The following is a 44,056-nucleotide window of genomic DNA, read 5'->3' on the forward strand; positions in this document are numbered from 1 at the left end:
AGATCGGTCACCACGGTAATCCGGGACAGCGCTGTCTGGGGTACGAACTTCCGTTCGTACAACTCGTCCAGCCAGGAGAACAACCCGCTGAAGAATCCATTGGGATCCAGCACGACAACGGGTTTCTCGTGCTGTCCCAGATAACCTCCGGTCCAGGTCTCGAAGAACTCCTCGAGCGTGCCGATGCCGCCGGGCAGCGTGAGGAAGGCGTCGGCGCGGTCTTCCATCACCTGCTTGCGCTGGCGCATCGTATCGGTGACGACCAGCTCGTCGGCGTCGACGTCGGCCACCTCCCGATGCACCAGGTGCTTCGGGATCACACCGATGGTGTTCGCGCCGCCCGCGCGCGCCGCGGTGGCGATCGCGCCCATCATCGAAACGTGACCGCCACCGGACACCAGTTGCCAACCGCGCCGGGCGATCTCGGTGCCCACCCGCGCGGCCAGCGAAAGGTACTCCTGGTCGGTGGTACTCGCCGAGCAGTAGACACAGACGGCGAAAGGCCGATCGCTCACCACTGATCCTCCGTTCCGATCGCGTCCTCGGCGCCGCCCGCCACGGCGGCGGCCTGGATGATGTTCACGACCTCCTCGACGCTGTCGGTCACGTGCAGCAGTCCGAGGTCGCCGGGAGAGATCTTGCCGGAACCGCCCAGCGAATCGCGCAACCAATCGACCAGCCCGGACCAATACCTGGTGCCGAACAAGATGATCGGGAACCGGGTGATCTTGCGGGTCTGCACCAGGGTGAGCGCCTCGAACAACTCGTCGAGCGTGCCGAAGCCGCCGGGCAGGCAGATGAACGCCTGCGAGTACTTCACGAACATCGTCTTGCGGACGAAGAAGTAGCGGAAATTGATGCCGAGGTCGACCCAGTCGTTGAGGCTCTGCTCGAACGGCAGCTCGATGCCGAGGCCGATCGAGTAGCCGCCCGCCTCGCAGGCGCCCCGGTTGGCCGCCTCCATCGCGCCCGGACCGCCACCGGTGATCACCGCGAAACCCGCCCGCGCCAGCGCGGCGCCGATGGCCAGTCCGGCCTGGTACTCGGGATGGTCGGGGGAGGTGCGCGCGGAACCGAAAACGGTCACCGCTCGGGGCACCTCGGCGAGCGCGCCGAAGCCCTCGACGAACTCGGCCTGGATGCGCAGCACGCGCCAGGGATCGGTGTGCACCCAGTCGGTGTCGCCGCGCTTGTCCAGCAAGTTCCGGTCGGCGGTGCTGACGCCGTCGGCACGGTCGCGGCGGAACATGATCGGCCCGCGGAACTTCGGTCTCGACTTCGGTTCGGGAGCGACCTCACGGTCCGCGGCGTCGGTGGACATGCATTCCACGCTACCGCCCGGCAAGAGGGACTCACGGGCCGGACGAGAGAAGTCGTCCGACGTTCAGCCGGACGCGGGCGGGGCGAGACACAGTCGCAATCTCGGCGCTCGGGGCACATGTCACGGCGCGAATCGCGCGGGCGGCGAGCCGGAGTCGGGCCTGCGCGATCGCAGCCATCGGCCGGATGTCGACCGCGTGGCCGAGTCGACAGCAACCGAACCTCCAGCCGCGACGCTGTGCGCCCGAAGCCATCCAGGTGCACTCGGACGGAGTCGATCGACGACGACGCGGAGGTGACGCGAACGAGATCACGCGTTCGGCCGGGAGCAGGAAATCCGTACTCGGTCGATCACACGGGCGGCGGCGGTGCGCCGATGTCGCACCAGGGCTGCGGCGGCACCCCGGGATCCGCCGCAGCCGCTCAGTCCGGAGTGCCGCTCAGGTAGCTGCGCAGCATGGCGGTGACCGCGGCGATCTGGTCGACGGGTACGTGCTCGTCGCGCTTGTGCGCGAGGTTGGGATCGCCGGGACCGAAGTTGACGGCGGGGATGCCGCGGGCCGCGAAACGCGAGACGTCGGTCCAGCCGTACTTCGCGCGCACACCGCCGCCGCCGTGCCGCTGCACCGAGGCGATCAGGTCTTTGGCGGCCGTAGCCGTCAGCCCGGGCAGCGCGCCCGGCGCCGCGTCGATCACCTCGAAGGACAGTTCGAGCCCGGCGAAGACCTCGCGCACGTGCTCGACGGCTCGGTCGATGGTGCGGTCGGGCGCGAAACGAAAGTTGACCTCCAACTCGGCGGCATCCGGCACGACATTGCCCGCCACACCGGCCTCGACCCGCACCGCGGACAGGCCCTCGCGATAGACGCAGCCGTCGATGTCGACTTCCCGGGCGCGGTAGTCGGCGAGCCGCTGGAGGATCGGGGCCAGGCGGTGAATGGCGTTGTCGCCCAGCCACGCCCGCGCCGCGTGCGCGCGCACGCCGGAGGTGCGCAGCCCAACGCGCAGCGCGCCCTGGCACCCGGCCTCGATCCAGCCGCCGGACGGTTCGCCGAGCACGGCGAGGTCGCCGGTGAGCCAGTCGGGCAGGTCGCGCTCGATGTGCCCGAGGCCGTTGAACTCGGCGGCGATCTCCTCGCCGTCGTAGAAGATCAGGGTCAGGTCGTGCACCGGGTCGGCGATGGTCGCGGCCAGGTGCAGGAAGACCGCGTCGCCGGATTTCATGTCCACCGAACCGCAGCCGTAGAAGACTTGCTCTCCCGTCGGGCCCACCGCGAACCGGCCGGGCACGTTGTCGGCGATCGGCACGGTGTCCAGGTGCCCGGCGAGGATCACCCGGGTCGGCAGCCCGCGATGGGTACGCGCCAGCACCACATTGCCGTGCCGGACGATCTCGAACCCGGTCGTCTGCTCCCGCAGCGCCCGCTCCACCGCGTCGGTGATGGCCGCCTCGTCGCGCGAGACGCTCGGGATGTCGACGAGCGCGGCGGTCAGCGTGATCGGGTCGGCATGCAGGTCGATGGTCACGCGCTTCACCCTACGACCGCTGACCCGCTACGGCGGTCGGCACCGGTCGGTGTGCCTCCTCGGTCCTTTCGTCGAAGGAGTCGGCAATCACCGTGTCCCGGTGTCCGAGCGGCGCATTCGGAATTCCGCATCCGCCCGGGCGGGGCGCGATCATCCGCTACGCCGGCCGAGTCACGGAGCCGATGTCGTCCTTGCCGGCTTCTCGTCGCGGGACAGGACTATCCGAAGCGAATGGTCGAGCCGCCGGGCGAGCGTCGGCTCGGCTGCTGACCTGCGCACTCGGCCCGCCGGTCACGGGCCGGACTCGTACGAAGCCGGGTGATCGGTGTCTCCGGAGCGGGCGCACCGTCGTCCCGCGCGGGTCGGTAACCTCTAGGCCGTGAGCATCCAGGGAGCAGCAGCAATCGGTATCGCCAACGTGACCGCGGACGGGACCGTGCTGGACACGTGGTACCCGAATCCGCAGCTGGGCGAGTTCCCCGAGACCGGCACCAAGCGGCTGGACGAGGCGCCCGCCGAGTACGCGGCGCTGCTCGGCTTCGACGACGCGCGCGGGGTCGACGTCATCGCGGTGCACACCACGATCGCCGACCTGTCCGCCGCCCCGGTCGACGCACACGACGTCTACCTGCGCCTGCACCTGCTCTCGCACCGCCTGGTCAAGCCGCACGAGGTGAGCCTCGACGGCCAGTTCGGCCTGCTCACCAACGTGGTGTGGACCAACCACGGCCCCGCCGCGGTGGAGGGCTTCGAGGCGACCCGCGCCAAGCTGCGCGCCCGGGGCCCGGTCACGGTGTACAGCGTGGACAAGTTCCCCCGCATGGTGGACTACGTGCTGCCATCCGGCGTGCGCATCGGCGACGCCGACCGGGTCCGCCTCGGCGCGCACCTGGCCTCCGGCACCACCGTCATGCACGAGGGCTTCGTGAACTTCAACGCGGGCACCCTCGGCGCGTCCATGGTCGAGGGCCGCATCTCCGCGGGCGTCGTGGTCGGCGACGGCTCCGACATCGGCGGCGGCGCGTCCACCATGGGCACCCTCTCCGGCGGCGGCACCACGGTGATCTCCATCGGCGAACGGTCCCTGCTCGGCGCGAACTCCGGCCTCGGCATCCCCCTCGGCAACGATTGCGTCGTGGAGGCGGGCCTCTACCTCACGGCGGGCACCAAGGTCACCACTCCCGACGGCACCCTGATCAAGGCCGCCGAACTCGCAGGCCGCGACAACCTCCTCTTCCGCCGCAACTCCACCACCGGCGCTGTCGAAGTGGTCCCCCGCAAAGGCACCGGCATCGAACTCAACGCCGACCTGCACGCCAACGACTGAGCCGCTCCGCGAGTGGCACCCGGTTGTGCCACTCGCGAGGATTGCGGGCTTACCCGATCGGAAGCTCGGGCCGATCAGAGAGCGTCGACGAGGACGACCTGGATGATGATCTGGATCAACAGCGGGCCGGTTTCGATCATGTTGTAGAAGATCGTCACCCCGCCGATGTCCCACTCGTACGCATCCGGTATCTCGTCACCGTCGGCCCGAAACGGGATAGCCCCTTTCGCAAGTGGCAGCGGATCGTCCAGAAGGTCGAGCAACGCCAAGCGGACTTTGAAACGCAGTTGCTCGGGCAACTCATAGATCTGCTGCTCTGCTCGCTGACCGACTTCGATGAGAACCCTACGGCCGGTCAAAGACGTCCGTTCGCAGCAGCTCCTCACGGGTCAAGGTGCGAAATGCGTCCGGGTTGGCTTTGTACTGCGCTACGCCCTCACGCATCTGCGCCGCGATCGCGCCGCGAGTCTGTTCTTCGCGAAGGCGACGAAGCTCCTCACGCGCCTTTTCGAGCTGCTGGTACTCGGCCAGACTGACGATGACTTCGACCACACCGTCCGGTCCGGTGATCACACGGTGCGGGTCGCCGGCAGGCAGAGGACTCGCGGGAGGCATGGCCCGATCATAGGCGACATGCCTCGCGGGCCGGGCGGAACATATCGCCCTCCGACCCTGGCCCCGATGCGGACGGAGTTCTACCACCGTGGGCCCGCCCGTACTTTGCCGTCCGGCGGATCAAGCGGGGTCCGCGCCCGCGAGTCCGAAGGCGATGACTCGGTGGGGATGCGGATCATTTCGCGGGAGACGCCGGGGATGTAGGGGTCGACGTCGGTGAGGGCTTCGGCGGTGCCGCGGATTTCGAGGCAGCGGACCCGCCAGGGCTGAACCGATGCCACGTCGTCGACGACGAATGCGACGTGGTCGTTGGTGGCGAGGTTGCGGAATTTCCACGAGGCGCCCATGTTCCAGCCCGCGATGTCGATGGTGCCCAGGTCGGCGTTGTAGCGGAAGCCGACCGGGTTGTTCTGCGGAGTGCCGTCGGGCCGGACGGTGGCCAGCCGGCCCAGCCGCTGGGTGTGCAGGTAATCGATCTGTTCGGACGTCAGGATCGCAGTCATGCGCTGACCGTAGAACCTCTACCTAACTCGAGGTCAATGCCCGCGGTCAGCCCAGCTTCTTCTTCTGCACCTTGCCCATGGCGTTGCGCGGCAGCGCGTCGACCACCCGGATCTCGCGCGGGCGTTTGTGCACCGAAAGTTCCCGTGCCACATGGTCGATCAACTCGCGTTCGGTCGCGTCGGAACGCAGCACGACGAACGCGGTGATGCGCTGACCGAGGTCGGCGTCGGGCAGGCCGACCACCGCGGCTTCCGCGACCGCGGGGTGACCGAGCAGCACCGTCTCGACCTCCCCCGCGCCGACCCGGTAACCGCCGGACTTGATCAAATCGACCGATTCCCGCCCGACGATGCGGTGGAAACCTCCCGCGTCGATAGCGGCGACATCGCCGGTGCGGAACCATCCGTCCTCGGTCCAGCTCTGCGCGGTCGCCTCCGGCCGGTTCAGATAGCCGTCGAACAGCATGGGCCCGGACACTTCCAGGCCCCCGATGCTCTCGCCGTCGTGCGGCACCGGATTCCCGGACTCGTCCCGGATCCGGGTGCGCACACCGCGCACCGGCAAACCGACCCAGCCCGGCCTGCGCTCACCGTCGGCCCGGGTGGACAGCGTGATCATGGTTTCGCTCATGCCGTAGCGCTCGACCGGCGCGTGGCCGGTGAGCTCCCGCAGTCGCTCGAACACCGGCACCGGCAGCGGCGCGCTTCCGGAGACCAGCAGTCGCGCGTCGGCCAGTTGCTTCGCCGCGTCGGGGTCGTCGACCACCCGTGACCACACGGTGGGCACGCCGAAGTACAGGGAACCCTTGGCCGCCGCGTACGCCTGCGGCGTCGGTTTGCCGGTGTGGATCAGCGGACTGCCCACCCGCAGCGGACCGAGCAGGCCGAGGATCAGCCCGTGCACATGGAACAACGGAAGCCCGTGCACCAGCGTGTCGCTCGCGGTCCACGCCCAGGCCTCGGCGAGGGCGTCCAGACCCGCGGCGATCGCGCCGCGACCGAGTATCACGCCTTTGGGCAGACCGGTGGTGCCCGAGGTGTAGAGCACGAAAGCCGTGGTGGCCGGATCGGGTTCGGGATAGGTGTGCCAGGACCTGGCGTGCCGCCGCACCGGCACCACGGGCAGGTCGGCGCCCTCCGGCGCTTTCCCCAGCCACGCCTGAGCGCCCGAGTCGGCCAGAATGTGCGCTCGTTCGGCGGTTCCGGAGTCCGGCGGCACCGGTACCACCGTGACGCCCGCGATGAGGCAGCCCACCACCGCGAGCACGGTCTCCACGGTCGGCTCGGCGAACACCGCCACCCGTTCCGCGCGCGCGACGCGTTCGGCCACCGACGTGGCCGCGCCGAGCAGGTCGCTGCGCGAGAGGGTGGCCCCGTCGATGGTGACGGCGTCGGGGATGTCCGCTCCGCCTGCGACGGCGAGCGGATTCAAGGAGCTGAGCAGCAGCGGCGGACCGAACGGCATTCGTTCACGCTACTTCGCCGGGATCACGGCGCTGGCGCGGCATCCCGCGCCGACCGGCGTCGGATGTGCCGGTTGACACTCCCGCTGACGTGGTGAGAACGTTGTTGCATAGCTTTCTCAGCACTGCGAGGTCGATGATGACCAGGCCACTTCCCGCGACGCGGCATCCCGAATCGCCGGACTCCTTCGACATCGGGCGATACATCGACGGCGCGGCCGGCCTGCTCGGGGGCGTCGCGAACGTCATCATGCAGCTGAGCGCTCCTCCGGTCGGATACGGCGTGCTGGAGAGCACGGTCGACAGCGGGAACGTCATGCTGCATCCGATCAAGCGGCTGCGCACCACATTGACCTACCTCGCCGTGGCCATGCTCGGAACCGACGAGGAACGCGCCGCCTACCGGGAAGCGGTCAACGTCTCCCATCGCCCGGTCCACTCCACCGAGTCGAGCCCGGTGCACTACAACGCCTTCGATCCCGCGCTGCAACTCTGGGTCGCGGCCTGCCTGCATTGGGGAGCGCGGGATCTGTACGAGCGCATGCACGGCCCGATGGACGAGGCGACCGCGGACGCGTTCTACCGCCTCGGCGCCCGGCTCGGCACCACCCTCCAGATGCCCGAAGCGATGTGGCCCGCCGACCGCCGCGCATTCGCCGCGTACTGGACCGCGAATCTCGCCGCGACCAGCATCGACCCGACGGTCCGCGCCTACTTCGACGACCTCGTCGACCTGCGCATGCTGCCGCGACCCGCGCAGCTCGCCTTCGGGCGCCTACATCGCTTCTTCGTGACCGGATTGCTACCCGAGCACCTGCGCGACGAGATGGGGATGACCTGGACCGACCGCGAGGAGCGGATACTCGGCCACATCCTGCGCGCCGTCGGAGCCACCGAGTCCCTATTGCCGCGGCCGATCCGCACGTTCCCGCTGAACGCCTACCTCCTGGACATGCGCATCCGGCGTCGACTCGGCCTCCGCCTCGTCTGAAGCCAAGCCCGTTTCACGTCAGTTATCACTGGGCAATCGCATCTCGTATTCCTGATCGTGCCTGTCCAGCGCCGTCCGACGCGACGTGGCGCCACCAGCCAGGAGGAAACGATGGGCTACCGAATGACGTTCACCGCGTTGATCGCCTGCGGGTTCCTGGCGCTGTCCGCGCCGGTCGCCGGTGCCGAGGAGACCGCCGAAACCGAGGTCGCCGCAGTGCCGCCGCGCACGGCGATCTCCGTACGCACCGCGGTCGGCTTCGGCTGGGGGACGCCGAACGAACACGAGTCACGCTCGAGTCTGTCGCTGTCCAAACTCTTCCTCGCCGACTACGCCCTGCGCCACGGCGACGGCTCGCCCGAAGACCGAATGCTGGGCGAGCGAATGATCCGCTACTCCGACGACGGCGCGGCGACCGCGATGGAGGCCAAGTATCCCCAAGCCATCGCGGCCATCGCCGCCGAGTACGGCTTGGCCGAGACGGTGCCGGGGCCCGGCTGGGGCGCGGGTGCGACCAGCGTCGCGAACGTGTCCGACTTCCTGGCCGCCAAACTGCGCACCGATCCCGGATCACCGATCTTCGAATGGATGGCCGCCGCGGGATCGACGGCGCAGGACGGCACCGAACAGGATTGGGGCACCGCCCGGTGGCCGTTCGTCCAGGGCACCAAATGGGGCTGGTCGGATTTCGGCGAGCCGGAGGTCGCCTCCGCGTCCTTCGGGCCGGGTTTCGCGGTGACCGCGCACACCCACGGAACCGCGGCCGAGCAGACCGCCGACGTGATGGCCGCGCTCGGCGCCATGCTCTTCGGTCTTCCGCAGCACCGCTGAGTCAGCGCACCCGGAAGGACACCACCACGTGATCGCGCGCGAACTGCCGGATCGACACGTCATCGCCGAGCGGGATGACGGTCTGCGGCGTCAGCGCCAGTGACAGCGCCGTGCGGGCGATCATCTCGGCCAACGGCTCCGGATCGTATTCCGGCAGCTTGCCTTCCCGCTGCAACCGCGTGATGAACTCCGCGAGGTAATCCCGGCCGAGTTCGATGACCGGCGCCCCTTGGGTGGTGAGGTAGGGCAGCACGAGTTCGGGCTCGGTAGCCAGCAGCCGGTGGATCAGCTGATTGCCGCGCAGACCGTTGATGAACGCGGCGAACAATTCGACGATCTGGTCCTCGGCGCTGGCGTCCCGGTCGACCTGGCGCTGGAGCGCGGCGTCGACATCCTCGATGAACTCGCGCGTCTGCCGCAGCCCGACGGCCCGGATCAGATCGGACTTGCTCGCGAAGCGGCGGTAGAGCGTGGCCAGGGACAATCCGCCGCGCCGCGCCACTTCCACCATGCTGGTGCGTTTGATACCGAAGTCGAGGAACGCCAGCAGCGCCGCGTCGAGCACTCGCGCCTGATTGCGATCCTCCGGGGCAGCGCTGCGCACCAACGGCAGCAGTCTGGTCAGCCTGGCCATACCCAACCCTATCCGCGACAGCGACACGATGACACATTCAGCATCGCACATCATCAACGCGATCTTCCGCGGATTGACAGCTCCCCGAGTCGATGAGAAAGTTAGGCCATAATCTTCTCATCGACCGATTCTCTGGGATCGGGCGGACAGGAAAGACGAGGTCGACGATGACCGCGCCGCTGCGCACCGCCGAGCACGAACCGGATCCGAGCCAGACCCTCACCCCCGAGACGGTCGCGGAGTACGTGGACGGCATCGCCGCGTTCCTCGGCGGCGCCGCCAACGTCATCATGCAGTTGAGCCTGCGCCCGGTCGGCCGCGGCGTGTTGGAGAGCACCGTCGACAGCGGCAAGGTCACCTTGCATCCGATCAAACGGCTGCGCACCACCCTGACCTACATCGCCGTCGCACTGCTCGGATCGGACGCCGAGCGCGACGCCTACCGCGAGGCCGTCAACGTGTCGCACCGGTCGGTGCGCTCCACCGCCGCCAGCCCGGTCAAGTACAACGCATTCGACCCGAACCTCCAGCTGTGGGTCGCCGCGTGCCTGTACTGGGGCATCGATGACCTCCACACCCGGATGCACGGCCCGATGGACGACGCCACCGCCGACGCCTTCTACGCCTACGCCGCGCGACTGGGCACCACCCTGCAGATGCGGCCGGAGATGTGGCCCGCGAATCGCGCCGAGTTCCAGCGGTACTGGGACGAGAACCTGAAGCTGCGCGGCATCGAGCCGGAGCTGCGGGACTACTTCGACGGCCTGATCGACCTGAAGATGATGCCGCGACCGGTGCAGGTGGTCTTCGCCGGACTGCAGCGTTTCATCGTCACCGGCCTGCTTCCGCAGCACCTGCGCGACGAGATGGGCATGACCTGGACCGACCGCGACCAGCGGCGGTTGGACCGGCTGCTGCGGATGCTCGGGACGGTGCAGGGCCTGCTGCCCCGAGCGGCACGCATGTTCCCGCTCAACGCCTATCTGTTCGACCTGCGCAGGCGCCTGCGGCAGGGTAAGCCGCTGGTGTGATCACACCTCCATGTGCGGGTAGCGGAAGTCGACGGGCGGCACGAAGGTCTCCTTGATCGTCCGCGGCGCGACCCAGCGCAGCAGGTTCAGCGGCGAGCCCGCCTTGTCGTCGGTGCCGGAAGCGCGTGCCCCGCCGAACGGTTGCTGTCCCACCACCGCGCCCGTGGGCTTGTCGTTGACGTAGAAGTTGCCCGCCGCGAAACGCAGTGCGGCGTCGGCCTGTTCGATCGCGTACCGGTCCTGCGCGAACACCGCGCCGGTCAGCGCGTAGGGCGCCGCCGACTCCACTTCGGCGAGTATCGCGCTGTAGGAGCCGGGTTCGGCGTCGTCGTAGACGTACACCGACAGGATCGGACCGAAGTACTCGGTGGCGAACGATTCGTCGTGCGGATTGTCGGTCAGGAACACGGTCGGCCGGACGAACCAGCCTTCGCTGTCGTCGTAGGTCCCACCGACCGGGATGGCGACGCCCGCGTCGGCGGCCCGCCGGATGGCCGCCACATTCTTGTCGTACGCCCGCCGATCGATCAGCGCTCCACCGAAATTCGACAGATCCGCGACGTCGCCGTAGCTCAGCCGCTCGGCGTCGTGCAGGAACTCGTCGCCCATCGCGCGCCAGACCGACCGCGCGATATAGGCCCGCGAAGCCGCCGAGCACTTCTGGCCCTGGTACTCGTAGGCGCCGCGAATCAGGGCGGTGCGCAGCGCGGCGGGATCGGCCGAGGAGTGCGCGACGATGAAGTCCTTACCGCCGGTCTCCCCCACCAGCCGCGGATAGCCCTGGTAGCGACCAATATTCGCGCCCACCTGCTGCCAGAGATACTGGAACGTCTTGGTGGAACCGGTGAAATGGATACCGGCCAGCCGCGGATCGGCCAATGCCACCTCCGACAACTGCACCCCGTCGCCGGTGACCATGTTGATCACGCCGGGCGGCAGGCCCGCCGCCTCCAGCAGCCGCATGGTGTGGAAGGCCGACAATGTCTGCGTCGGCGATGGCTTCCACACCACCGTGTTGCCCATCAGGGCGGGCGCGGTGGGCAGATTGCCTGCGATGGCGGTGAAGTTGAACGGTGTGATGGCGTAGACGAACCCCTCCAGCGGCCGATAGTCCATCCGGTTCCACACCCCGGCGCTGGACCTGGGCTGTTGTTCCAGGATCTCGCGCGCGAACGCGACGTTGAACCGCCAGAAGTCGACCAGCTCGCACGGCGCATCGATCTCGGCCTGCTGCGCCGATTTCGACTGTCCGAGCATGGTGGCCGCCGCGATCGTCTCCCGCCACGGCCCCGCCAGCAGGTCCGCGGCGCGCAGCAGCACCGCGGCGCGCTCCTCGAACGGCAGCGCGCGCCAACCCGGGGCGGCAGCCATCGCGGCGTCGATGGCTCCGCCCGCTTCCGAATGCGTGATGTCGGTGTAGGTCCCCAGCACGTGCCGATGGCGGTGCGGCGCGACGATCTCGTGCCGTTCGCCCATGCCCGGCCGATGCTTGCCGCCGATGACCAGCGGCACGTCGACGGGTTCGGCGGACAGCTCGGCGAGCTTGCCGACAAGTAGCTCCCGTTCGGGACTTCCGGGCGCGTAGGAGTGCACCGGCTCGTTGCCGGGCGTGGGGACAACCGTGACAGCGTCCATACCTCAGGCTAGCTCGCCGGGCAGGGCGCGCGCGGACGCCGACACGCCCTGCTATGCCCGTCGGATGAGGTGTTGCTGCCGGACTCCCCCGCTGCGCTCAGGCAGCAGCGACGAACGTTTCCTCAGCCCGCCGCCAGGCGTTCGGCCGCCGCCGCGATCCGCTCGTCGGTCGCGGTCAGCGCGATCCGTACGTGCTCGCTCGCACCGGGGCCGTAGAAGTCGCCGGGCGCGGCGAGGATGCCGCGGTCGGCGAGCCATTCCAACGTGGTCCGGCACGGCTCGCCGCGCGTCGACCACAGATACAGGCCCGCCTCGGAGTGATCGATGCGGAAACCCGCCGCCTCCAGCGCCTTCCGCAACACGTCGCGGCGGGCACGGTAGCGCTCCCGCTGGCGCGCCTCGTGCGCGTCGTCGCTGAGCGCGGCGGTCATGGCGGCCTGGATCGGGAACGGCACCATCATTCCCGCGTGCTTGCGCACTTCGAGCAGTTCCGCGACCAGCTCCGGGTCGCCCGTCACGAATCCGGCGCGGTAGCTGGCCAGATTGGAAGTCTTGGACAGCGAGTGCACGGCCAGCAGGTTGGTGTGGTCGCCGTCGCACACGTCGGGGTCGAGCAAGGAGACGCCGCGCCCCTCCCAGGTCAGTCCCAGGTAGCACTCGTCGGAGGCGACGATGACGCCGCGCTCCCTGGCGAAGGCGACCACCTTGCGCAGATGTTCGACGCCGAGTACCCGGCCGGTGGGGTTGGACGGCGAGTTCACGTAGATCAGCGCGGGCGTCTGCGGGCCGAGCCGGGTCAATCCGTCCGCGCGCAGCACCTGCGCGCCCGCCAGCAGCGCGCCGACCTCGTAGGTGGGATAGGCGACCTCGGGAATGACCACCAGGTCGCCCGAGCCGAGCCCGAGCAGCCGGGGCAGTCCCGCGATCAGCTCCTTCGTGCCGATCGCGGGCAGCACGGCCGCGGGCTCGAGTCCGGTGATCCCGTAGCGCCGCTTCAGCGCGTCGACCGCGGCCGCGCGGAGCTCGGGGGTGCCGTGCGTGGTCGGGTAACCGGGGACCGCCGCGACGGAGTTCAACGCCGTCCGGATCAGCGGGTCGACCGGGTCGACGGGGGTGCCGACGGACAGGTCGACGATCCCGCCGGGGTGGGCGGCCGCCCGAACCTTCACCGAAGCGATGGTGTCCCAGGGAAAATCGGGTAGCAGACTGCTGACCCGGCCACGCGGTGACACGTCAGATCTCACTCACTCGCCATCGGGGGCAGTTCCTTGATGAACGGCGGGTCGTAGTCGACCTTGCCGACCTTGGTCGCGCCGCCGGGCGAGCCCAGCTCGTCGAAGAAATCGACGTTGGCGTTCACGTATCCGCTCCACTGGTCCGGGGTGTCGTCTTCGTAGAAGATCGCCTCCACCGGGCACACCGGCTCACATGCACCACAGTCCACGCACTCGTCGGGATGGATGTACAGCATGCGACCGCCCTCGTAGATGCAGTCCACGGGGCATTCCTCGATGCATGCCTTGTCCTTCACGTCAACGCACGGTTCAGCGATGATGTACGGCACTGCCGCTCTCCTAGTCTGTCCTCGCCTGCGGGATAGTCCGCCCGGCGAAACCCTATCCCGGCAACCACACGTTACTACTGGTCAGCCTGTCCTAACTTCGGGGTTCACGCACGCCAACGCGAGGCGTGATTCCACTCCGCCATCCGCCCTACGCGCTCGGGACCGAGTTGTGCGAGGTAGCGCCGGAGCCCGCGGCGGCGGGCCCGGTATTACGCCGGTCCCGACCGGCCCGCGGCCGACCGGAAATCCGATCGCACCGCGGGCTCGAACCTATCGCCGTCGCCAGGACATCGGGCCGCCCAGCGCGAACCGACGCGAATTCGGTATCAGTCGACCAAGACGGCTTGCAGCCCCGGAGAGACCGCCAGTCCTTTGTGCTTCGGGACGCCGTAGGTCGTCGTCCGCTCCCGGGCCGGCCGTCCGATGCCGGAGGCGATCTCCACCAGCTCGGCGACCGTCTTGGCCGAGCCGTGCTGTGAGCCCGCCATCCGGGAGATGGTCTCCTCCATCAGCGTGCCGCCTAGATCGTTCGCGCCGCTGTTGAGCATCACCCGCGTTCCGGTGATGCCGAGCTTGACCCAGCTGGTCTGGATGTTGTGGATCCGGCCGTGCAGCATGATCCTGGCCAGCGCGTGCGCGGCGCGGTTGTCCCGGTTGGTCGGTCCCGGCCGCGCGGCGCCCGCCAGGTACAGCGGCGCGCTCTGATGCACGAACGGCAGCAGCACGAACTCGGTGAAGCCGCCGGTTTCGTCCTGGATTCCGCGCAGTACGCGCAGGTGCCCGACCCAGTGCTTCGGGTTGTCCACGTGGCCGTACATCATGGTCGAACTGGACCTGATGCCCACCTGGTGGGCCGTGGTGATCACGTCGATCCACGCCGAGGTGGGCAGTTTGCCCTTGGTGAGGACCCAGCGCACCTCGTCGTCCAGGATCTCCGCGGCGGTGCCGGGAATGGTGTCCAGGCCCGCCTCCTTCAGCGCGACCAGCCAGTCCCGCACGCTCTGGCCGCCGCGCGAGGCGCCGTTCACGATCTCCATCGGGCTGAAGGCGTGCACATGCATCGACGGCACCCGCTGCTTGACCGCCCGTACCAGGTCCGCGTAACCGGTGACCGGCAGGTCGGGGTCGATGCCGCCCTGCATGCACACCTCGGTGGCGCCGTCGACATGCGCCTCCCAGGCCCGGTCGGCGACCTCCTCCGTGCTCAGGGTGAACGCGTCCGCGTCGCCCTTGCGCTGGGCGAACGCGCAGAACCGGCACCCGGTGTAGCAGACGTTGGTGAAGTTGATGTTCCGGTTCACCACGTAGGTGACGTCGTCGCCGACGGTGTCGCGGCGCAGGTGATCGGCCAGCGCGGCGACCGCGTCCAGTTCCGCGCCGTCCGCCGTGGCCAGCGCCAGGTATTCGGCGTCGCTGAGCCCGGCCGGATCGCGTTCGGCGGCGCGCAGCGCGGCGAGCACGTCGGAGTCCAGCCGCTGCGGGGTGGCGACGGCCAGGTCGCGGGCCTGTTCGCGGATGGTGTCCCAGTCGCCGAAGGCGCCGACGATGTCCTGTCCGAGCGCGGCGTCGCTGCGGGCCTCGGTGTTGCGGCCCTCGGTGTCGATGGCGGTGTTGAGGTCGACGCGTCCGGCCGACTCCCAGGACTCGTCCGGCTCCTGCCAGGGCAGGCCGACCGGGATCGCGTCCGGATTCGCCAGTCCCGTCGCCGGGTCGGTGAGCGCGGCGACGTGCGCGCCGATCCGCGGATCGACCCACGGATTGCCCGCGCGCACGTACTTCGGGTGCGCGGAGGTCCGCTCGACCAGCTGATAGCCCGCCGCCTCGGTGATCTCCCGCAACGTGTCCAGGTTCGGCCACGGCCGCTCCGGGTTCACGTGGTCGGGCGTCACCGGCGAAACGCCGCCCCAGTCGTCGATGCCCGCGTCGATCAGCGCTCGGCACTCGGCGTGCGAGACCAGGTTCGGCGGCGCTTGCACCGGCACATCCGGCCCGAGCAGGATGCGGGTGACCGCGATGGTGGCGAGGAATTCCTCCAGGCCCGCGTCCGGCACGTCCCGCATGGCGGTGTCGTCCTTGGCGCGGAAGTTCTGCACGATGACTTCCTGGATGTGCCCGAACGCCTTGTGCTGCTTGCGAATCGCCATGATCGACTCGGCCCGCTCGGTCAGCGTCTCGCCGATGCCGACCAGGATGCCGGTGGTGTAGGGCACCGAGAGCCGTCCCGCGTCGGTGATGGCCCGCAGCCGCACGGCCGGGTCCTTGTCCGGGCTGCCGTAATGGCAGTTGCCCTTCTCGGTGAACAGCCGGGCCGAGGTGGTCTCCAGCATCATGCCCATCGACTGCGCCACCGGCTTGAGCCGCGCGATCTCCTCCCACGACATCACGCCGGGATTCAGGTGCGGCAGCAGACCGGTCTCCTCCAGCACCATGATCGACACGGCGCGCAGGTAGTCCAGCGTGGAGTCGTAGCCGCGCTCGTCGAGCCACTGCGCGGCCTCCGGCCAGCGATCCTCGGGACGGTCACCCAGCGTGAACAGCGCCTCCTTGCAGCCGAGGGCCGCGCCCCTGCGGGCGATGTCGAGCACCTCGTCCGGTTCCAGGAACATGCCCTTGCCCTCGGCGCGCAACTTGCCCGGCACCGTCACGAAGGTGCAGTAATGGCACTTGTCCCGGCACAGCCGGGTCAACGGGATGAAGACGTTGCGGGAATAGCTGATCGTCTTCGGGCGCCCCGCGGACGCCAACCCGGCGTCGCGCACCCGCGCGGCGCTGCGACAGAGATCGGCCAGGTCGTCACCGGTCGCGTGCAGCAGCACCGCGGCCTCGTCCACGTTCAACGTGACACCGTCGCGGGCCCTGCGCAGCGCCCGGCGCATGGCCGATGGACTGGGCGGTGCGGACGGGACACTCGGGTTCGGTAGGTCGGTCACGCCCTCGATCATGCGCTACACATCCGGAACTGTCTCCCTCCAGTGCTGGTTGCGGCGAAGCGGACGAGCTGCGGCTCCGTTCGCCACGGAGCCCACGCGGGGACGTGGAGCACCGTTGAGCGTTCACAACTGCGCGGTACCCGAGGCTATTCCGGGGCATCGACGCCACGGATCGTGGTCCGTCCGGTGATCGTGCCGTGGCCGATGCGCCGCCGCGCCGAGCAAGATCGACATGGTGACGGCTACGCCGAGGCCGAGTCCGTGCAGACGAATCATGAAGCAGATCTCCTATCGCGCACTCGACCCGGCGCCCAATCTATGTGGGAATGGTTGCCGCACAAAGGAACTCGTTCCAGCTCGGGCAATCCCCGGCCGCCTCTCGCTCACTCGGCCGCCGGGGTCCACGATGTCACCGTTCGCTCCGCTGTCGACCGCGACGGCGACCGCGTGATCGTGCAACTATTGGCAGCATGTCGCAGCCGCGCACGATCCTGGCCGCTCCGGCCTGGCGCCCCAGTCCGAAGGCGAAGCTCCTGTGGACCGTGCAGGCCGTCCTGGCGTGGGTGATCCCGTTCGCGGCCCTGCTCGTGTGGGCGGTGCTCGACTCCGCGCATCGCGGGTGGCAGCTCGGACTCTTCCTGGTCGCGCTCGTGCCCGCCGCGCTGAACATCGGTGTCGCGCCGTGGTGGCGGTACGCGGTGCACCGGTGGGAGGTCACCGACGATGCGGTCTACACCCGGGTCGGCTGGCTCACCCAGGAGAGCCGCGTCGCGCCGATCTCGCGGGTGCAGACCGTCGACACCGAACGCGGACCGCTCGAACGCCTGCTCGGACTGGCGACGGTCACCGTGACCACCGCCTCCTCCGCGGGTGCGGTGCAGATCAGCGCGCTCGACCTCGCGGTCGCCGAGGAAACCGTGGCCCGGCTCACCCGGATCGCCGCGCAGCACCGGGGAGACGCGACATGAGCGGCGAAACGGCGGACGGCGAGCAGGCCGGGCAGCCCTGGCAGCGGCTGGACAAGCGGATGCTGCTGGTCCATCCGATCACCGAGGTGGTGAAGTTCATCCCGGTGCTGATCGGTTCGGTGATCCTCGGCACCAGTAGCGGCAACCACGTATGGAGCATCATCCCGCTCGCGTTGATCGTCGGGTTCGCGCTGACCCGCTGGTTCACCACGACGTATCGGGTCGGGCCCACGCACGTGGAGCTGCGCACCGGGCTGCTGGAACGCAAGAAATTGTCGGTGCCGCGGTCGCGGATCCGCTCGGTGGACATCGAAGCCGACCTGCTGCATCGGGCCCTCGGGCTGGCGGTGCTGGCGATCGGGACCGGCCAGCAGGCGGATTCGGGTGAGAAGTTCAAGCTCGATGCCCTGGACGCCCGCGTCGTCCCGCCGTTGCGCGCCGCGCTGCTCGCCCATACGGCGGGCCGGGTGGGCCGCGACGAGGATCGAGAACCGCCGCAGCAGAATGTTTCCGGTGGTTTCACCGCCCCGCGTGCCCGGGCGCGCGAGATCGGGCACTGGAGTCCGGCGTGGGTGCGCTACGCCCCGCTGTCGCTGACCGGGTTCGCGATCATCGCACCGATCGTCGGCTTCGCGCTGCAATACGGGCTCGGGGAGATCGTTTTCCGGTCGGACGCCGTGCACGACGTGGAAGACGGCGGCGTGCTCGTCCTCGCGCTCGCCGCGGCAGCGCTGCTGGGCGTCATCGTCGTCGTGGTCAGCGCCGCCGCGTGCGCGCACTATCTGACCACCTATTTCGGGCTGCGCGTCCGCGACGACGGCAAGACCTTGCAACTGCGCCACGGCCTGTTCACCACTCGTCAGATCACCCTCGACCGGGCCCGGCTGCGCGGAGCGACGGTCAAGGAACCGCTGCTGCTGCGCCTGGCGGGCGCCGCCGAACTCGAGGCGATCATGACCGGGGAGAACCCGCGGCAGCGGATTCTCCCGCAGGCCCCGCGGACCGCCGTGGAGCACACCCTCGGTCATCTCCTCGCGCCGGAGGAAACGCGGGACACCGAGTTTCCCGTGCGCCCGGAGGCTCGGCCCACCGGTGCGGGCGCGGCGGACGTGCACGCCGTCCCGGCGCCGGGCAGCGCCCCGTTGCTCGCACACGGCCCGGCCGCACGGCGACGCAGGCATACCCGCGCGCTCGCGCCCGTCGTGCTCATCGTCGCGATACCGGCTTTCATCTCCCTTGGGGGACAGCACTATTCGCCGTGGTGGTGGCTGCTGCCAGCCTTCGCACTGCCGCTCGCGCTCGCTCTCGCGGAGGACCGCTACCGCGGCCTCGGGCACGCGGTGCTGCCCCGCACGACCGGCAGCCCGGCCTGGCTGATCACCCGGGCCGGATCACTCGACCGCGACCGAGACTGCCTGGAGGCCCCCGGCGTGATCGGCTGGACGGTGCGGCAGACCTTCTTCCAGCGGCGCGCCGGGGTCGCCACGGTGATCGCCGCCACCGCCGCGGGCAAGAAGCGCTACGCGGTGGTCGACCTTCCCGCCGGCGAAGCGTGGGAACTCATCGAAGCCGTGACACCGGGACTGCCCGGCGCCCGCTGAACCCACCAGCGCCCAAGTGTCGCTGACCGGTTGCCATCCGACGGCGGAGTTCAATGGACGCCGTGGGGACCAAGACCGAGCCGCACCATACGGAGCCGCGGATCGCCGACCGCCGGGTCCGGCAGATGCAGCGGGCGGACAAGTTCCGCCTGACCGCGGTGGGCGGGCTCGCCGCGCTCTCCCTGGACGCATTGTCCAGCGTGGCCTACGGCCCTGAGGCGATCGTGCTGATGCTGGTCGCGGCGGGGGCGGCGGCCGTCTCCTGGACGCTGCCGGTGGCCTGCGCGATCGCCGCGCTGTTGCTGGTGCTGGTGCTGTCCTACCGGCAGGTGATCGCGGTGCACCCCGACGGCGGCGGCGCGTACGCGGTCGCCAAGAAGCAGCTCGGCAGGCCCGCCGCACTGCTCGCGGCCGCCAGCCTGGTCGTGGATTACGTGTTGACCGTCGCGGTGAGCCTCGCCGCGGGCGCGGCCAGCCTGGCCAGCGCATTCCCCGCACTGGCCGACGAACTGCTGCCGATGACACTGATCGGGCTCGCGGCGCTGACCGTGATCAATCTGATCGGGGTGGCGGAATCGGCGCGGGTCCTGATTGGGCCCGCGCTACTGTTCGTCGTCCTGATCGGCGGTGTCATCGTCGTCGGACTGCTGCGGCCGGAACCGATCGCCATGATCGGCGTCGACCCGGGCGCGATCCAGCCGGTGGAGGCGCTCGGTCTCGTCCTACTGCTCAAGGCCTTCGCGGCGGGATGCTCGTCACTGACCGGTGTGGAAGCGATCGCCAACGCCGTGCCCGCCTTCCGCGCCCCCTCGGTGCGCCGCGCGCAGCACACCGAGGTGGCGCTGGGCATCCTGCTCGGCGCGATGCTGCTCGGCTTGGCCCTGCTGATCCGCCAGCACCACGTCACGCCACGCGGAAACGTGACCATCCTGGCGCAGCTGGCCGCGGCGGCCTTCGGCACCGGCTGGCTGTTCTACCTCACCAACCTCGCGGTCACCGCGGTGCTGTTGCTCGCGGCGAACACCAGTTTCGGCGGGCTCCCGGTCCTGCTGGCGCTGCTGGCCAAGGACCACAGGGCGCCGTCGCTGTTCGCGCTGCGGTCCGAGCGTCCGGTCTTCCGGTACGGGGTCACCGCACTCGCCTTACTGGCCGGACTGGTGCTGCTCGCGGTCGATGCCGAAACCCACCGGCTGCTGCCGGTTTTCGCGATCGGCGTCTTCATCGGATTCACCATCAGCCAGTGCGGTCTCGTGCTGCACTGGTGGCGCGTGCGTGATCGCGGGTGGTTACCGCGCGCACTGCTGAACGGATTCGGCGCGACGCTCACCGCCGTCGCGGGCGTCGTCCTGCTGACGGAGAAGTTCTCCGAGGGCGCATGGCTGCTGCTGCTCATCATTCCCGCGCTGGTGACCCTCTTCTCCCGGATCGAGAACTACTACGCCGACGTCGCGCGCCAGTTGCGGTTGCGTGAGATCCCGCCGCGGCCGCGACCGGCCCCGGAGGCCGAGGAACTGGTGATCGTCCCGGTGGTCACCATGAGCGAGGTGACCTATCGCGCCTTGGAAGCCGCCTTGCGCATGCACGGCGAGATCGTCGCGGTGGCCGCGGACATCGATCCGGCCGCGACCAAACGACTCAGTGCCCAGTGGAAGGAGTGGGATCCAGGCGTCCCGCTCGCGGTGCTCCCCTGCCCGCATCGCAGCCTGGTCGCCACCCTAGTCGGCTACGTCCGCAACCAGACCGCCGCCGGGCTCGGCGTCACCGTGCTGCTCGCGCATGTCGAAGCCAGGCACTGGTGGCAACGCCTGCTGCACAATCCGCGCGGGCCGGTGCTCACGGCCGCGCTGCGGGTTCGCACCGATGCCGTGATCGCGACCCTGGCGGTCCGGCTCGCGTGACCGCCCCGATCAACGGTGGCGGAAGACGCGCGGGTTCACCTGGATGTAGATGTAGGCCAGCGGCGGCAGCAGCCCGGCGAACAGCAACAGCGCCGTCCGCCAATCACTGCCCAGCAGAACGTCACCGCCCGGCCCGGCGCTCGCGCAGACCAGGAAGCCGAACGTCCACGCGACCACCGGAAGGCCCAGAATCGCTGGACGCCGGGTCACCGATCGCGCGCCCGCGACGAGCAGGACGTTCACCACCCCCGCCACCGCGGCGGAAATCGGGAAAGCGACCGAACCCAGGTAGGTCGGCAGGTACAACACCTCGAGCGCCAGGGTGAGCAGGGCGTCCACGGTCAGGATCACGAGGATCATCGAGCCGAGGAGGCCTACGGGGACACGGGTGGCGCCGGATGCCACGGGAGCCCGATCGCCTGCGTGGTCGTCGATCTGCGTCGTCACGGCACCGGCGGATAGCCGAGGAGGGTCAACAGGTGGCTCTGCATGTCGGCGAACGCGTACAGCACCGTCATATACAGGTCGTGCTGTTCCTGCCAGTGCGGCCGCATGCTGTCGACGAACGCCGCGATCGCGTTCTGGACCTCCCAGTTGTACATACTGCCGAGTCTATTCCGGGGCGATCGGGCGCATGATCAGTTCTCCCGGTCGACGGGCAGGGCGGCGACGACCGGGAATTCGCCGGTCGGGCCGCCACGTTCCGCGGCGATGGCCAGCACCCGCTTGCGCGCGGCGAACCAGCCGACGATCAGCGCGGGGACGATCAGGGGGATGGTCGCGACGGTCCAAGTCCCCACCGGATAGTCGAAACCGGTCAATACGACGACGAAGAACAGGAACACCAGCGTGAGCAGACCGGTGTAGGGCGCGCCGAACATGCGGAACGCGGGACGCTGGATGCGCCCCCTGGTGGACCAGCGCCACAGTTGCAGCTGGCACAGCACGATGGTGGCCCAGGACGCGACGATGCCGAGCGACGCCATGTTCAGCACGATCTCGAACGCCCGCTCCGGGACGATGCCGTTGAGCGCGATGCCGACCAGCGCGATCAGGCTGGTGAGCAGGATGCCGCCGTAGGGAACGCCGTTGCTGCCCATCACCCCGGTGAATTTCGGCGCGCTGCCGTTCAGCGACATCGAGCGCAGGATGCGACCGGTCGAGTACAGGCCGGCGTTCAGGCTGGAGAACGCCGCGGTCAGCACGACGAGATTCATCACGCTGCCGATGCCGGGGACACCGAGCATGGTGAAGAAGGTGACGAACGGGCTCTCGTCGGCGGTGTACCGCGTGTAGGGCAGCAACAATCCGAGCAGGACCAGCGAACCGACATAGAAGACGGCGATCCGGGCGATCACCGAATTGATCGCCCGCGGCATGATCCGCTCCGGGTGCTCCGTCTCCCCCGCCGCGGTACCGACCAATTCGACTGCGGCATAAGCGAAGACGACACCGGACACCACCACGACCAACGGCATGACGCCGGTCGGGAACAGGCCGCCGTGATCGGCGATCACGCTCGGCCCGGTCGCGGCGCCCTGCACGGTGAAGCGGCCGAGCAGGAAGATCGTGCCGACGATCAGGAACGCGCTGAGCGCGAACACCTTCACCAGCGCGGCCCAGAACTCCATCTCACCGAACCACTTCACCGAGATCAGGTTGATGCCGAGCACGATCACCAGCGCGGCCAACGCGAGCGACCATTGCGGAACGGCGGAGAACCCCGACCAGTAGTGGAAGTACTGCGCGATCGCGGTGGTGTCGGCGATGCCGGTCATCGACCAGTTCAGGAAGTACATCCAGCCCGCGACGAACGCCGCCTTCTCACCGAAGAACTCGCGCGCGTAGGACACGAACGACCCGGACGATGGCCGGTGCAGGACGAGTTCGCCGAGCGCGCGCAGGATGAGGAAGGCGAATAACCCGCACACGCCGTAGACCAGGAACAATCCGGGACCGGCACTGGCCAGCCGCCCACCGGCGCCGAGGAACAGGCCGGTGCCGATGGCGCCGCCGATCGCGATCATCTGCAGCTGCCGCGGCTTCAGACTCTTGTGGTACCCGTGGTCCTCGATGTCGAGATGGGTGTTGTCACCGCGCGCTGTCATGAACCGACGGATCCTCCGTTTCGATGTCCCGAGATCACGCGGAACCGTACCCGCCGCGCCGATACCGCCAACCGCCAGCCCTGGGGGTTCAGCACCTCGCCGCCGGACAAGTTCCGGAAATCGTGGGCGGATTATGCGAAATGTCCGGAAATCCGTCGGCGGGACCCGTCACTCCAGTCCGGCGAACAAATCGTGCTCCCGGCCGTCCGGCCCGAGCGGACCGCGCCGGCCCCGCACCAGGATGAAGTGCTCCTCGGGCAGCACCGGCTGAGCGATATCGTTCGACAAGGCGAATTCCCGGCCGGATGGCGCGACGGTGACCTGGGTGGCGTGCGCTCGCAGGGCGGCGCGCTTGGCCGCCAGCACCTCGGAGACGTCGATCGTGGTGGTCACCGCGTCGCTGGGCACGCTCGCGAGCTCGCCTTCGGCGGGCAGCCGCCAACCCGGTGGCAGCGCGCCGGGCAGGCCCGCTGCCGTGCGCCGGGCCAGCGCGGCGGTGTGCAGACGCAGCATGTCGGCGTCGGTGACGGTCCAGTAGTACTTCGGGACGTCCCAGCCCTCGCCCGCGGCGGCGTGCACGGCGGCCGTGGTGATCTCGTGCGCCCGGACGTGGTCCGGGTGTCCGTAGCCGCCCTTCGGGTCGTAGCCGACGATCACGCGCGGCCGCAGCCGCAGCACCACGTCCGTGAGGGCCCGCACCGCCTCGTCTCCGGAGCGCACGAACGCGCGCGGATTGTTCGCGGATGCCGTGCCCGCCATCCCGGAGTCGCGCCAGCGTCCCGCGCCGCCGAGCAGGTGCGGCGGGCCCGCGCCGAGCGCTTCCAGCGCACGGGTCAGCTCGAGGACGCGATAGCCGCCGAGCTGGTCGGCGTGGCCCGCGGCGAGCAGCGCCCACTCGTCGCCGATCACCTCGCCCTCCTCACCGAGGGTGCAGGTGACCACGGTGACCGGCACGCCGCGACGGCGGTAGTGCGCGATCGTGCCTCCGGTGGTGATGGACTCGTCGTCCGGGTGGGCGTGCACCAGCAGAAGCCCGCCCGTCGCCGCCGTCACGGGATCCTGCGCCACATGGACGCGTCGCCGAAGATGCCGACCTGGATCGCGCCGCTGAGCGAGGCGCCGTCCAGCCGGGGACCGGACGCGGCGACGGCGCCGTCCTGCACGATGGGCAGGACCGTCGCCATCGCCCACAGTTTGGGCTCGGCTTCGGCGAGCACCCGTCCCACGTCACCGCCGCGGATCGCGTCATCGATCGCGGGTTGCAGGGTCGGATCGCACACGCCGGACAGGTTGCTCGGCGCCCGCTGCGCCGCCTCGGCGATGGCCTGCGCCGGACCGGTCACTCCCGGCAGTGCGGGCGGCGGGCACCCGTACCGCGAGGCCAGCACGGTCGCCGGATCGGAACCGGCCACCTCCCAGCCGACGATCGCGTCGACCGTCCCCTCCAGCAACTCCTTGCCGTACAGCTCGTCGGCGGCGACGCTGCGCACCGTCGCGTCGATGCCCGCGCTGCGCAGCTGATCGGCGGCGGTATTGGCCACGGCCAAGGCGGTGGCGTCCCGGTCGACGGCGCCGATGCGCACGGTCAGCGGCTTGCCGTCCTTGCCGACGGTGCGCGGCTGCGGGGCGGGCGAGGTCGGGGAGACCGCGGGCGGCGGCTCCGGCGCCCGGCCGAACCCCGCGGCGGCCAGCAGCGCGAACGCCTCCTCCGCCGGTAGCCGCGGCGGAGCGGTCGGAGCGTATCCGGGATCGGACGGTGCGAGCACTTGCGCGCGCGCCGGTTCCACCCAGTTGCCGGTCTGCGCGCCGACCGTGGCCAGCAGGGCGGGATCCAGCAGGGCAAGCACACCCGAGCGGACCCGAGGGTCGCTCAGTTCGCCTTTGCGTCCGTTGAGCACCATGTGCAGCACCCGGGACTGCGGCATGATCGAGGTCCGCACGGAGGGAATCGCCCCCAGCTGCGCCTGGGTCGCCACACCCCCGTGCACCAGCGCCATCTGCACGTCGCCGGTGCGCAGCGAGCCCGCCAGTTGTGCGGTCGTGCCGCCGCGGCGCAGCAGGATCTGGCCCGGCATCGCCGGAGTCCCCCAGAAGCGGTCGTTACGTTCCAGCAGCATCTCGTCGCGGCCGGGGTCTGCCGAGCGGATCCCGAACGGTCCCCCGGACACCCGGACACCGTTGACCTGGCCGTTCATCCCCCTGGCGAACCCTCCGGGCGCGTCCTTGAGCAGATGAGAGGGCAGCAGATCGGTGAACAACTCGCGCCAGCCGGGATAGGGCTGCGTCATCACGACGGTGACCGTCTTACCGCCCGCCGAGGAATTGACGTCCGAGATCATCCGGTAACCCGCCGGATCGACGACTCCCGGCTCGGAGATCATTTCCTGCCACAAATAGCGGAAATCCTCGGCCGCGATCGGCGCCCCGTCCGACCAGGACGCTTCGTTGCGCAACTTGTAGGTGATCGTGAACGGTTCCTGCGCGGTGACATCGGCGGAGACCAGCAATGACGAATCCGGCACCCAGGCGGTCACACCGGGTCGTGCGGGATCGGGCACCGGCCGGAACGGGCTCGGCAGCACCAGGGAGGCGATCGCCGAGGTCGCGGCGGACTGGTCCGAGCGCAGATGCGGGTTGAACGCGGTGCCGATGGTGTCCAAGGCGACGACCACGGTCGTCTCCGCCGGCTTGACCGGTGTGGTCTTCGGGCTGTCGGTGCTCTCGATGGGCGGCGGCGGATTCGCCGCACAGCTGCTGATCAAGGTCAGCACCGCCACGGCCGGCAACAACGTGCGCCACGCTGCGCGTTTTCCTGCGCCCACTTTCACGCTCGGGAACTCTACCGTACGGTCGAGTCCGTTCCCAGATTCCGCTGCGGAGCAGGGAAACAACGCGCTCGCGGGATATCCGCGGAGTGAAAAACCGAGGAGTGCCACGATCCGGTGACAACGCCGTCCATACCGCGTGGAACCTCGGCAAATATTCGGCGTACCAGAGGCGCCACAATAGCCGGACGAACCGGCGCACAGAATCCGGCAATCCGGATGCGCATCGGTTTCGTTTCCCCAGCCACGAGTGATACATAAAGGTGAACGGTTGCGACGATATGCCGAACGGACGGCGAACTCCAGTGGTCGCCGCACCCTCCGGCCGGCACGGCGACCACTCGCCAGGGCGAGCCGCACAACCGCAGGTGGAGCCACCACTCCTCGCCGAACGCTTATCGCGTAGCCCGCTGGGGTCGTCACGGATGCGGGCGGGATAAAGCAAGCACGCCGCACGGCGGCATTTCCCCTGACGACGTAAGAAGTTCAGGAATGGTTCCGTCGGCAATTTTCAGCTTTTCACACCGACACGGCACGCGAGGACGATTCAGCGCAGACGCACTGTTTCCAAATTATATACCTGGAACCGAGACGATCACGGATCGTGAATTATCAGCGATGCAGCCCGCCGAAAGCTGGGACAATGCCGCGCCAGATTTCACACGGCAAACATCACGAGCTCATCTCGAAACATGTGGGATAGCCACCGCGGCGTCTCCGATTGCGCGAAATTCCGATCGCGCGGATGCGCACAAGTCGAATGCGAACTGGCGGCCCACCCGCACAGTGCGAACGCCCGCTGCCGGGCCCGCGGTTCGGCCCGGTATTCGGCGCCACCATGGTGACGCCGAATACCGTTGCCCAACAAGCGGTTACAGTGCCGCGCGGTCGCGCGCCTTACGCCGGGACAGTTCCCGCGCGCGCTCGTTCTGCCCGAGCACCACCTTGCGCACCCGGACCACCTCCGGCGTGACCTCCACGCACTCGTCGGCGGCGCAGAACTCCATCGCGCCCTCCAGATCGAGCTGCAACGGTTTGGCCAAGGTCTCGATCACGTCGGCCGTGGAGCTGCGCATATTGGTCAGCTTCTTCTCGCGCGTGACGTTGATGTCCAGATCCTCGGCACGCGGATTGACGCCGACGACATGCCCCTCGTAGGTGTCCGCGCCCGGCTCCACGAAGAACTGCCCGCGGTCGGCCAGCTGGATCATGGCGAACGGCGTCACCGTTCCCGACCGGTCGGAGACCAGCGAGCCGGTGTGCCGGGCCCGGATCTCGCCTGCCCACGGCGCGTAGCCGTGTGACACGGCGTTGGCGATACCGGTGCCGCGGGTCTCGGTGAGGAAGTCGGTACGGAAGCCGATCAGGCCACGCGAGGGAACGATGAACTCCATCCGCACCCAACCCGCGGCGTGGTTGCTCATCTGCACCATCTTGCCCTTGCGCGCGGCCAGCAACTGGGTGATCGCGCCGAGGTACTCCTCGGGGCAGTCGATGGTCAGCTCCTCGTACGGCTCGTGCACCTTGCCGTCGACCTGCTTGGTGACCACCTGCGGCTTGCCGACGGTCAGCTCGAAGCCTTCGCGGCGCATGGTCTCGACCAGGATGGCCAGCGCCAGCTCACCGCGGCCCTGCACCTCCCAGGCGTCCGGACGACCGATGTCGAGCACGCGCAGCGACACGTTGCCGACCAGCTCCTGGTCCAGGCGCGCCTTCACCATGCGGGCGGTCAGCTTGTGCCCCTGCACCCGGCCGACCAGCGGCGAGGTGTTGGTCCCGATGGTGACCGAGATGGCGGGCTCGTCGACGGTGATGCGCGGCAGGGCGACCGGATCGTCGATGTCGGCGAGGGTGTCGCCGATCATGATGTCCGGAATGCCCGCGATGGCGACGATATCGCCCGCCACGGCCACCTCGCCCGGCTTGCGCTCCACGCCGACGGTCTGCAGCAATTCGGTGATCTTCACCTGCTTGACGCCGTCGGCGTGCATCCATGCGACGTTCTGCCCCTTGCGCAGTTCGCCGTTGTGGATGCGGACCAGCGCGAGGCGACCGAGGAACGCCGAGGCGTCCAGGTTGGTGACGTGCGCCTGCAGCGGCGCGGACGGATCGCCCTTCGGTGCGGGGATGTTCTCCAGCAGCACGTCGAACAGCGCGTCGAGGTTCTCCGCGTCCGGTGCGTTGCCGTTCTCCGGACGCTCCTTGGACGCCTTGCCCTCGCGCCCGGAGGCGTACAGCACCGGAAGGTCGAGCGCGAGCTCGGCGGCCTCGGCGGCGGCGTCGTCCAAATCGGAGGCCAGGTCCAGCAGCAGGTCGTGGCTCTCCTCGACGACCTCTTCGATGCGGGCGTCGGGCCGGTCGGTCTTGTTCACGACCAGGATCACCGGCAGCGACGCGGCGAGCGCCTTGCGCAGCACGAACCGGGTCTGCGGCAGCGGCCCCTCGGACGCGTCCACCAGCAGCACCACGCCGTCCACCATGGACAGGCCCCGTTCGACCTCGCCACCGAAGTCGGCGTGGCCGGGGGTGTCGATGACGTTGATCACGGTGACCGAGCCATCCGGGTGATGGCGGTGCACCGCCGTGTTCTTGGCGAGAATGGTGATGCCCTTCTCGCGTTCCAGGTCGCCCGAGTCCATCACTCGATCGACGGGCTCGGCCCGCTCGGCGAAGGCGCCCGACTGGCGCAGCATGGCGTCGACCAGGGTCGTCTTGCCGTGGTCGACGTGGGCCACGATGGCGACGTTGCGAAAATCGCGTGCAGACGACACGCCTGAATCCTCCTGCTGTTCGGTGTTGGAGCCTACGGTGCTCGGTGTCCGGCGTGCACGGACCCTCCGTGGTTACGCAGGCTGCCGCCTCCGGGGCCTGACGCACACGCCGGGCTCCCTGCGAACAGGTGGGGAATCGAAACTCACCAGGCATCGCGGCGAGCTATACCCTACCGGCAGTCCGCTCGGGGCACCGTTTCAGCCTTGGCACTAAGGGTATGCTAACCGCCGTGGGCAAGGTCAAAGCCAAGAAGGTTTCGAGCCTGAAACCGAAGAAGAAGTGCTGTCGGAAGAAGACGCGCTGCTTGAAGTGCCCCGTGGTGATCATGCGGATGAAGAAGTGCGAAGCCGCCGGTGTGACCGGCAAGGATCTGAAGAAGGCACTCAAGCAGGCGCGTGCAGCCTGACCCCGCCGCCACCCTTTCCGGGGCGGCCCGAGGCGAGTAGTAAGGAGTGTTATGGCGCAGCAGGCACTGCTCTCCGATACCGAAATCGCCGAAGCTCTCACCGATTTGCCGGAGTGGTCCAGATCAGGGGACAACCTGACCCGCACCGTCGAGGCGGCCACCTTCCCCGCGGGCATCGAACTCGTGCGCCGCGTCGCCGAGGTCGCGGAGGAGGCGAACCATCATCCCGACATCGATATTCGCTGGCGCAAGGTCACTTTCAGCTTGTCCACGCACTCCGCAGGCGGGCTCACCGCGCTGGACGTCGCGCTGGCACACGAAATAGACCGCTTGGCAGTGAAGTCCGGGTAAGCCGGACCTAGCCGGCGCGCGCGGAGCCCTCGGTGGTCACGCGGGCGTTCTCGTCCGAGTCGGATCGCGCGTACCGAGTTCCGAAGCGGATCACCCAGAGGTAGAACACCACGACGCCGAGCACGTCGACGGCGCCGAGCCAGGCCAGCACGCCGGGGCGCGAGATGGTCCAGATCGAGTCCTGGAAGAACGACAGCACCCACGGCACGCCGACGAGCATGGTCACCAGCCAGTACCCGGCGATGATCCGCGCGCCGGGTGCACGGCGCAGCGGCCCGTACACCAGCCAGAGCACGGTCGGCAGCAGCCACACCCAGTGATGCGACCACGAGATGGGCGAGATCATCAGACCGAACAGCTGCACCACGATCAGCGTGCCGAGCCGGTCGTCGGAGTCGAGCGCGCGCCAAGCCAGGAACGCCAGCACCGCGACCACGAGCACGGCCGCGATCCACCACGGGCCGGACTCCACGTCGTACCCGAGGATCCGGCTCAGTGTTCCGCGCAGCGACTGGTTCCACACCGACCCCACCGGGCCGATCCGGTCGGCGTCTCCGAGCAGTGTGCCGAAATACCGGCGCGCCTCCACGGGGGCGATCAGGAAGCTCAGCCCTACCGTCGCGCCGAAGACCACGGCCGACCATGCCACCGTCGCCCAGCGCTTGCGCGCGACGAAATACAGACCGGTGATCGCGGGTGTGAGTTTGATACCCGCGACTATCCCGACCAGTCCGCCGGAGAGCCACCATCGGGAGCTGCGTACCGCGAGCATCCCACCGAGCACCAGGAAGACATTGACCTGGCCATAGTCCATCGTGGTTCGCACCGGCTCCAGCCAGAGCCCGAGCGCGGTCCAGCCGACGGTGGCGGTCCGCCACTGCGGCGTCCGCAGCCGTTGCGCCCCGAACAACAGCTCGAGACTGATGTGCACCACCGCGTACAGCGCCGCGGCAATGGCCAGCAACCAAGCTACCGCGACCAGGGTGAACGGCAGATAGTGCAGCGGGAAGAAGACCAATGCCGCGAAAGGCGGATAGGTGAACGGCAACGGGAAGTCCGGCGTCTTCTCCGCGTAGGTGAAGTCATAGAGCTGATCGGTCAGCAGCGCGGCCGACCCGCCGACGTAGACGTGTAGGTCGACCAGGTTCATCCCGTTCGGGGACAGCAGCATCCACAGCAGCCGGGCCAGCACGGACAGGCCCAGCACCAGCACGGCCCATCGGAGATGACGATTCAAATCGCTGGCTTTCGGCTCGAGTGCGGTGCGTCGGTGGGGCGCGCCCGAACTTCGATGTTGTGGCGACAGCGCGGACGGCACCGATTAGATTAACCGCAGCGTGAATCCGGTCGGTTCCACCCTCGAACCACCGATAACATTTGCATCAACTTTCACACCAGTAACATCAGGGCGCGGTATCTTCTGCTAACACTGATCGTCCACGGCACCCTTCGGACCCCGTGGCTGTACACATAGCCGCAATGTCCCTAGAGTGACCCCCGAAACGATGGCTTTTAGCAATCGAACCCTGATGTACCCGAGGTAAGGACGGCCAGACCAGTGCTTCGCACCCGAGGATCGCGGATCGCATTGTCCGCACTCGTCATCGCGGCGAGTGCCACGCTCGCCGCGCCGACGACAGCAATCGCGGCCCCCGCGACCGCCCCCGCGGCGACTACGAACAGCGTTCCCATGGTTCCCGAAGGTGTTCCGGTGGACGCGCTGGCCGCGCTCGCCCCAGCAATCGTCGGCGCCATCGCGGGCCCCGCGGATATCGCGAGCCCAGCGGGCGTCGCGGGTCCGCAGTCGGCCATCCTCGATCAGGCGCGCAGGCTGCTGGCAACCTTGAATCTTCCGCCGCAGATCAAGTCCACGCTGGAGCGGATCATCACCTTCCTCGACGGCAGCGGCGGCGGAGGCCCCGAGGTCCCGCAGGACGGACCGGTGATCGCGCAGTTCCTGTACCCGAGCATCGGCAAGGGCTGCATCGGCCCGTCCGCCGACTCGGTGGGCACCGCCCTGGCCGTGCCCGGGCCCGCCACGCTGCCCCCGCCCGGCCCGGCGGCGGGTCAGACCGGGTTCGTCTTCACCGCGCTCGGCACCAAGGGACCGACGCCCGTGCAGAACCCGCCGATGACGGTGCAGTGGCTGAACCTCGACACCCGCCAGTCCGGCGTCCTGCCGCTGACCGACGAGGCCAAGATCAACCCGGACGGCCCCGCCACGCTGTCCGCGATCGCCGACACGGGCAACGGCCGCGTCGTCGCGGTCGTCTCCGGCTCGCTGACCACCAAGTCCGGTGACGAGGAGGCGCGGACCTGCTCGTTCCTGCCGACGCTCGGATTCTTCACCGTAGGCTGAGCTTCCGGTCGAGGGCGGCGACTCCATCGGAGTCGCCGCCCTCGGTCGTTACGGGGACTCCTACTCGCGACGGGATCCGCCACGCCGCTACACGAGGCGGCCGGACTGTGGTAGACCGCTATCTATGGCGACCACCGATTACTCGAAATCCACGGACTGTTCGAGACGGCCGGGTCATTCGATCCGGAGCAGGCGCTCGCACCGTTCCATCCTGTCGATCCGCTCCGAGGGGTCGATCCTGTCGATCGGCTCGGCCTATTCGATCCTGTCCATCGGCAGCGTCGGCTCGGTGCTGTCGATCGGATCCGTCGGGTCGTTCGGGTCGGCGATCTCGTCGTTCTCGTTCACCAGCCTCGGCTCCGCGTTCTCCGGTCTGTCCCGGTGGTCGCTGTTCTCCTGGCTGGGCGACCACGAGGCCCCGGATGGCCGCCCTTCACTGCGGGTCGTCCCGGACGACGAGCCCGATCTGCGCGTCACCCCGATCAGCCACTGTCAGACGTAGTTTTTCCAGCGCCTACGGCGCTGCGTGTTCGCGAGCCGGGCACGTTATGCGGCGGGTCTTCACCACTGCCCGTATTCGGGGGTGAGCACATTGTTCACATCGATCCCCACCCCGTCGATGGATTGCTTGTCGATCTCGAACTGGTGGAGGTTCGCGGCGGGGTGGACGAAGCCCTTGGGCGTGCCCCAGTTGTGCTGCCAGTACCACGAACCCAAGTTCGCGGCGCGGGCCAGCTCGATGGTCGGGGTGTTCGCGTAGACGCCGGTGTTCTCCGCGCCGAGCACGGCCTGCCAGCCGAGGAGGTATGGCGCGATCATGGTGGCGAAGTCGACCGCGGAGGGATTGTCGTCGATGGACGCGTAGATCGGCACGTTGTCCGGACCACCGGCGGCGCGGTGCAACGCGAGCCCGCGCTCGGCATGCCGCTTGCCCGCCTCCAGCCCGCCGCGCCAGTCCGCGGTCGGCCCCTTGCCGAACTGGTAGCACGAGACGATCTGCAAACCCGCGGCTTTGAGGTCGTCGACTTCCGCGGATCGCAGCGGTTTACCCGCCATCCACTCGGCGCCGGGCCTGCGATCGGACACATAGCGGATCACGCCGATATGTCCGGCGTCGCGGATCGCCGTGGCGGAGGGAACGCCGCCGGCGTAATCGATGAGAGTGCCGAGCGTGGATCGCGCGGAGGCGGGAGCTGCCGCGGCGGTCGCCCCGACCACCGCCGCCGCGGCCGCGTAGGCGAACAGATCACGCCGGGATACCGAATTGGAACGCATCGTCGACTCCTTCGCGCAACCCCGAGATGGATGGCAGCGTGCCCGGCGCACCTTCCCCAAACCTCGCCGCGCGCCGGGAGCCTCGAACGTGAACTCATTTCACCATATTCACACTGGAACCGCTAGACCCAGGAGAATCACGTTTCACATTCGCCACATGCGCTCAGCGCCGCGACCGGTTCACACGATGCCGTCGATGCGCGCTGCGACGTCGATGGTGCGCATGGCGGGATCCGCCAGTTCTTTCCGGATCACCGCCGCCACCTGCGCAACGACCTGCTTCTTTATCCCGGCGAGCGCACCGAGGGCGGCCGCGCGGGCACCGTGCGCGGTGAACACCATCCGGATGTCGGCCGGGTCGGGCGGCGGCACGTCGATCACCACGCACAAGGGGTCGGCAGCGCGGGCGGTGAGCACCAACGGCACTTCGACGTCGGCGCGGTAGCGATTGGCTTTCAGCACGTCGACCGTGATGTCCAGACTCACCGGCAGCGTCATGTCGAACGCGACCTGGTCCGCCTCCCGGTCCGCCAGCCGCGGCATCCGCACCTTTCCCTGGACGGTCACGACGGCGCTGGCGCGCGGCCCGGTCCGCAGCGGCCCGACTTCGATCACCCTGCCCGCCAGCCGTTCGACTACGTCGCACACCCGTTCGCGCGTCACGATGCGGGAAAAGAAGCGATGCCCGAACTCGTCATAGCCGATCCAGTCGAACGCGCGCTTGCTCCGATGCGCCGAAGGCTTGCCCGCGACCATGGCCTCGACGTCGAAAACCAGCCCCCGGCGGGTCTGCGGGTCGGCCAGCATGGCGTTCACCCGGGAGGCGGCCTCCCGCTGCACCACGCCCGCGATCGGATCGAGCAACCATTCCCAAGCCGACTCCACCGCTTGGGCGCGCAGGACGAAGCTGATGTCCCGTTGGGTGACCGGCGGGATGTCGATGATGATGAGCACGGGCTCGGCGGTGCGGGCGTGCAGGGTCAGATCGACCTCCACCCTGGCCTCCAGTCGCAGCTTCCGGCCGCCGAGCAGCACCTTCAACGTGAGCGACACCGGGACGGTCACCTCGAAGGTCACCTTCGGGCCGCTGCGCAGGACGCGCGGTGTGCCGACCTTCCCCTCGGCGACGAAACCGGCGAGTCCGGCCGGGCCGATCGACACCGGGCCGATGGTCATGCCGCGGCCCGTCATACCGGAGATGGCGGACTCGATACGAGCGGCGTTGACGGCGTGCGTGACGAAACGCTCGCCGAACTCGGCGTAGTCGATCCAGCCGGGCGCACTACCCGGTTCGTCGGTCGGATGCATCGCTAGTTCCGCAACCCTCACCTCTCGATGGACACCCGACACGGTACGCGACCGATCTTGTCCCACCTCGGAACGCACTGCCCGGCCCGAGATCCCCGTCCTGCCGATGAGGGGGAAGCAGGGCGGGGACCGGTGGCGGCGCTGCCGGGCACCGCCGTCTCCATGGTAGGGCTATCCGGCACGCCGTTTCACCCGCATATCGGTCGAATCCCGCACGATGGAAGTGATCTTCACAATCGCCCGAAACCGACCACTCCCGTTATGTCGTCCAGCACGAACCGGTGAATGCGAACCTCGCCGTACTCGTTGCCGCCGATCGTGGTCACCTGGCCGCCGTCGGCCCGCAGGACGATGTTGGTGTGCTGCCCGAACGGACTGGACTCCCGGTACAGCAGCACGTCTCCGGTCCGCGGACGATAGCCCGAGCCGATCGGGACGAACCGGCCGACGCGCTCGTAGTACTCCTGCAAGGTATAGACGCCCGGAATCCGCCAGGAGCCGGAATTCGGGTTGGCCAGCGGCACACCGGCCGCGCGCAGCACCCAGCTGACGAAATCCGCGCACCACGCCTCCTCCACACCTTCCGCGTATTTCGTGCCCACGCCCGGATCAGCGAACTCACGCTCGGCGACGGCGACGATTCCGGCCTGGGCCGCATCGAGTGCGGAACGGTCCAGCGTGGGGAACTCGGTGAGCCGCTCGCCCGCGATCGCCCCGTGGTCCGCTCGGTCCTGCCACCAGAGGCCACCGGCGATCCCGGCGGCGGCCACACCGAGCAGCACCAATGCGAGCGCGATCCACCGCCCCGATCGCGATCCCGGCTGTCGTGTCATCGCTCCCCCGCTTCGTTCGTGTGATGCTGTTGTCGACTCTATGGAATTCGACGCGCGAGCACGCCGAACGGTTCCCTGTGCCGTGCGACCGGTTTCGGCGACCGAGCGCGGGGGCAACCCGGTGGAGCCGAAATCATGTACGGCATCGGGAAAACCGCGCTAGTCTCCGGAGAGACCAGCCGATGGGGAGGTACGGCCCTGGACACGCTGTGGACATTCATCGTGCACCGGCGGCACCAGTTGCTGGTCGACTCCTACCTGCACGTCTCGGCCGTGGTGCAATCGGTGCTGCTGGCGACGGCGGTCTCGGTGCTGATCGGAATCCTGGTCTACCGCAGCCCGTTCGGCCCGTCGATCGCCTCCGCACTGGCGGGCGCGGTGCTCACCGTTCCGTCGTTCGCGCTGCTCGGCCTGCTGATCCCGGTGCTCGGCCTCGGTGTCGCACCGACGATCACCGCGCTCGTGGTGTACGCGCTGCTGCCGATCATGCGCAACACCATCATCGGACTCGCCTCGGTGGATCCGGCCGTGACCGACGCGGCCCGCGGCGTCGGGATGAACCGGCTGCGGGTGCTCACCCGGATCGAACTGCCGCTGGCCTGGCCTGCGATTCTGGCCGGTATGCGGGTGAGCACCCAGCTGATCATGGGAATTCTCGCCCTCGCCGCGTACGCGAAGGGTCCCGGCCTCGGAAATCTGATCTTCTCCGGGCTCGCGCGCCTGGGCAGCCCGAACGCGGTGCCGCAGGCGCTGGTCGGCACGATCCTCGTCGTCGTACTCGCACTCGTCCTCGACGGGATCTACGTCCTGGTCGGACGGCTCACCACCCCGAGGGGAATCCGTGACTGAAACCGAAACCCGCGACGGCCGCGCGGCATCCGTCGTCTCCGGCGTCGAGATCGTGCTGGACGCGGTGACCAAACACTATCCGGGTCAGCGAGATCCGGCCGTGGACCGCGTCTCGCTGACCATCCCGGCCGGTGAGATCGTGGTCCTGGTCGGACCGTCCGGCTGCGGCAAGACCACCACCATGCGGATGATCAACCGGCTGATCGAGCCCACCTCGGGCACCATCACGATCGACGGCCGCGACGCCGCCACGATCCAGCCCGACCGGTTGCGCCGCGGCATCGGCTATTCGATCCAGCAGGCGGGACTGTTCCCGCACCTGACCGTCGCGAAGAACGTCGCGACCGTGCCGGGCCTGATCGGCTGGAACCGGCGGCGCGTCGCGGCGCGGGTCGACGAGATGCTGGAGCTGGTCGGTCTCGATCCGGACACCTTCCGCGACCGCTATCCCCGCCAACTGTCCGGCGGCCAGCAGCAGCGCGTCGGCGTGGCCAGGGCGCTGGCGGCCGACCCGCCCGTGCTGCTGATGGACGAGCCCTTCGGGGCGGTCGACCCGATCACCCGAGGGTTGCTGCAAGACGAGTTGCTGCGGCTGCAAAGCGAACTCGGCAAGACGATCGTCTTCGTCACCCACGATTTCACCGAGGCGGTCAAGCTCGGCGACCGCATCGCCGTGCTCGGCGACCGATCCCGCATCCTGCAATACGACACGCCCGCGGCGATTCTGGCCGACCCGGCCGACGAGACGGTCGCCGGTTTCGTCGGCGCGGACGCCTCGCTCAAACAACTCACCCTGACCCGGGTCGGTGACGTCGAGCTCGGCGATTGCCCCACCGCCACCGAACAGGACGCGGTCGACGAGTTGCGCGCCGCGCTCGCGGACCGCGACTGGCCGTGGGCGCTGGTGCTGGACGGTCAGGGCAGGCCACGCCGCTGGGTCTCGGCCGAACAGCTGGCCCACGCCGATTCGCTGCGCGACCTCGGAACGCCGGTGCCGGAGACGTTGGCGCTGAAATCGACGCTCCAGGACGCGCTCGAAGCCCTGCTGACCCATCAGAGCGCGACCGCGGTGGTGACCGGTGCGCGTGGCGAGTACGTCGGGCTGATCACCATCGACACCCTGGTCGGTCACCTGTCGGCCCTGCGCGCCGAGCACGGGGCGGACCGCTCCGCGACGGACGGCGCGCCATGACCACCGCGTCACCCGCCACCCAGCGCAGGGCCGAGCGCATGCGGCTGGTCGTGCAGCCGCTGGTCGTCCTCGTGCTCACCGCGGGCGTGCTGGTGTGGGCGTTCGCCCGCGACCTCACCGTCACGCAGCAGGCGAGCCTGAACGCGGACAATGTCGCGACCGTCACCTGGCAGCACATGCGGATCACCGCGACCGTGGTGCTGATCGTCGTCGCGGTGGCCGTCCCGCTCGGAACCCTGCTCACGCGACCCGGATTCCGCCGCCTCGCACCCGTTTTCGTCGGCATCGCGAACATCGGCGCCGCCGCACCCGCCATCGGCCTGATCGTGCTGTTCTACCTGGCCACCCGCACCACCGGCTTCTGGATCGGCGTGGCACCGATCGCGTTCTATTCGCTGCTTCCGGTGCTGCGCAACACCATCCTGGGCTACGAGCAGGTGGACCGGACGCTCATCGACGCGGGACGTGGTCAGGGCATGTCGGCCGTGACGGTGTTGCGTCGCATCGAATTCCCGCTCGCGGTGCCCTACATCCTGGCCGGGCTGCGCACTTCGCTGGTGCTCGCCGTCGGCACCGCGACGCTGTCGTTCCTGGTGAGCGCGGGCGGCCTCGGCATCCTGATCGACACCGGCTACAAGCTGCGCGACAACGTCACCCTGGTGGTCGGCGCGGTGCTCGCGGTGGCATTGGCCCTGTTGGTGGACTGGCTCGGCGCGCTTGCCGAGGCGTTTCTCGGGCCGAGGGGGCTGCGATGATCCGGGTGTGGCGCGCGCTCGCCCTCGGGCTGGGCGTGGCGTTGCTGGCCGCCTGCGGCCTGCAATCCGGCAGCGCGGTGCCGCTGCGAGTCGGCCCCGGCAGCATCCGGCCCGTCCCCGAACTGGAGGGTGTGCACGTCACGGTGGGCTCCAAGGATTTCACGGAGCAGAACATCCTCGGATATCTGATCGAGTTCGCCCTGTCGGCGGCGGGCGCCGAGGTGCGCGACCTGACCAACATCCAGGGCTCCAACAGCGTGCGCGACGCCCAACTGCACGGACAGATCGACCTCGCCTACGACTACACCGGCACCGGCTGGATCAACTATCTCGGCAACGAGACGCCGGTGCCGGACGAGATCGGCCAGTTCGAGGCGGTGCGCGACGCCGACCTCGCCGCGCACGGCATGCTGTGGACGGCGCTGGCGCCGATGAACAACACCTACGCGCTGGTGATGAGCGCGCGCACCGCACAGGAGACCGGTGTGCGCACGCTGTCGGACTACGCCAGGCTGGTCGCCGCGGACCCGGCGGCCGCGGCCATCTGCGTCGGCACCGAATTCAACGTACGCCAGGACGGATTCCCGGGCCTGGCCCGCAAATACGAGATCGACGCGAGCAAGGTGCGCAAGCAGATCGTGCAGGACGCGGTGGTCTACCAGGCCACCGCGGACGGCAGGCAGTGCCGCTTCGGTTCGGTCGCGGCCACCGACGGACGCATCCCCGCGTTGAACCTCGTTCTGCTGCAGGATGATCGCGGCTTCTTCCCGAAGTACAACGCGGCGCTGGTGATGCGCCGGGATTTCGCCGAGGCACATCCGCAGGTGGTCACGATCCTGACGCCGATCTCGCAGCGCCTCACCAACGAGGCCATCACCGAACTCAACCGTCAGGTCGACGTGGACGGACGCGAACCGGCGGAGGTCGCCAGGGACTGGATGGTCGCACAAGGGTTCGTCACCGCGCGCTGATTCCCGTGGTGCGGACAGCGACGGTCGATCTGATGAACGCCGCCCGCCAGTCGGTTCGACGACCGCGTCCGCCGGACGGGCGAGCACACCGCCCGCGGGGCCCACCGGGTGAGCCCCGCCAGGCAGGCTCAGCGCGGATCACGCCCCAGGTAACGAAGCAGTTCCGCGAGCGCGCCGCCGGCCGGACCGTCGATGATCGGGGCGAAGGCCCCCCACTGGCGCAGCGGTTCGATGATCTCGGCCGTCTCGCCGCTGCCGGGCGCCGGATGACCGGCCCGGGCCGCGGTGAGCAAGTGAGCGGCGAGTTCGTCGGTCAACGGCGACGGCTGGCCGGTCGCGATCGCGATATCCCAGGCGTGGACCGCGGCATCCAGCGCGCACATGACCGCGGCGACCGGGGTGGTGAGCGCGCCGTGAGGCAGCGGTGTCGGCACGGTCTCGGTGGCGTCATCGACCGTGGTCCAGGCGAAGGCGGTACGCTCGACCGCCACACGAACCAAGTCCGCCGGAGTGCCGTCGATCTCACCGGAGGGCGCGAACGGGTTGTAGGCCGGACCATCGCCGATGCCGAGCGACTCGGCGTACGCCAGCTGGTCACCGGCGGCGTGCTGCACCACCTGCGTCACATCCCATTCCGAGCACGGGGTGGACAGGTGCCACTGATCCGCTCCTACACCGGCCACGACGCTCTCCAGCGCGCGATGGGAATCGGCGAGCACGTCCCGCCAAACGGGGAGCAGAGTCGCGGTGGCGGTGGCGTTCATGTTCGGAGCCTTTCGGTCGTTCTCGCTGATGACACCAGCCTATTCGGCCATTAGGCTACTTTCGTTCCTAATAACCGAGGAGGGTGAAAGTGGCGTCGACCACACCGCGGCTACTGCGGTTGCTCGCGCTGCTCCAGGATCGGGCGTACACCGGCCGGGAGCTCGCCGAGCGCCTCGACGTCACCGATCGCACGCTGCGGCAGGACATTCAGCGGCTGCGCGAGTTGGGTTACCCGGTGCACGCCGGACGCGGCGCGATCGGCGGTTACCGGCTCGGCCGCGGCGCGACCATGCCGCCCCTGCTGCTGGACGACGACGAAGCGGTGGCCGTCGCGGTCGCCGTCGGACTCGCCGAGGACGGCTCCACCGGCATCGCGGACATCGCCGAGCACGTCACGAAGGCATTGGGCAAACTGGACCAGATCCTGCCGAAACGGTTGCAGCGCAAGGTGTCCGCGCTGCGTGACGCGACGGCCATCGGCCCGGCCACGACGGGATCGCGCGAGCCGGACGCACCGGTTCCCGCCGCCGTGCTCACCACCCTGGCCGGCGCCATTCGCGACGGCGCGACCGTCCGGATCGCCGAGGCCGGGGCCGTATCCTCGGTCGAGATCGAGCCGTACCGGCTGATCAACTGGCAGCGCCGCTGGTACCTGGTCGCCTACAGCCTGGAAGGCCACTCCTGGCGGGCGATCCCGGTCGCCCGCGTGCTGCGCGCGGAGACGAGTTCGCGCCGTTTCGCCGCGCGTTCGCTTCCCGACGACGACTTGGTCGCCTTCGTCATGCGCCACGTCGCCACCACGGGATGGCGGGTGCAGGCCCGGGTGACGGTGCTCGCGCCCGCCGAAACCGTCATCGCGAGGATCAATCCCGCGGTCGGCGTGGTCGAGCCGGTGGATGCGGACACCTGCCTGCTGTACACGGGCGCGGACGCGCTGGAGACGATCGCCGTCTACCTGTCCATGCTGATGATGGACTTTCGCGTCCACGGCCCGCCGGAACTGGTCGCCCACATCCGCACGCTGGGCCGCCGATACACCGAGGCGGTCGCCGACGCTTGAAACCGACCTCCGTCAGCTGCCTGCCGCGCGACACCCGGCTCGTGTCGCGGACGACGCGGCCGAGAACTCGGGTCAGGAATGCCCGGTGGTGGTCGCCGCGTCGGCGGTCTTCCGCATGGGGATCAAGGCGGTCAGGCCGATCGCGACCAGCGCCGCCGCCATCGCGATGAGGAAGGTGGTGTGGAAACCGTCGCGGGAGGGCAACAGGTGCGGGCCGAGCCGCATGGTCATGTGCGCCAGCACCACGCTCATCACCGCCGCCGAGGTCGAGGTGCCGACCGAGCGCATCAGCGAGTTGAGGCCGTTGGCCGCGGCGGTCTCGGTGATCGGCACCGCGCCCATGATCAGCGCGGGCATCGCCGCGTACGCCAGGCCGACGCCGCCCGCGACGATCACCGAGGCGAGCATGATCTCCCAGACGCTGTTCATCAGCACCACCGCACACAGGTAACCGACCGCGATCACCGCGGATCCGAGCGCGAGGGTGACCTTCGGCCCGCGCTCGGCCGACAGCCGGGCCGACACCGGTGACAGCAGCATCATCACGAAGCCGGTCGGCGCCAGCGCCAACCCGGCGGTGACCATGGACAGCCCGAAGCCGTATCCGGTCTGCTCCGGCGCCATCAACAGCTGCGGGAAGGTCAGCGACATGCCGTAGAGCGCGAATCCGACGGCGATCGAGGCCGCGTTGGTGAACAGCACCCTCGGCCTGGCCGAAACGCGCAGGTCCACCAGCGGCGAACGCTGCCGCAATTCGAACGCGCCCCAGCCGAGAAACACCACCAGCGACACGGCGAACAGGGTCAGGATCGGGGCGCTGGCCCAGCCCCAATCCGCGCCTTTCGTGATCGCGATGAGCAGCGCGAGCAGCGCCGCCGACAACCCGATGGCGCCGCCGAAGTCGAAACGGGCCGGCGTGCGCACCGGCGACTCCGCCACGAACAGGAAGACCAGGGCGGCGCACACGACGCCGAGCGCGGCGGAGGTCCAGAACAGCATGTGCCAGTCGGCGTTCTGCGCGATGGCCGCCGCGACCGGCAGGCCGACCGCGCCGCCGACGCCGAGTGTGGCGCTCATGATCGCCATCGCTGAACCCACCCGCTCGGCGGGCAATTCGTCGCGCATGATGCTGATGCCCAGCGGAATGGCGCCGACGGCCGCGCCTTGCAGCGAGCGCCCGACGATTTCGGGCACCAGGCTGGAGAACGACGCGCAGACCACCGAACCCGCGACCAGCAGAAGCAGATTCGCGAGCAAGATCCGCCGTTTGCCGAACATGTCGCCCAGCCTGCCGCTGATGGGGGTCGCCACCGCGCCGGCCAGCAGCGTGGCCGTCACCACCCAGGAGGCGTTGGATGCGGAGGTGTGCAACAGCGTGGGCAGCGACGGGATGATCGGGATGACCAGCGTCTGCATGAGCGAGACCACGACACCGACCATGCCGAGCGTGGCGATGAGCAGTGCCGACGAGGGACGGCGCCGGTCGCCGGAATCAGTGACGCTCGAGGACGCGTCGGCAGCTACAGTCACATGTGCACGGTACATATGGTGTGTATGCTGCACAATTTGGCGCGGACGTGATTCGCGCGACATAGTGAGCTATGTCCGATTCCGGTCCCGGCGACAACGTGGCGCTATACCGCCTCGTCTTCGAACTGTCGCTACTGTCCAGGCACTTCCCCGCCGCAGTGCTCCGGCGTCCCGGCTTCCAGCTCGACCGCTCGGCATTCTTGATCCTGACCAGGCTGGAACTGGACCATCCGCTGAGCCTGCGTGAGCTGTCCGAAGCGTTCCAATTGGACATTTCGACGATCAACCGGCAGGTCGGGGCCATGCGCAAACAAGGTTTGGTCGACCGGGTGCCCGACCCGGACGGAGGCATCGCCCGCAAGATCCGCGCCAGCGCCAAAGGATTGGAGTTGCTGGCGGCCGACCGCAAGCAGAGCCGCCAGGGTATCGGCGCGGTGGTAGCCGAGTGGACCGAGGCCGACATCGATCAGTTCAGCAGGTTCATCGCGCGTTTCAACCAGTCGGTCGAGGACAAAGAAGACAACCCCTGGCCGCGTCCGGAGGGGCTGGAGTGAAACACGATCGACCGGGCTTGCCCGCCGCGATCAACCGGCGAGCCGCGCGCAGGCGCTGGTAGCCGATCCGCCTGCGCGGCGGCCGAGCCAACCCCGGCTCGGCCGCCACCGGCACTGTCATACGCCAGCAGACCCTGTGCCACTACACCCGCGACATGCGCGGCGCGACGTCGAGGTGCCTGTGATCGATGACTTCGGTTTCCGACGCATCCATCGCCCGATCCCTCGATTACGAACCGCTCCGCCCGAACGCGGGATCATCGAGCGACATAAGGATGTTCGGCACGAGCCGACCGCAGCGCGCGGCCCCACCAGACCAACTGGCCGAGCAGTTGATCGGCTGCCGCCACCGGCATTTCCGGATCCGTCGGCTGCCCCGCGGCATCGAACCGCGAGCCCGCGTCGTGGAAGCTCACCGTGTCGCGCACGGTGACCGCGTGCAGCTCGGCGAACACCTGCCTGAGGTGCTCCACCGCGCGCAGGCCGCCGGAGATGCCACCGTAGGAGACGAATCCCACCGGCTTGGCCCGCCATTCGGTGTAATGCCAATCGATGGCGTTCTTGACCGACGCCGGATAGCTGTGGTTGTACTCGGGTGTCACCACGACGAACCCGTCCGCCGCGGCCAGTCGGGGACCGACCGCTGCCAGCGCCCGCGCCGCCTCGGGTTCGGGTTGGTGGGAAAGCCGTTCCGGCAGGGGCGTTTCGGCCAGGTCGACGACGTCTACGTTGACGTCGTCGCGCCGCTCGGCATGGGCGGTGAACCACTTGGCGACGGTCGGGCCGAAGCGGCCCGCACGAGTGCTTCCGACGATCACGGCGAGCTGGATCGGGTGGTCGGACATGACGGATTCCCTTCGACGCGTTCGATGTCCAGAACAGCGTCGAACCTGAACAATGGTTCGGGTCAAATCGGCGTGGTCGCCGATCAGACCTCCAGATCCTCTTCGATCCCCTTCAGGCGGTGGCGGGCCAGCGCCAGATTCGCCCGGCCCCGGTCCAGGGCGAGGTAGAGGAACAGGCCCTTGGACTTGCGGCCGGTCATCGGCCGGATGATGTGGTACTGCCCGGACAGCGTGATGAGGATGTCCTCGATCTCGTCGTTGAGGCCCAGCTGGTCCATGGTGCGCATCTTGGCGCGCACCACCTCGGTGTTGCCCGCGCCCGCGACCTGGAGGTCCAGGGACTTGGAGCTGCCGAGCATGCCCAGCGCCATGCCGCTGTTGTAGTCGACCACGGCGGCGCCGATCGCGCCGTCGATCACCATCATGTCTTTGAGCGCCAGATCCATATTGGACATATGTA

The 44,056-nt window shown here is 68.9% G+C and carries 44 protein-coding genes; 17 read left to right on the forward strand and 27 right to left on the reverse strand.

Annotated features, from left to right (window positions below; genetic code table 11):
* The 3 genes from ON21_RS22870 to dapE all read right to left on the reverse strand — a co-directional run.
* On the reverse strand, positions 1–518 hold a 518-nt coding region (locus ON21_RS22870), incomplete at its 3' end, for an LOG family protein (protein ID WP_039800576.1).
* Positions 512–1,321 carry an LOG family protein gene (locus ON21_RS22875; protein WP_039800629.1) on the reverse strand — a complete coding sequence of 270 codons (810 nt, stop codon included), beginning with the start codon at positions 1,319–1,321 and terminating at the stop codon, positions 512–514. The genes ON21_RS22870 and ON21_RS22875, both read right to left, overlap by 7 nt.
* Before the next feature lie 422 nt (positions 1,322–1,743).
* On the reverse strand, positions 1,744–2,847 hold the full coding sequence (dapE, locus tag ON21_RS22880; RefSeq protein WP_039800630.1) for a succinyl-diaminopimelate desuccinylase: 1,104 nt from the start codon (positions 2,845–2,847) through the stop codon (positions 1,744–1,746).
* A 379-nt stretch (positions 2,848–3,226) separates the two neighbouring features.
* On the opposite strand from dapE, the gene dapD reads away from it, so the two are divergent.
* On the forward strand, positions 3,227–4,174 hold the full coding sequence (dapD, locus tag ON21_RS22885) for a 2,3,4,5-tetrahydropyridine-2,6-dicarboxylate N-succinyltransferase (protein WP_083880816.1): 948 nt from the start codon (positions 3,227–3,229) through the stop codon (positions 4,172–4,174).
* A gap of 74 nt (positions 4,175–4,248) precedes the next feature.
* Here dapD and ON21_RS22890 read toward each other — a convergent pair whose 3' ends face one another.
* From ON21_RS22890 to ON21_RS22905, 4 genes are all read right to left on the reverse strand, one after another.
* On the reverse strand, positions 4,249–4,533 hold the full coding sequence (locus ON21_RS22890; protein ID WP_039800578.1) for a hypothetical protein: 285 nt from the start codon (positions 4,531–4,533) through the stop codon (positions 4,249–4,251).
* A complete protein-coding gene (locus ON21_RS22895) occupies positions 4,520–4,789 on the reverse strand; it encodes a hypothetical protein (RefSeq protein ID WP_039800579.1) in 270 nt (89 codons plus the stop codon). Before ON21_RS22895 ends, ON21_RS22890 begins: the two co-directional genes overlap by 14 nt.
* Positions 4,790–4,869: 80 nt before the next feature.
* Positions 4,870–5,292, reverse strand: a complete 423-nt coding sequence (locus ON21_RS22900; RefSeq protein ID WP_086006473.1) for a PPOX class F420-dependent oxidoreductase — start codon at positions 5,290–5,292, stop codon at positions 4,870–4,872.
* Positions 5,293–5,338: 46 nt separating this feature from the next.
* Positions 5,339–6,757, reverse strand: a complete 1,419-nt coding sequence (locus ON21_RS22905) for an acyl-CoA synthetase (protein ID WP_174372198.1) — start codon at positions 6,755–6,757, stop codon at positions 5,339–5,341.
* Between the two features lie 137 nt (positions 6,758–6,894).
* Here ON21_RS22905 and ON21_RS22910 point away from each other — a divergent pair, with 137 nt between their 5' ends.
* Both ON21_RS22910 and ON21_RS22915 read left to right on the forward strand, forming a co-directional pair.
* Positions 6,895–7,746 (forward strand): oxygenase MpaB family protein, encoded by an 852-nt coding sequence (locus tag ON21_RS22910; RefSeq protein ID WP_039800580.1) that lies wholly within the window; start codon positions 6,895–6,897, stop codon positions 7,744–7,746.
* Positions 7,747–7,857: 111 nt separating this feature from the next.
* Complete coding sequence (locus ON21_RS22915; protein WP_039800581.1) at positions 7,858–8,577, forward strand: hypothetical protein; 720 nt, start codon at positions 7,858–7,860, stop codon at positions 8,575–8,577.
* A gap of 1 nt (position 8,578) precedes the next feature.
* Here ON21_RS22915 and ON21_RS22920 read toward each other — a convergent pair whose 3' ends face one another.
* A complete protein-coding gene (locus tag ON21_RS22920; RefSeq protein WP_039800583.1) occupies positions 8,579–9,211 on the reverse strand; it encodes a TetR/AcrR family transcriptional regulator in 633 nt (210 codons plus the stop codon).
* Between the two features lie 167 nt (positions 9,212–9,378).
* Here ON21_RS22920 and ON21_RS22925 point away from each other — a divergent pair, with 167 nt between their 5' ends.
* Positions 9,379–10,242: an oxygenase MpaB family protein gene (locus ON21_RS22925; protein WP_039800584.1), complete on the forward strand. Its 864-nt coding sequence runs from the start codon at positions 9,379–9,381 to the stop codon at positions 10,240–10,242.
* Here ON21_RS22925 and pruA read toward each other — a convergent pair whose 3' ends face one another.
* From pruA to ON21_RS38625, 5 genes are all read right to left on the reverse strand, one after another.
* On the reverse strand, positions 10,243–11,877 hold the full coding sequence (gene pruA / locus ON21_RS22930; RefSeq protein WP_039800586.1) for an L-glutamate gamma-semialdehyde dehydrogenase: 1,635 nt from the start codon (positions 11,875–11,877) through the stop codon (positions 10,243–10,245).
* A gap of 122 nt (positions 11,878–11,999) precedes the next feature.
* Positions 12,000–13,109, reverse strand: coding sequence for a succinyldiaminopimelate transaminase (gene dapC / locus ON21_RS22935; RefSeq protein WP_039800588.1), 1,110 nt, complete (start codon positions 13,107–13,109; stop codon positions 12,000–12,002).
* A gap of 8 nt (positions 13,110–13,117) precedes the next feature.
* Entirely contained in the window at positions 13,118–13,441 is a 324-nt protein-coding gene (gene fdxA, locus ON21_RS22940; RefSeq protein ID WP_014987978.1) for a ferredoxin, read from the reverse strand.
* Between the two features lie 326 nt (positions 13,442–13,767).
* On the reverse strand, positions 13,768–16,383 hold the full coding sequence (locus ON21_RS22945) for a bifunctional FO biosynthesis protein CofGH (protein ID WP_039800593.1): 2,616 nt from the start codon (positions 16,381–16,383) through the stop codon (positions 13,768–13,770).
* Between the two features lie 111 nt (positions 16,384–16,494).
* Positions 16,495–16,647, reverse strand: coding sequence for a hypothetical protein (locus ON21_RS38625; RefSeq protein WP_157170928.1), 153 nt, complete (start codon positions 16,645–16,647; stop codon positions 16,495–16,497).
* Between the two features lie 194 nt (positions 16,648–16,841).
* On the opposite strand from ON21_RS38625, the gene ON21_RS22950 reads away from it, so the two are divergent.
* The 3 genes from ON21_RS22950 (at position 16,842) to ON21_RS22960 (ending at position 20,838) form a co-directional block, all read left to right on the forward strand.
* On the forward strand, positions 16,842–17,339 hold the full coding sequence (locus tag ON21_RS22950; RefSeq protein WP_051021236.1) for a PH domain-containing protein: 498 nt from the start codon (positions 16,842–16,844) through the stop codon (positions 17,337–17,339).
* On the forward strand, positions 17,336–18,940 hold the full coding sequence (locus ON21_RS22955) for a PH domain-containing protein (RefSeq protein ID WP_039800595.1): 1,605 nt from the start codon (positions 17,336–17,338) through the stop codon (positions 18,938–18,940). Before ON21_RS22950 ends, ON21_RS22955 begins: the two co-directional genes overlap by 4 nt.
* Before the next feature lie 62 nt (positions 18,941–19,002).
* Positions 19,003–20,838, forward strand: a complete 1,836-nt coding sequence (locus ON21_RS22960; RefSeq protein ID WP_245562693.1) for an APC family permease — start codon at positions 19,003–19,005, stop codon at positions 20,836–20,838.
* A gap of 9 nt (positions 20,839–20,847) precedes the next feature.
* Here the strand turns inward: ON21_RS22960 and ON21_RS22965 are convergent, their stop codons facing one another.
* The 6 genes from ON21_RS22965 to typA form a co-directional block, all read right to left on the reverse strand.
* The gene (locus ON21_RS22965; protein WP_039800597.1) at positions 20,848–21,285 is read right to left on the reverse strand and encodes a hypothetical protein; all 438 of its coding nucleotides are present in this window, start codon (positions 21,283–21,285) and stop codon (positions 20,848–20,850) included.
* Positions 21,282–21,440, reverse strand: coding sequence for a hypothetical protein (locus ON21_RS39300; RefSeq protein WP_169332723.1), 159 nt, complete (start codon positions 21,438–21,440; stop codon positions 21,282–21,284). Before ON21_RS39300 ends, ON21_RS22965 begins: the two co-directional genes overlap by 4 nt.
* 36 nt (positions 21,441–21,476) lie before the next feature.
* A complete protein-coding gene (locus tag ON21_RS22970) occupies positions 21,477–22,946 on the reverse strand; it encodes an amino acid permease (RefSeq protein WP_039800599.1) in 1,470 nt (489 codons plus the stop codon).
* Between the two features lie 168 nt (positions 22,947–23,114).
* On the reverse strand, positions 23,115–23,999 hold the full coding sequence (gene mshB / locus ON21_RS22975; protein ID WP_039800639.1) for an N-acetyl-1-D-myo-inositol-2-amino-2-deoxy-alpha-D-glucopyranoside deacetylase: 885 nt from the start codon (positions 23,997–23,999) through the stop codon (positions 23,115–23,117).
* Positions 23,996–25,774 (reverse strand): ABC transporter family substrate-binding protein, encoded by a 1,779-nt coding sequence (locus ON21_RS22980; protein WP_051021238.1) that lies wholly within the window; start codon positions 25,772–25,774, stop codon positions 23,996–23,998. Before ON21_RS22980 ends, mshB begins: the two co-directional genes overlap by 4 nt.
* Positions 25,775–26,643: 869 nt before the next feature.
* Positions 26,644–28,542 carry a translational GTPase TypA gene (gene typA, locus ON21_RS22985; protein WP_039800603.1) on the reverse strand — a complete coding sequence of 633 codons (1,899 nt, stop codon included), beginning with the start codon at positions 28,540–28,542 and terminating at the stop codon, positions 26,644–26,646.
* A 230-nt stretch (positions 28,543–28,772) separates the two neighbouring features.
* Between typA and ON21_RS39305 the strand changes: the two genes are divergently transcribed.
* Both ON21_RS39305 and ON21_RS22990 read left to right on the forward strand, forming a co-directional pair.
* The gene (locus tag ON21_RS39305; protein WP_085994939.1) at positions 28,773–28,949 is read left to right on the forward strand and encodes a hypothetical protein; all 177 of its coding nucleotides are present in this window, start codon (positions 28,773–28,775) and stop codon (positions 28,947–28,949) included.
* Positions 28,950–29,000: 51 nt separating this feature from the next.
* Positions 29,001–29,300, forward strand: a complete 300-nt coding sequence (locus tag ON21_RS22990; RefSeq protein WP_039800605.1) for a 4a-hydroxytetrahydrobiopterin dehydratase — start codon at positions 29,001–29,003, stop codon at positions 29,298–29,300.
* A gap of 7 nt (positions 29,301–29,307) precedes the next feature.
* Here the strand turns inward: ON21_RS22990 and ON21_RS22995 are convergent, their stop codons facing one another.
* The gene (locus ON21_RS22995; protein WP_245562694.1) at positions 29,308–30,537 is read right to left on the reverse strand and encodes a mannosyltransferase; all 1,230 of its coding nucleotides are present in this window, start codon (positions 30,535–30,537) and stop codon (positions 29,308–29,310) included.
* Between the two features lie 321 nt (positions 30,538–30,858).
* On the opposite strand from ON21_RS22995, the gene ON21_RS23000 reads away from it, so the two are divergent.
* Both ON21_RS23000 and ON21_RS23005 read left to right on the forward strand, forming a co-directional pair.
* Positions 30,859–31,659, forward strand: coding sequence for an Rv1157c family protein (locus ON21_RS23000; protein ID WP_039800609.1), 801 nt, complete (start codon positions 30,859–30,861; stop codon positions 31,657–31,659).
* Between the two features lie 124 nt (positions 31,660–31,783).
* Positions 31,784–32,161 carry a hypothetical protein gene (locus ON21_RS23005; protein WP_051021239.1) on the forward strand — a complete coding sequence of 126 codons (378 nt, stop codon included), beginning with the start codon at positions 31,784–31,786 and terminating at the stop codon, positions 32,159–32,161.
* Between the two features lie 59 nt (positions 32,162–32,220).
* Here the strand turns inward: ON21_RS23005 and ON21_RS23010 are convergent, their stop codons facing one another.
* The 3 genes from ON21_RS23010 to ON21_RS23020 all read right to left on the reverse strand — a co-directional run bounded on the left by ON21_RS23010 (position 32,221) and on the right by ON21_RS23020 (position 35,075).
* The gene (locus tag ON21_RS23010) at positions 32,221–32,934 is read right to left on the reverse strand and encodes a DUF1906 domain-containing protein (protein WP_039800611.1); all 714 of its coding nucleotides are present in this window, start codon (positions 32,932–32,934) and stop codon (positions 32,221–32,223) included.
* A gap of 180 nt (positions 32,935–33,114) precedes the next feature.
* A complete protein-coding gene (locus ON21_RS23015; protein WP_039800613.1) occupies positions 33,115–34,242 on the reverse strand; it encodes a hypothetical protein in 1,128 nt (375 codons plus the stop codon).
* Positions 34,243–34,472: 230 nt separating this feature from the next.
* Positions 34,473–35,075 (reverse strand): CHAP domain-containing protein, encoded by a 603-nt coding sequence (locus tag ON21_RS23020; RefSeq protein ID WP_039800615.1) that lies wholly within the window; start codon positions 35,073–35,075, stop codon positions 34,473–34,475.
* 198 nt (positions 35,076–35,273) lie between these two features.
* On the opposite strand from ON21_RS23020, the gene ON21_RS23025 reads away from it, so the two are divergent.
* From ON21_RS23025 to ON21_RS23040, 4 genes are read left to right on the forward strand one after another with little or no spacing between them, the layout of a single operon-like run.
* Entirely contained in the window at positions 35,274–35,924 is a 651-nt protein-coding gene (locus ON21_RS23025) for an ABC transporter permease (protein ID WP_039800644.1), read from the forward strand.
* The gene (locus ON21_RS23030; RefSeq protein WP_051021240.1) at positions 35,917–37,116 is read left to right on the forward strand and encodes an ABC transporter ATP-binding protein; all 1,200 of its coding nucleotides are present in this window, start codon (positions 35,917–35,919) and stop codon (positions 37,114–37,116) included. Before ON21_RS23025 ends, ON21_RS23030 begins: the two co-directional genes overlap by 8 nt.
* Entirely contained in the window at positions 37,113–37,871 is a 759-nt protein-coding gene (locus ON21_RS23035; RefSeq protein WP_039800617.1) for an ABC transporter permease, read from the forward strand. The genes ON21_RS23030 and ON21_RS23035 overlap by 4 nt, the downstream gene beginning before the upstream one ends.
* Entirely contained in the window at positions 37,868–38,842 is a 975-nt protein-coding gene (locus tag ON21_RS23040) for a glycine betaine ABC transporter substrate-binding protein (protein ID WP_039800619.1), read from the forward strand. Before ON21_RS23035 ends, ON21_RS23040 begins: the two co-directional genes overlap by 4 nt.
* Before the next feature lie 128 nt (positions 38,843–38,970).
* Here the strand turns inward: ON21_RS23040 and ON21_RS23045 are convergent, their stop codons facing one another.
* Complete coding sequence (locus ON21_RS23045; protein ID WP_039800621.1) at positions 38,971–39,606, reverse strand: TIGR03086 family metal-binding protein; 636 nt, start codon at positions 39,604–39,606, stop codon at positions 38,971–38,973.
* A gap of 89 nt (positions 39,607–39,695) precedes the next feature.
* Between ON21_RS23045 and ON21_RS23050 the strand changes: the two genes are divergently transcribed.
* On the forward strand, positions 39,696–40,667 hold the full coding sequence (locus ON21_RS23050; RefSeq protein ID WP_039800648.1) for a helix-turn-helix transcriptional regulator: 972 nt from the start codon (positions 39,696–39,698) through the stop codon (positions 40,665–40,667).
* A 72-nt stretch (positions 40,668–40,739) separates the two neighbouring features.
* On the opposite strand, the gene ON21_RS23055 is transcribed toward ON21_RS23050, so the two are convergent.
* The gene (locus ON21_RS23055) at positions 40,740–42,197 is read right to left on the reverse strand and encodes an MFS transporter (RefSeq protein ID WP_245562695.1); all 1,458 of its coding nucleotides are present in this window, start codon (positions 42,195–42,197) and stop codon (positions 40,740–40,742) included.
* Between the two features lie 71 nt (positions 42,198–42,268).
* Between ON21_RS23055 and ON21_RS23060 the strand changes: the two genes are divergently transcribed.
* The gene (locus ON21_RS23060) at positions 42,269–42,751 is read left to right on the forward strand and encodes a MarR family winged helix-turn-helix transcriptional regulator (RefSeq protein ID WP_039800623.1); all 483 of its coding nucleotides are present in this window, start codon (positions 42,269–42,271) and stop codon (positions 42,749–42,751) included.
* A 257-nt stretch (positions 42,752–43,008) separates the two neighbouring features.
* On the opposite strand, the gene ON21_RS23065 is transcribed toward ON21_RS23060, so the two are convergent.
* Both ON21_RS23065 and ON21_RS23070 read right to left on the reverse strand, forming a co-directional pair.
* Positions 43,009–43,596 (reverse strand): NADPH-dependent FMN reductase, encoded by a 588-nt coding sequence (locus tag ON21_RS23065; protein ID WP_039800625.1) that lies wholly within the window; start codon positions 43,594–43,596, stop codon positions 43,009–43,011.
* Positions 43,597–43,679: 83 nt separating this feature from the next.
* Positions 43,680–44,051, reverse strand: coding sequence for a hypothetical protein (locus ON21_RS23070; protein ID WP_039800627.1), 372 nt, complete (start codon positions 44,049–44,051; stop codon positions 43,680–43,682).
* Positions 44,052–44,056 lie beyond the last annotated feature (5 nt).

It is taken from the genome of Nocardia araoensis NBRC 100135 (assembly GCF_000308435.1).
In the GTDB taxonomy this organism is placed as follows: Bacteria; Actinomycetota; Actinomycetes; order Mycobacteriales; family Mycobacteriaceae; genus Nocardia; species Nocardia araoensis.

Excerpts from the sequence above, each read along its gene's own strand:
- ON21_RS22905 (WP_174372198.1), bottom strand. The coding sequence starts at position 6,757 with ATGCCGTTCGGTCCGCCGCTGCTGCTCAGCTCCTTGAATCCGCTCGCC.
- ON21_RS22950 (WP_051021236.1), top strand. The coding sequence starts at position 16,842 with ATGTCGCAGCCGCGCACGATCCTGGCCGCTCCGGCCTGGCGCCCCAGT.
- ON21_RS22915 (WP_039800581.1), top strand. The coding sequence starts at position 7,858 with ATGGGCTACCGAATGACGTTCACCGCGTTGATCGCCTGCGGGTTCCTG.
- ON21_RS23010 (WP_039800611.1), bottom strand. The coding sequence starts at position 32,934 with ATGCGTTCCAATTCGGTATCCCGGCGTGATCTGTTCGCCTACGCGGCC.
- ON21_RS23040 (WP_039800619.1), top strand. The coding sequence starts at position 37,868 with ATGATCCGGGTGTGGCGCGCGCTCGCCCTCGGGCTGGGCGTGGCGTTG.
- ON21_RS22925 (WP_039800584.1), top strand. The coding sequence starts at position 9,379 with ATGACCGCGCCGCTGCGCACCGCCGAGCACGAACCGGATCCGAGCCAG.
- ON21_RS23005 (WP_051021239.1), top strand. The coding sequence starts at position 31,784 with ATGGCGACCACCGATTACTCGAAATCCACGGACTGTTCGAGACGGCCG.
- ON21_RS22900 (WP_086006473.1), bottom strand. The coding sequence starts at position 5,292 with ATGACTGCGATCCTGACGTCCGAACAGATCGATTACCTGCACACCCAG.
- ON21_RS23035 (WP_039800617.1), top strand. The coding sequence starts at position 37,113 with ATGACCACCGCGTCACCCGCCACCCAGCGCAGGGCCGAGCGCATGCGG.
- ON21_RS22895 (WP_039800579.1), bottom strand. The coding sequence starts at position 4,789 with ATGCCTCCCGCGAGTCCTCTGCCTGCCGGCGACCCGCACCGTGTGATC.
- ON21_RS23060 (WP_039800623.1), top strand. The coding sequence starts at position 42,269 with ATGTCCGATTCCGGTCCCGGCGACAACGTGGCGCTATACCGCCTCGTC.
- pruA (WP_039800586.1), bottom strand. The coding sequence starts at position 11,877 with ATGGACGCTGTCACGGTTGTCCCCACGCCCGGCAACGAGCCGGTGCAC.
- ON21_RS22990 (WP_039800605.1), top strand. The coding sequence starts at position 29,001 with ATGGCGCAGCAGGCACTGCTCTCCGATACCGAAATCGCCGAAGCTCTC.
- ON21_RS22875 (WP_039800629.1), bottom strand. The coding sequence starts at position 1,321 with ATGTCCACCGACGCCGCGGACCGTGAGGTCGCTCCCGAACCGAAGTCG.
- ON21_RS22920 (WP_039800583.1), bottom strand. The coding sequence starts at position 9,211 with ATGGCCAGGCTGACCAGACTGCTGCCGTTGGTGCGCAGCGCTGCCCCG.
- ON21_RS23015 (WP_039800613.1), bottom strand. The coding sequence starts at position 34,242 with ATGCATCCGACCGACGAACCGGGTAGTGCGCCCGGCTGGATCGACTAC.
- ON21_RS22945 (WP_039800593.1), bottom strand. The coding sequence starts at position 16,383 with ATGATCGAGGGCGTGACCGACCTACCGAACCCGAGTGTCCCGTCCGCA.
- ON21_RS22970 (WP_039800599.1), bottom strand. The coding sequence starts at position 22,946 with ATGACAGCGCGCGGTGACAACACCCATCTCGACATCGAGGACCACGGG.
- ON21_RS23045 (WP_039800621.1), bottom strand. The coding sequence starts at position 39,606 with ATGAACGCCACCGCCACCGCGACTCTGCTCCCCGTTTGGCGGGACGTG.
- ON21_RS23070 (WP_039800627.1), bottom strand. The coding sequence starts at position 44,051 with ATGTCCAATATGGATCTGGCGCTCAAAGACATGATGGTGATCGACGGC.
- ON21_RS38625 (WP_157170928.1), bottom strand. The coding sequence starts at position 16,647 with ATGATTCGTCTGCACGGACTCGGCCTCGGCGTAGCCGTCACCATGTCG.
- ON21_RS22910 (WP_039800580.1), top strand. The coding sequence starts at position 6,895 with ATGACCAGGCCACTTCCCGCGACGCGGCATCCCGAATCGCCGGACTCC.
- ON21_RS23020 (WP_039800615.1), bottom strand. The coding sequence starts at position 35,075 with ATGACACGACAGCCGGGATCGCGATCGGGGCGGTGGATCGCGCTCGCA.
- ON21_RS22955 (WP_039800595.1), top strand. The coding sequence starts at position 17,336 with ATGAGCGGCGAAACGGCGGACGGCGAGCAGGCCGGGCAGCCCTGGCAG.
- ON21_RS39300 (WP_169332723.1), bottom strand. The coding sequence starts at position 21,440 with ATGTACAACTGGGAGGTCCAGAACGCGATCGCGGCGTTCGTCGACAGC.
- ON21_RS23065 (WP_039800625.1), bottom strand. The coding sequence starts at position 43,596 with ATGTCCGACCACCCGATCCAGCTCGCCGTGATCGTCGGAAGCACTCGT.